The organism is Paractinoplanes rishiriensis, assembly GCF_016862375.1.
GTDB lineage: Bacteria > Actinomycetota > Actinomycetes > Mycobacteriales > Micromonosporaceae > Actinoplanes > Actinoplanes rishiriensis.
In genome coordinates this window covers 112,757-168,327 of sequence record NZ_BOMV01000051.1, presented here as the reverse complement: position 1 = coordinate 168,327, position 55,571 = coordinate 112,757, and the positions used below count along the sequence as shown (strand labels likewise).

Annotated in this window: 57 protein-coding genes and 1 pseudogene (1 of these 58 cut by a window edge); 25 read left to right on the top strand and 33 right to left on the bottom strand. The window is 71.3% G+C overall.

Annotated elements, in window-relative coordinates; all coding sequences use genetic code 11:
* The 4 genes and pseudogenes from Ari01nite_RS21605 to Ari01nite_RS21590 all read right to left on the bottom strand — a co-directional run.
* Positions 1–433, bottom strand: the 5' portion of a protein-coding gene (locus Ari01nite_RS21605; RefSeq protein ID WP_203783177.1) for a DNA polymerase Y family protein. It extends 1,508 nt beyond the left edge of the window; the window shows 433 of its 1,941 coding nt (coding positions 1–433); its start codon is at positions 431–433; its stop codon lies beyond the left edge, outside the window.
* Between the two features lie 353 nt (positions 434–786).
* Positions 787–1,506: pseudogene (gene imuA', locus Ari01nite_RS21600) on the bottom strand (DnaE2-dependent mutagenesis accessory factor ImuA'); the annotation flags it as partial.
* A gap of 201 nt (positions 1,507–1,707) precedes the next feature.
* Positions 1,708–2,109, bottom strand: a complete 402-nt coding sequence (locus Ari01nite_RS21595) for an SAV_6107 family HEPN domain-containing protein (protein WP_203783244.1) — start codon at positions 2,107–2,109, stop codon at positions 1,708–1,710.
* A 708-nt stretch (positions 2,110–2,817) separates the two neighbouring features.
* The gene (locus tag Ari01nite_RS21590) at positions 2,818–3,687 is read right to left on the bottom strand and encodes a bifunctional helix-turn-helix transcriptional regulator/GNAT family N-acetyltransferase (protein ID WP_203783175.1); all 870 of its coding nucleotides are present in this window, start codon (positions 3,685–3,687) and stop codon (positions 2,818–2,820) included.
* Positions 3,688–3,747: 60 nt separating this feature from the next.
* Between Ari01nite_RS21590 and Ari01nite_RS21585 the strand changes: the two genes are divergently transcribed.
* The 8 genes from Ari01nite_RS21585 to Ari01nite_RS21550 are packed head-to-tail and all read left to right on the top strand — an operon-like array spanning position 3,748 to position 10,659.
* A complete protein-coding gene (locus Ari01nite_RS21585; RefSeq protein ID WP_203783173.1) occupies positions 3,748–4,551 on the top strand; it encodes an SDR family NAD(P)-dependent oxidoreductase in 804 nt (267 codons plus the stop codon).
* A 6-nt stretch (positions 4,552–4,557) separates the two neighbouring features.
* Positions 4,558–5,517 carry an EamA family transporter gene (locus Ari01nite_RS21580; RefSeq protein WP_203783166.1) on the top strand — a complete coding sequence of 320 codons (960 nt, stop codon included), beginning with the start codon at positions 4,558–4,560 and terminating at the stop codon, positions 5,515–5,517.
* Positions 5,518–5,539: 22 nt separating this feature from the next.
* On the top strand, positions 5,540–6,013 hold the full coding sequence (locus Ari01nite_RS21575) for a YbaK/EbsC family protein (RefSeq protein ID WP_203783164.1): 474 nt from the start codon (positions 5,540–5,542) through the stop codon (positions 6,011–6,013).
* A 6-nt stretch (positions 6,014–6,019) separates the two neighbouring features.
* Entirely contained in the window at positions 6,020–6,703 is a 684-nt protein-coding gene (locus Ari01nite_RS21570; protein WP_203783162.1) for a monooxygenase, read from the top strand.
* Positions 6,700–7,278, top strand: a complete 579-nt coding sequence (locus Ari01nite_RS21565; protein WP_203783160.1) for a GNAT family N-acetyltransferase — start codon at positions 6,700–6,702, stop codon at positions 7,276–7,278. The genes Ari01nite_RS21570 and Ari01nite_RS21565 overlap by 4 nt, the downstream gene beginning before the upstream one ends.
* Positions 7,279–8,013 (top strand): carotenoid biosynthesis protein, encoded by a 735-nt coding sequence (locus Ari01nite_RS21560; RefSeq protein ID WP_203783158.1) that lies wholly within the window; start codon positions 7,279–7,281, stop codon positions 8,011–8,013.
* Positions 8,010–9,104, top strand: a complete 1,095-nt coding sequence (locus Ari01nite_RS21555; protein WP_203783156.1) for a glycosyltransferase family 2 protein — start codon at positions 8,010–8,012, stop codon at positions 9,102–9,104. The genes Ari01nite_RS21560 and Ari01nite_RS21555 overlap by 4 nt, the downstream gene beginning before the upstream one ends.
* Before the next feature lie 46 nt (positions 9,105–9,150).
* A complete protein-coding gene (locus tag Ari01nite_RS21550; protein WP_203783153.1) occupies positions 9,151–10,659 on the top strand; it encodes a phytoene desaturase family protein in 1,509 nt (502 codons plus the stop codon).
* Positions 10,660–10,688: 29 nt separating this feature from the next.
* On the opposite strand, the gene Ari01nite_RS21545 is transcribed toward Ari01nite_RS21550, so the two are convergent.
* Positions 10,689–11,261 carry an RICIN domain-containing protein gene (locus Ari01nite_RS21545; RefSeq protein WP_203783151.1) on the bottom strand — a complete coding sequence of 191 codons (573 nt, stop codon included), beginning with the start codon at positions 11,259–11,261 and terminating at the stop codon, positions 10,689–10,691.
* A 423-nt stretch (positions 11,262–11,684) separates the two neighbouring features.
* Here Ari01nite_RS21545 and Ari01nite_RS21540 point away from each other — a divergent pair, with 423 nt between their 5' ends.
* Positions 11,685–12,593, top strand: a complete 909-nt coding sequence (locus Ari01nite_RS21540) for a hypothetical protein (protein ID WP_203783149.1) — start codon at positions 11,685–11,687, stop codon at positions 12,591–12,593.
* A 394-nt stretch (positions 12,594–12,987) separates the two neighbouring features.
* Here Ari01nite_RS21540 and Ari01nite_RS21535 read toward each other — a convergent pair whose 3' ends face one another.
* Complete coding sequence (locus Ari01nite_RS21535) at positions 12,988–14,691, bottom strand: vWA domain-containing protein (RefSeq protein WP_203783147.1); 1,704 nt, start codon at positions 14,689–14,691, stop codon at positions 12,988–12,990.
* A gap of 315 nt (positions 14,692–15,006) precedes the next feature.
* On the opposite strand from Ari01nite_RS21535, the gene Ari01nite_RS21530 reads away from it, so the two are divergent.
* Positions 15,007–15,735: a maleylpyruvate isomerase family mycothiol-dependent enzyme gene (locus tag Ari01nite_RS21530; protein WP_203783145.1), complete on the top strand. Its 729-nt coding sequence runs from the start codon at positions 15,007–15,009 to the stop codon at positions 15,733–15,735.
* A 7-nt stretch (positions 15,736–15,742) separates the two neighbouring features.
* Here Ari01nite_RS21530 and Ari01nite_RS21525 read toward each other — a convergent pair whose 3' ends face one another.
* Positions 15,743–16,666: a LysR family transcriptional regulator gene (locus tag Ari01nite_RS21525; protein ID WP_203783243.1), complete on the bottom strand. Its 924-nt coding sequence runs from the start codon at positions 16,664–16,666 to the stop codon at positions 15,743–15,745.
* A gap of 71 nt (positions 16,667–16,737) precedes the next feature.
* On the opposite strand from Ari01nite_RS21525, the gene Ari01nite_RS21520 reads away from it, so the two are divergent.
* The 4 genes from Ari01nite_RS21520 (at position 16,738) to Ari01nite_RS21505 (ending at position 21,739) form a co-directional block, all read left to right on the top strand.
* Complete coding sequence (locus tag Ari01nite_RS21520; RefSeq protein ID WP_203783144.1) at positions 16,738–17,448, top strand: succinate dehydrogenase cytochrome b subunit; 711 nt, start codon at positions 16,738–16,740, stop codon at positions 17,446–17,448.
* A 2-nt stretch (positions 17,449–17,450) separates the two neighbouring features.
* Positions 17,451–19,403, top strand: a complete 1,953-nt coding sequence (locus Ari01nite_RS21515; protein WP_203783142.1) for a fumarate reductase/succinate dehydrogenase flavoprotein subunit — start codon at positions 17,451–17,453, stop codon at positions 19,401–19,403.
* Positions 19,403–20,146, top strand: a complete 744-nt coding sequence (locus tag Ari01nite_RS21510; protein WP_203783140.1) for a succinate dehydrogenase/fumarate reductase iron-sulfur subunit — start codon at positions 19,403–19,405, stop codon at positions 20,144–20,146. Before Ari01nite_RS21515 ends, Ari01nite_RS21510 begins: the two co-directional genes overlap by 1 nt.
* A 204-nt stretch (positions 20,147–20,350) precedes the next feature.
* The gene (locus tag Ari01nite_RS21505) at positions 20,351–21,739 is read left to right on the top strand and encodes a PepSY-associated TM helix domain-containing protein (protein ID WP_203783138.1); all 1,389 of its coding nucleotides are present in this window, start codon (positions 20,351–20,353) and stop codon (positions 21,737–21,739) included.
* A 37-nt stretch (positions 21,740–21,776) separates the two neighbouring features.
* Here the strand turns inward: Ari01nite_RS21505 and Ari01nite_RS21500 are convergent, their stop codons facing one another.
* From Ari01nite_RS21500 to Ari01nite_RS21485, 4 genes are read right to left on the bottom strand one after another with little or no spacing between them, the layout of a single operon-like run.
* A complete protein-coding gene (locus Ari01nite_RS21500) occupies positions 21,777–22,502 on the bottom strand; it encodes an alpha/beta fold hydrolase (RefSeq protein WP_203783136.1) in 726 nt (241 codons plus the stop codon).
* Between the two features lie 56 nt (positions 22,503–22,558).
* The gene (locus Ari01nite_RS21495; protein WP_203783134.1) at positions 22,559–23,776 is read right to left on the bottom strand and encodes an MFS transporter; all 1,218 of its coding nucleotides are present in this window, start codon (positions 23,774–23,776) and stop codon (positions 22,559–22,561) included.
* A gap of 33 nt (positions 23,777–23,809) precedes the next feature.
* Positions 23,810–24,295 (bottom strand): hypothetical protein, encoded by a 486-nt coding sequence (locus Ari01nite_RS21490; RefSeq protein WP_203783132.1) that lies wholly within the window; start codon positions 24,293–24,295, stop codon positions 23,810–23,812.
* Between the two features lies 1 nt (position 24,296).
* Positions 24,297–24,998, bottom strand: a complete 702-nt coding sequence (locus Ari01nite_RS21485; protein ID WP_203783130.1) for a TetR/AcrR family transcriptional regulator — start codon at positions 24,996–24,998, stop codon at positions 24,297–24,299.
* A gap of 48 nt (positions 24,999–25,046) precedes the next feature.
* On the opposite strand from Ari01nite_RS21485, the gene Ari01nite_RS21480 reads away from it, so the two are divergent.
* The gene (locus Ari01nite_RS21480) at positions 25,047–25,796 is read left to right on the top strand and encodes a DUF2306 domain-containing protein (RefSeq protein ID WP_239162895.1); all 750 of its coding nucleotides are present in this window, start codon (positions 25,047–25,049) and stop codon (positions 25,794–25,796) included.
* A gap of 83 nt (positions 25,797–25,879) precedes the next feature.
* On the opposite strand, the gene Ari01nite_RS21475 is transcribed toward Ari01nite_RS21480, so the two are convergent.
* The 5 genes from Ari01nite_RS21475 to metF form a co-directional block, all read right to left on the bottom strand.
* Positions 25,880–27,358 carry an MFS transporter gene (locus Ari01nite_RS21475; protein ID WP_239162894.1) on the bottom strand — a complete coding sequence of 493 codons (1,479 nt, stop codon included), beginning with the start codon at positions 27,356–27,358 and terminating at the stop codon, positions 25,880–25,882.
* Between the two features lie 47 nt (positions 27,359–27,405).
* Positions 27,406–27,876 (bottom strand): MarR family winged helix-turn-helix transcriptional regulator, encoded by a 471-nt coding sequence (locus Ari01nite_RS21470; protein ID WP_203783128.1) that lies wholly within the window; start codon positions 27,874–27,876, stop codon positions 27,406–27,408.
* Positions 27,877–28,270: 394 nt separating this feature from the next.
* Complete coding sequence (locus Ari01nite_RS21465) at positions 28,271–28,708, bottom strand: HNH endonuclease (protein ID WP_203783127.1); 438 nt, start codon at positions 28,706–28,708, stop codon at positions 28,271–28,273.
* Between the two features lie 396 nt (positions 28,709–29,104).
* Positions 29,105–29,833 (bottom strand): CDP-alcohol phosphatidyltransferase family protein, encoded by a 729-nt coding sequence (locus tag Ari01nite_RS21460; RefSeq protein ID WP_438872207.1) that lies wholly within the window; start codon positions 29,831–29,833, stop codon positions 29,105–29,107.
* Positions 29,834–29,841: 8 nt separating this feature from the next.
* A complete protein-coding gene (gene metF / locus Ari01nite_RS21455; protein ID WP_203783125.1) occupies positions 29,842–30,765 on the bottom strand; it encodes a methylenetetrahydrofolate reductase [NAD(P)H] in 924 nt (307 codons plus the stop codon).
* A gap of 86 nt (positions 30,766–30,851) precedes the next feature.
* On the opposite strand from metF, the gene Ari01nite_RS21450 reads away from it, so the two are divergent.
* Positions 30,852–31,919: a polyprenyl synthetase family protein gene (locus Ari01nite_RS21450; RefSeq protein ID WP_203783123.1), complete on the top strand. Its 1,068-nt coding sequence runs from the start codon at positions 30,852–30,854 to the stop codon at positions 31,917–31,919.
* Here Ari01nite_RS21450 and Ari01nite_RS21445 read toward each other — a convergent pair.
* The 3 genes from Ari01nite_RS21445 to Ari01nite_RS21435 are packed head-to-tail and all read right to left on the bottom strand — an operon-like array spanning position 31,878 to position 32,922.
* On the bottom strand, positions 31,878–32,249 hold the full coding sequence (locus Ari01nite_RS21445) for a lycopene cyclase domain-containing protein (RefSeq protein WP_203783121.1): 372 nt from the start codon (positions 32,247–32,249) through the stop codon (positions 31,878–31,880). The genes Ari01nite_RS21450 and Ari01nite_RS21445 overlap by 42 nt on opposite strands.
* Positions 32,246–32,572 (bottom strand): lycopene cyclase domain-containing protein, encoded by a 327-nt coding sequence (locus Ari01nite_RS21440; protein WP_203783119.1) that lies wholly within the window; start codon positions 32,570–32,572, stop codon positions 32,246–32,248. Before Ari01nite_RS21440 ends, Ari01nite_RS21445 begins: the two co-directional genes overlap by 4 nt.
* A complete protein-coding gene (locus Ari01nite_RS21435; RefSeq protein WP_203783117.1) occupies positions 32,572–32,922 on the bottom strand; it encodes an Rv2175c family DNA-binding protein in 351 nt (116 codons plus the stop codon). Before Ari01nite_RS21435 ends, Ari01nite_RS21440 begins: the two co-directional genes overlap by 1 nt.
* Positions 32,923–32,955: 33 nt before the next feature.
* Here Ari01nite_RS21435 and Ari01nite_RS21430 point away from each other — a divergent pair, with 33 nt between their 5' ends.
* The 5 genes from Ari01nite_RS21430 (at position 32,956) to Ari01nite_RS21410 (ending at position 37,384) form a co-directional block, all read left to right on the top strand.
* Complete coding sequence (locus Ari01nite_RS21430; RefSeq protein WP_203783115.1) at positions 32,956–33,648, top strand: hypothetical protein; 693 nt, start codon at positions 32,956–32,958, stop codon at positions 33,646–33,648.
* Between the two features lie 113 nt (positions 33,649–33,761).
* Positions 33,762–35,702, top strand: a complete 1,941-nt coding sequence (gene pknB, locus Ari01nite_RS21425) for a Stk1 family PASTA domain-containing Ser/Thr kinase (RefSeq protein WP_203783113.1) — start codon at positions 33,762–33,764, stop codon at positions 35,700–35,702.
* On the top strand, positions 35,693–36,553 hold the full coding sequence (locus tag Ari01nite_RS21420; RefSeq protein ID WP_203783111.1) for a deoxyribonuclease IV: 861 nt from the start codon (positions 35,693–35,695) through the stop codon (positions 36,551–36,553). The genes pknB and Ari01nite_RS21420 overlap by 10 nt, the downstream gene beginning before the upstream one ends.
* Before the next feature lie 391 nt (positions 36,554–36,944).
* Positions 36,945–37,127, top strand: coding sequence for a hypothetical protein (locus Ari01nite_RS21415; protein ID WP_203783109.1), 183 nt, complete (start codon positions 36,945–36,947; stop codon positions 37,125–37,127).
* Positions 37,124–37,384 (top strand): recombinase family protein, encoded by a 261-nt coding sequence (locus Ari01nite_RS21410; protein WP_203783107.1) that lies wholly within the window; start codon positions 37,124–37,126, stop codon positions 37,382–37,384. Before Ari01nite_RS21415 ends, Ari01nite_RS21410 begins: the two co-directional genes overlap by 4 nt.
* On the opposite strand, the gene Ari01nite_RS21405 is transcribed toward Ari01nite_RS21410, so the two are convergent.
* From Ari01nite_RS21405 to Ari01nite_RS21395, 3 genes are all read right to left on the bottom strand, one after another.
* Positions 37,381–38,412: a threonine aldolase family protein gene (locus tag Ari01nite_RS21405; protein ID WP_203783106.1), complete on the bottom strand. Its 1,032-nt coding sequence runs from the start codon at positions 38,410–38,412 to the stop codon at positions 37,381–37,383. The two genes, Ari01nite_RS21410 and Ari01nite_RS21405, sit on opposite strands and share 4 nt — an antisense overlap.
* Positions 38,405–39,811, bottom strand: a complete 1,407-nt coding sequence (locus Ari01nite_RS21400; RefSeq protein ID WP_203783105.1) for a class II 3-deoxy-7-phosphoheptulonate synthase — start codon at positions 39,809–39,811, stop codon at positions 38,405–38,407. Before Ari01nite_RS21400 ends, Ari01nite_RS21405 begins: the two co-directional genes overlap by 8 nt.
* A gap of 63 nt (positions 39,812–39,874) precedes the next feature.
* Positions 39,875–41,338: a glycosyl hydrolase family 18 protein gene (locus Ari01nite_RS21395; RefSeq protein ID WP_203783104.1), complete on the bottom strand. Its 1,464-nt coding sequence runs from the start codon at positions 41,336–41,338 to the stop codon at positions 39,875–39,877.
* Between the two features lie 235 nt (positions 41,339–41,573).
* Here Ari01nite_RS21395 and Ari01nite_RS21390 point away from each other — a divergent pair, with 235 nt between their 5' ends.
* Positions 41,574–42,248: a DUF429 domain-containing protein gene (locus Ari01nite_RS21390; RefSeq protein WP_203783103.1), complete on the top strand. Its 675-nt coding sequence runs from the start codon at positions 41,574–41,576 to the stop codon at positions 42,246–42,248.
* Positions 42,249–42,266: 18 nt separating this feature from the next.
* Here Ari01nite_RS21390 and proC read toward each other — a convergent pair whose 3' ends face one another.
* The 4 genes from proC to Ari01nite_RS21370 form a co-directional block, all read right to left on the bottom strand.
* Positions 42,267–43,091, bottom strand: coding sequence for a pyrroline-5-carboxylate reductase (gene proC, locus Ari01nite_RS21385; RefSeq protein ID WP_203783102.1), 825 nt, complete (start codon positions 43,089–43,091; stop codon positions 42,267–42,269).
* A gap of 67 nt (positions 43,092–43,158) precedes the next feature.
* Positions 43,159–44,187: a 6-phosphofructokinase gene (locus tag Ari01nite_RS21380; protein WP_203783100.1), complete on the bottom strand. Its 1,029-nt coding sequence runs from the start codon at positions 44,185–44,187 to the stop codon at positions 43,159–43,161.
* 208 nt (positions 44,188–44,395) lie between these two features.
* Entirely contained in the window at positions 44,396–44,887 is a 492-nt protein-coding gene (locus Ari01nite_RS21375; RefSeq protein WP_203783098.1) for a polyadenylate-specific 3'-exoribonuclease AS, read from the bottom strand.
* A gap of 44 nt (positions 44,888–44,931) precedes the next feature.
* Positions 44,932–45,786 carry a phosphotransferase enzyme family protein gene (locus Ari01nite_RS21370; protein ID WP_203783090.1) on the bottom strand — a complete coding sequence of 285 codons (855 nt, stop codon included), beginning with the start codon at positions 45,784–45,786 and terminating at the stop codon, positions 44,932–44,934.
* Positions 45,787–46,073: 287 nt separating this feature from the next.
* Between Ari01nite_RS21370 and Ari01nite_RS21365 the strand changes: the two genes are divergently transcribed.
* On the top strand, positions 46,074–46,718 hold the full coding sequence (locus tag Ari01nite_RS21365) for a Crp/Fnr family transcriptional regulator (protein ID WP_438872209.1): 645 nt from the start codon (positions 46,074–46,076) through the stop codon (positions 46,716–46,718).
* Between the two features lie 20 nt (positions 46,719–46,738).
* Here Ari01nite_RS21365 and Ari01nite_RS21360 read toward each other — a convergent pair whose 3' ends face one another.
* Positions 46,739–47,452: a lysophospholipid acyltransferase family protein gene (locus tag Ari01nite_RS21360; protein WP_203783236.1), complete on the bottom strand. Its 714-nt coding sequence runs from the start codon at positions 47,450–47,452 to the stop codon at positions 46,739–46,741.
* Positions 47,453–47,605: 153 nt separating this feature from the next.
* Between Ari01nite_RS21360 and Ari01nite_RS21355 the strand changes: the two genes are divergently transcribed.
* Both Ari01nite_RS21355 and Ari01nite_RS21350 read left to right on the top strand, forming a co-directional pair.
* Positions 47,606–48,448 (top strand): DUF308 domain-containing protein, encoded by an 843-nt coding sequence (locus Ari01nite_RS21355; protein WP_203783087.1) that lies wholly within the window; start codon positions 47,606–47,608, stop codon positions 48,446–48,448.
* Positions 48,449–48,524: 76 nt separating this feature from the next.
* Positions 48,525–49,964, top strand: coding sequence for an alpha,alpha-trehalose-phosphate synthase (UDP-forming) (locus Ari01nite_RS21350; RefSeq protein WP_203783086.1), 1,440 nt, complete (start codon positions 48,525–48,527; stop codon positions 49,962–49,964).
* Here Ari01nite_RS21350 and Ari01nite_RS21345 read toward each other — a convergent pair.
* From Ari01nite_RS21345 to Ari01nite_RS21320, 6 genes are all read right to left on the bottom strand, one after another.
* Positions 49,947–50,726, bottom strand: a complete 780-nt coding sequence (locus tag Ari01nite_RS21345; RefSeq protein WP_203783085.1) for an alpha/beta hydrolase — start codon at positions 50,724–50,726, stop codon at positions 49,947–49,949. The genes Ari01nite_RS21350 and Ari01nite_RS21345 overlap by 18 nt on opposite strands.
* Positions 50,723–52,069 (bottom strand): flavin-containing monooxygenase, encoded by a 1,347-nt coding sequence (locus Ari01nite_RS21340; protein ID WP_203783084.1) that lies wholly within the window; start codon positions 52,067–52,069, stop codon positions 50,723–50,725. The genes Ari01nite_RS21345 and Ari01nite_RS21340 overlap by 4 nt, the downstream gene beginning before the upstream one ends.
* Positions 52,070–52,094: 25 nt before the next feature.
* Entirely contained in the window at positions 52,095–52,748 is a 654-nt protein-coding gene (locus Ari01nite_RS21335) for an endonuclease/exonuclease/phosphatase family protein (RefSeq protein ID WP_203783234.1), read from the bottom strand.
* Positions 52,749–52,809: 61 nt separating this feature from the next.
* The gene (locus Ari01nite_RS21330) at positions 52,810–53,763 is read right to left on the bottom strand and encodes an ROK family glucokinase (RefSeq protein WP_203783083.1); all 954 of its coding nucleotides are present in this window, start codon (positions 53,761–53,763) and stop codon (positions 52,810–52,812) included.
* A gap of 24 nt (positions 53,764–53,787) precedes the next feature.
* Positions 53,788–54,987 carry a hypothetical protein gene (locus tag Ari01nite_RS21325; protein ID WP_203783076.1) on the bottom strand — a complete coding sequence of 400 codons (1,200 nt, stop codon included), beginning with the start codon at positions 54,985–54,987 and terminating at the stop codon, positions 53,788–53,790.
* A gap of 71 nt (positions 54,988–55,058) precedes the next feature.
* Positions 55,059–55,511: an SRPBCC family protein gene (locus Ari01nite_RS21320; RefSeq protein WP_203783075.1), complete on the bottom strand. Its 453-nt coding sequence runs from the start codon at positions 55,509–55,511 to the stop codon at positions 55,059–55,061.
* Positions 55,512–55,571: the final 60 nt, after the last annotated feature.

The window sequence follows — 55,571 nt, the reverse complement described above, 5'->3', positions numbered from 1 at the left end:
CCACCTGGCTCTCCACCGCGCACGCCTCGGCAACCTGCTCCACAATCCGCTCGGCCGCCGCCTCCTCACCGCCGAAGTACCGCGCCGGCCCGCGCGCCGCCAGCGCACAGGCCCCCGGCCGGATCACCTCGACCCCGACCGCCACCTCTTCCACCGCGGCCACCACCGGTTCGAACGCCCGCGCATCCCGCCCCGCGTCGTAGTCGACCACCACCAGTCGCGGACACCGGCTCTGCGCTTCCCGGCGCCGCAGCCCTCGCCGCACCCCCTCCAGCCGCGCCGCCTCCGAGCAGGCCACCACCCGGTTTTCCCGCAGCACGACGACCGGCCCGGTAGCCGGCACCCCCTCCACAATCTCCGCCGCCGCCACCGGCCAGTCCGGACACCAGAGCAAAAGCGTCCGAACCTCCCCGCCGCCGCCGTTGCCGCCCACCGTCACACCACCGCCGACAGCGCCCCGCGCCGCCGGCGCTTCGCACCGGCAACGACCCGCCCGGCAGCCCCGTCAATCTCCACCCCGGCGACCGCAAAGCTCGCCGCACCACCCACCGCCGCCCCGGACTCGCCCCCGTCGGCGCCCGCGAATGCCGACCCGGCAGCGCCCGCGAATGCCGACCCAGCAGCGCCCGCGAATGCCGACCCAGCAGCGCCCGCGAATGCCGACCCGGCAGCGCCCGCGAATGCCGACCCAGCAGCGCCCGCGAATGCCGACCCGGTCTGCAAGCCGGCGGCGTCCCCCGAAGCCGGACCGCCGCCCCCGACAGCACCCCGCGGTACCGGGCCCGACCCGATACCGGCAGCACCCCGCGACGACGCTCCCGCGGCGACCGGCGGCGGCGGAATGCTGAACGGCCGGACCGTCACCCCCGGCATCCACATCGTGATCTCTTTGGGCCGGGCCGCCGCCCCGCGCCCGCGCGCCAGCACCGTCACCTCGCGCCGGCGCAGTCGCCCGCGCCCGTTCCCGAGGCCCTCCCAGCGACCGTCGGTGACCTGCAGCGTCACGTCCGCGCCCGGCCACTGGCCAAACGGCACCAGCACGCACCCGCGCTGCCGGGCCCGCGCGACCAGGCGTCCGGCGACGGACCCGGCCACCGGCCCCGGCACCGCCGTGACCACCACGTCCACCCCGTCGATCAGCGCGGCCACGACGGTCGGCCACTCCGGCCCGGGGTTGGGCACGAGCGCGAACCGGTCCAGGCTGATGCCGCTCTCGGCAGCCGCGATCGCCCCGAGCGCCGGCACCCCGACCACCGCGCACCACGACCCGGACCGGGAAGCCTCGGCCAGCAGCGCCAGCATCAGCGACGTGCCACCGCTGGCCGGCGCCTGCCGACCGGTGGCCACCGCGACCGTGCTCCCCCGGCGCAGCCCGCGACCGGGCAGCAGCCCACTCAGTTCGGGCACCACCGGAAGCACCCGGTGAACGCCCTGCTCCTCGACTTCACCAACCGCCCGAACCAGCTCAGCAAGGGCGGCCGCACCGTTGATCATGCGTCCCGCCATCGTTGCCCCGCTCCGTGTTACCCCAGCTGTGTCACCAGTCGTGTCACCAGTCGCGTGACCAGCTGTGTTGCCGTGTCTCCCGCGCCCGCCGACGGCACCCAGGCGCGCGGCATCAAGGCAGCACGCGCCGCCACCACGCAAAGTCAGGTGCCAAACTCCGTCACCGGCCGCCACGACGGGCACCGCGGCGGCGCGGACCGATCAGGCCGCCAGGGGCGGCTGGTAGCTGAGACCCAGGGTGGACTCGACGATCGTCACGAACTGTTCGGCCGCTCGCAGCAGGTCATCGGCCTCGCGCGGGCTCACCACCCGGGGAATGCCGGCCTCCGCGGCCGCACGCTTGCCGGCGCCGAGCGCGAAGTAGCTGGCCCAGTCACCGAACTCGGGCGCCACCAGCACGAGCAACGACCACACGCTGGTCACCCGGCTGCGCCGAGTGGGTGCGGCCGGACGCGCCCGGGACGCGAGCACCGCGGCGGCCGCGCGCAGGGCAGCCAGGTGCGCCGCCGCGTATCGCAGGCCGTCGGGCCGGGTGTGCGCCGCCTCCGTGAGCCCCTGCCGGGCGATGGCCAGCAGCTGGGCGGGGGTGCGGTGCGGCAGCATGTGCGCCGGGACCGTGGGTGCCTCAGCCTGGACAGCCGCGGTCGGCGCATGCGCCAGTCGGGGACCGGCCAGAAGGCCCGAGGCCGAGTTACCAGCCATGGTGTTACCAGCCATGGTGTTGCTAGCCGTGTTGCTAGCCATGGTCGTTGTCTCCTCGCGTGTTTCGCATCCGACGTGCCGGGTCGAACCGATCGCTGCGGAGGAAGACGCAGCAGTAAACCAACAGCCAAGGTCAAGCCGGCCGGGCGTGAAGCTTCCCCACACCACACCCGGCCGGACTTCACCGGCGGGTCCGTCGCCCGCCACCGGGGGTCGGGGGCAGCGGACGACGGTCCTGCCTTGTCTGAAGGCACCGGACCCGCGAATGCCCGGAGCCTCACGTGCAGCACTTCGCGGGTGCCGCACCCGGGACCAGTGCCGCGAAACACCACTCCCGGAGTTAGCACGAAAGTTCGAAGCTTTCGAACATCCGTTCTAACCAAGAAGAAGACTAGCACCCCCGTACGACAAAAAAGCAACCGCGCCCGCCGTGTTCGCCACCCGAACTCCAAGACCGCACAAACCACCAAAACACCCAAAAAGAAGAGATACGCCTGGGCGGGGCCAGACCACCGCACAGCCGCGAACTCCGCCTCCGGCGGCTACCACCCGCGACCCAGGAGAAACAAAGGCCGCAGCGCGCGCACGGCCCGCAGCACCGAGCTGCCGTCAGGGGGTCTTTTCGAAGGTGAGCTCGTTGTAGGGCGAATCACTGTAGGACGGGATCTCGCGGTAGCCGGCCGCCCGGTACATCGCAATCGCCTCCGGCAGCGACCGGTGCGTGCCCAGCCGCAAGGTCCCCCGGCCGGCCGACAGCGCCGACTCCTCCAGCGCCCCCAGCAGCCGCCGCCCCAGGCCGAAGCCCCGCGCATCCCCGCTCACCCAAAGATGCCGGATCTCGGCGACCGTCGACAACTCCATGGCCTGCCACGCCCCGCATCCCACCGCCAGCGAACCCTCCCGGGCCAGCAGAAACACTCCACCCGTGGCCGCCAGTTCGCCGGGGGCCAGCAGCGCGCTCTCCGCATATCCCTCCGGGAACCGGCCGTCCAGCTCGGCCGCGTAGGCGGCCAGGCACGCCCGCGCCTCGACCGCGTCATCCGGCACCGGGGCGATCACCACCGTCGCGAGCCGCAGCAACTGCCGGATCTCCCGCTGGGCCGCGATCAGCCGGTCACGCTGGGCCGCCGTCAGCTCCCCGAGCAGGTCGCCGACGCTCTGCCGGGCCCGCTCCTCCAGATCCGCCCGGGCCCGCACCCCGGCACCGGTCGGCACGGCCACCCGGACCCGGCCGTCGCGCTCGTGCGGGCGTACGGCCACCAGTCCTTGATCTTCCAATGAGCGCAGCAACCGGCTCAGGTAGCCCGAGTCGAGAGCCAGCCGGGAGCGCAGGTCGCGCAGGTCGGCACCGTCGCCGATCTCGTAGAGCAGCCGGGACTCGCTCCACGGGCGGTCCAGTCCCAGGTAGTGACCGCTCAGCACGCCCAGGCGCCGGGTGTAGTAGCGATTGAAGTCGCGCACCTGCTCGATCTGGTCCACCCACGCATGGTAGTGGAATCTCTGACCTCGGTCAGATATTGAACGTGAAAGGATGAGGGCATGGATCGAACCATCGTGATCACCGGGGCCAGTTCCGGTCTGGGGCTGACCGCGGCCGAGCAGCTGGCCGCGCAGGGCGACCGGGTCGTGGTCGTGGGCCGCAACCCGGAGCGGCTGGCCGCGGCGATCGAGCGGGTGCGCGCGGCGGGCGGCGGGCGCGAACCGGGCCGCTACCAGGCCGACTTCGAGTCGTTCAAGGAGGTCCGCGAGCTGGCCGAACACCTGCTCAGCACCTACCCGAAGATCGACGTGCTGGCCAACAACGCGGGCGGCATGATCGGCGCATACCGGCGCACCGTGGACGGCTACGAGGCCACCATCCAGGGCAACCACCTGAGCCCGTTCCTGCTCACCCACCTGCTGCGCGAGCGCCTGGCCGGAGCCCGGGTGGTCAACACCGCCTCCCGCGCGCACATGGAGGGCCGCCCCAACCCGGACGACTTCGCCGCCGACGCGGGCTCCTACCGTCGCTACGCCGGGTCGAAATCGGCCAACATCCTCTTCACCGCCGAGGCCGCCCGCCGCTGGCCGGACATCTTCAGCGTGTCCTTCCACCCGGGCGTGGTGCGCACCAACTTCGGCGACGGGCCGCTCACCCGGTTCTTCTACAAATACGCGCCGTTCCTGGTCACCCCCGAGAAGGCCGGCGCCCTGCTGGCCTGGCTGGCCACCGCGCCGCAGAGCGAACTGGTCAACGGTGCCTACTACGTCGGGCACCAGGTCAAGCAGCCGGCGCGGCACGCGACCGATCCGGCCGTGGCGGCGAAGCTCTGGGACAAAAGTGTCGAAGCAGTTCAACTGTAGGGAAACATGACAAGCACGAGGCCGATGCTGGGCGTCGGAATGGTCCTCCTGTCCGGCACCCTGTTCGCGATCAACGGCACGGTCTCCAAGGTGGTGATGCGCGCCGGCTTCGACGCGCCGCAGCTCACGCTGCTCCGGGCGGCCGGTGCGGCGATCGGTCTGCTCGCGCTGAGCGTCCTGTTAAAACCGGGTGCGGTACGCCTGCGCGCCACGCCCCGGGAGATTCCCCTCCTGATCCTGTACGGCGTGGCCGGCTTCTTCCTGGTGCCGATGCTCTACTTCGTGGCGATCAGCCGGTTGCCGGTCGGCATCGGCCTGCTCTTCGAATACACCGCGCCGCTGATGGTCGCGCTGTGGGCCCGGTTCGGCCAGCGGCACCGGGTGCGGCCGCGGCTGTGGGCCGGTCTCGCGATCAGCCTGGCCGGCCTGGCCTGCGTCGCCGAGGTGTGGGGCGAGTTGCGGCTCGACCCGCTGGGCGTCGCCGCCGGTTTCGGGGCGGCCGTGCTGCTGGCCGCCTACTACGTGCTGAGCGCGCACACCCTCAAGACCCGGGACACGCTGTCGCTGACCACCTGGGCGTTCGGCATGTCGGCGGCGGCCGGGCTGGTGGTCCGCGCCGCCACCAGCAACCCGCCGGGCTGGGAGCCGCTGACCGCCGTGGTGCACGGCGTGCCGGTGTGGCTGCTCTGCTGCTCGATCGTGGTGCTCGGCACGATCGCGCCCTATCTGCTGGTCGCGGGCGCGCTGCGGCACCTGCCGGCGACCAGCGTGGGCATCGTCGGCATGATCGAGCCGGTGCTCGCGGCCGCGGTGGCCTGGCGGGTGCTGGGCGCCGGCGAGGCCCTGAACGCGGCCCAGCTGTCCGGCGGCGTGCTGGTGCTGATCGGGGTGACGATCGCCGAGACCGCCCGGGTGTCCGGCACCAGCGCGCCACGGACGCCGGCTCTCCAACCGGTGCCCGGATAATGGCCGGCCGGATAATGGCCCGATGGAAACGCACCCCAACGTGATCGCGGTCCGGGACGCACTGGACGCCGCGGGCGCCGGTGACGCGCAGGTCGTCGTACTGGATGAGGCCGTGCACACCGCTCCGGCCGCGGCCGCCGCACTCGGCGTCGAGGTCGGCCAGATCGCGAATTCGTTGATCTTCGATGCCGACGGCGAGCCGCTGCTGGTGCTCACCTCGGGCGCGCACCGGGTGGACACCGCCAAGGTCGCGGCCCTCCTCGGCATCGCGAAGCTGCGCCGGGCCAGCCCCGACTTCGTCCGCGAGCACACCGGCCAGCCGATCGGCGGGGTGGCTCCGGTCGGGCATCCCAAACCGGTGCGCACCCTGGTCGACGTGGCGCTGGAGCACTATCCGGTGATCTGGGCGGCCGGCGGCGTGCCCCGCGCGGTCTTCCCGATCACCTACGCCGAGCTGGTCCGGGTCAGCGCCGGCACGCCGGCCGAGGTGGCCTGACCCACGATGCCGGTCACGCTGCACGTGTGGCGGGTGCCGCCGCGACGGGCCGGTGCCGCGCTGCTGCGCCTGGCCTTCGCCCGGCGCCGGCCGCCGGGTGTCCGCTTCGCGAAATTCCTGGGTACGGGTACAGGCACCAGCTTCGGTCCGGGCGATGCCGATCTGACCAGGTACGCGGCGCTGACCGTGAGCGACGAGCCGGTGTCGTTCCCGGGCTGGGATCGTCTGGCCGCCGCATCCGCGCGCCTCGACCTGGAACCGCTGGCCAGCCGCGGCAGCTGGTCGGGCCGCGATCCGTTCCGCGCAGAAGTCCCGAAAAATCGGGAAAAAGGCATGGTGCTCGCGCTGACCCGCGCCCGCCTGCGACCCACCCGCGCGCTGACCTTCTGGCGCGCCATCCCGCCGGTGGCCCGGGAACTCGCCGCCGCCCCCGGACTGCTCGCCCGGTTCGGCATCGGCGAGGCACCGATCGGCTGGCAGGGCACGGTCAGCGTATGGCGGGATGCGGCGGACCTGACCGCGTTCGCGTACCGTCAGCCGGAGCATCGCGCGGTGATAGCCCGCACGCCGGGCGACCGGTGGTACGCCGAGGAGCTGTTCGCCCGGTTCGCGGTCCGTGGCATCAGCGGCGACCGGTCGGTGCTGGGCTGGACCGGCAAGGTGGCGGGCGGAGAGGTTGGACGGGTATGAGGCTCGTTGCGTGGCAGCCGGACGACCTGCTGCGACGGCTCGACGACGTGGTCGCCGTCTACGGCGAGGCGATGGGCTACCGCCAGGAGTTGCTGCAGACCCGCCGCGGCTACATCGGCGCGCACGTCCGGCGCCAGGGCTTCCGCGCGGTCGCGACGCTGACCACCGACGGCCGGCTGGCCGGCTTCGGGTACGGCTACACCTCCGGTCCCGGCCAGTGGTGGCACGACCAGGTGCGCTCGGCGCTCGACGAACCGGCCCGCGAGCAGTGGCTGAGCGACTGCTTCGAGGTGGTCGAGCTGCACGTCCGCCCGGCCGCGCAGGGACACGGCGTGGGCGCCCGGCAACTGCGGGCCCTGCTCGCGATGGCCGACGGCAAGTCCGTGCTGCTGTCCACCCCCGAGGCCGACGAGCAGCGGTCCCGGGCCTGGCGGCTGTACCGCCGCTTCGAGTTCGTCGACGTGCTGCGCGACTTCCTGTTCCCGGGCGACGAGCGGGCGTTCGCAATCCTGGGCCGCGACCTGCCGGTGGTCGACCGCCCCGCCGAGGACTCGCCGGGCATCGTCGGCATTTAGATGTGGTTCCTGCTCGGCGCGCTGGTCCTGACCCAGATCTGCTATCCGCTCACCGACGGCGGCACCCGGGCCGCGTTCACGGTCACCACGGTGCTGCTCGGCTACCTGCTGTCGGTGACGCACGCCTGGCGCACCCGCGGCCCGCGCGCGGCCGCCGCACTGGTCGGCACGGCCACGCTGGGTGGCTTCGCGGTCGAGGCGGTCGGGGTGGCCACCGGTTTCCCGTTCGGCACCTACGACTACTCCGGCGAGCTCGGTCCCAAGATCCTCGGCGTCCCGCTGATCATCCCGCTGGCCTGGACCTGGATGGCCTGGCCGGCCTGGCTCGCCGCGGTGCACCTGGGCCGCCGGCTGCGCATCGTGGTGGCGGCCGTGGGCCTGGCCGCGTGGGACCTCTTCCTCGACCCGCAGATGGTCGCCGAGGGCTACTGGCGCTGGCACGACCCGGTGCCCGCGCTGCCCGGCGTCCCCGGCGTGCCGATCGGCAACTATCTGGGCTGGCTGGGATTCGCGCTGCTGTTGATGACCTGCCTGGCTGCGGCTACCGGCGAGGCCGGCCGCACCCCGCTGCGAGCGGACGCGCCGATCCTCGCGCTCTGGTTGTGGACGTACGCTTCCTCCGTGCTCGCCCACGCCGTCTTCCTGGGTCTGCCGGCCTCCGCGGCCTGGGGCGGCGCCGTGATGGGCATGGTCGTGATCCCGCTCGCGGTCCACGTGGTGAGGCGGCGCCGATGAGCTGGCTGGTGCTGCTGCCCTGGGCGGCGCTGGCCGCGCACACGGTGGTCAACGCGGCGCTGCTGCGACGCCTGCCGCCGGCCGCGACCGTGTCCGAGAAGGTCGCCGTCCTGCTGCCGGTGCGCAACGAGGCCGACCGGGTCCAGCCGTGTCTCGAGTCGTTGCTGGCCCAGGAGGGCGTGCCCGGCCTGACGATATTCGTCCTGGACGACGGCTCGACAGACCAAACCGCAGAGGTGGTACGCGCGGCGGCCGGCGACAAGGTACGACTGCTCACCGGCGCGCCGCTCCCGGCCGGCTGGCTCGGCAAGCCGCACGCCTGCCATCAACTGGCCGAGGCCGCCGCCGGCGCCGACGTGCTGTCCTTCGTGGACGCCGACGTGGTGCTGGCCCCCGACGCGATCCGCCGGGCCACCACCCTGCTGCGCCGGACCGGCGTGACGCTGCTGTCCCCGTACCCGGAAATCACCGGCGCCGGCCGCCTGGTCCAGCCCCTCCTCCAGTGGTCCTGGCTCACCTTCCTCCCGCTGCGCGCCATGGAACGCTCGCCGCGACCGTCGCTGTCCGCGGCCGGTGGCCAGTGGCTCCTGGTCGACCGCGCCGGCTACCAGCGCGCCGGCGGTCATGCCGCGGTGCGCGCCGACGTCCTCGAGGACATCGCCCTGGCCCGGCAGGTCAAACGCACCGGCGGCCGGATCGCGCTGGCCGACGGCTCCCCCGCGGCGTCCTGCCGGATGTATGCGACCTGGCCCGCACTAGTCGCCGGCTACGGCAAGTCGCTCTGGCATTCGTTCGGCTCCGCCCCCGCCGCCGGCGCCGTCGTGGTCATTCTGCTTTTGCTGTACGCGGCTCCCGCCGTCGCCGCCCCGATCCTGGCCGCGTCCGGGGAGTTCCGCTGGGCCGCGATCGCGCTCACGGCGTACCTGCTAGGGGTTTGTGGTCGTGCCACCGCGGCGAGCGTGACCGGCGGACGTGCCTGGCCGGACGCCCTGGCCCACCCGGCGTCGATCGTGCTGTTCGGCTGGCTGGTGGCGCGGTCCTTCCGGCTGCGTCGCCGCGGCGCCCTGACCTGGAAGGGCCGGCCGCTGTGAGCCGGATCGTGATGACCGTGCCCGACGTGACCGCGGGGTGGTTGCGGTGAGCCGGATCGCGGTCATCGGGGCCGGGGTCGGCGGGCTGACGGCGGCGGTCCGGCTGGCGCAGGCCGGGCACGAGGTCGAGGTGCACGAGCGGTCCGCGGTGGCCGGCGGCAAGCTGGGTGTCCACGAGCGGGACGGCTTCCGCTTCGACACCGGGCCGAGCCTGCTGACGCTGCCGCAGGTGTTCGACGACCTGCACCTGCGCCCGGTCGCGCTCGACCCGGTGGTGCGGCACGTCTTCCCGGACGGCACGGTGCTCGACTCCGCCGCGGACCACGAGGTCTTCCTGGACCGCATCCGCGACGCCCTCGGCGTGGCCGCCGCCGACGACTGGCACCGCTTCTGGCGCCGCGCCGAACGCATCTGGCGGGCATCCTGGCGCTCGGTGCTGCAACGTCCGGTCACCCCCGCCACGCTGGCCGCCCTGTCCTGGCGGCTGCCCGGCCTGGCCGCCATCGCCCCCGGCCGCACGCTGCGCCACCTGGGCCGGCACTACCTGCGCGACCCCCGGCTGCGGATGCTGCTGGACCGGTACGCCACCTACACCGGCACCGACCCACGCCGCGCCCCGGCCGCGCTGGCCGCCATCCCGTATGCCGAACTGCACTTTGGCGGCTGGTATCTGCCCGGCGGCCTGGGCACGCTCGGCACCGCCCTGGTCGACCGCTGCACCGAGCTGGGCGTCCACATTTTCCTGAATTCCGAAGTAACAGGCATCGCGACCGCCGGCGGCCTGGCCTGCGGCATCCGGGTGACGGAGCGGGCCGGCCCTCCGAAATCCGGCGCCGGCCACCGGACCGCGACGACCGAGGCGGCGGCATCCGGCGCCACCGAGCGCTTCATTCCCGCCGACATCGTCGTGTCCGATGTGGACGCTCTCACCCTTTACCGCGATCTGCTGCCCACCCCGGGCCGGCTGGCGCGGCTGGCCGATCGCAGCCTGGCCGGGTTTGTCCTGCTGTTGGGTGTGCGCGGCGAGACGCCGGCGCTGGCCCACCACACCGTCTATTTCCCCGGCTACTACGACGCCGAGTTCGACGCGATCTTCGGCTCCGCGGGCCGGCGCGCGGTGCCGGCGTCCGACCCCACGATCTTCATCACCCGGGCGGCCGACCCGGGCGTGCACCCGCCCGGCACCGAGGCGTGGTTCGTGCTGGTCAACGCGCCCCCGCACGGCCGCGGCTGGCGGGCGACCGACTGGCGCCGCCCGGGGCTGGCCGACGCGTACGCCGACCATGTTGTGAAGCTTCTGGCCCACCGCGGCCTGGACGTGCGCGATCGGCTGGTGTTCCGCGAGGTCCGCACCCCGGCCGACCTGGCCGCCGACACCGCGGCGCCGGGCGGCGCGATCTATGGCACCGCGGGCGGCCTGCTGCGCCCGCCCAACCGCGGCCCGGTCGGCGGCCTGTGGCTGGTGGGCGGCTCGGTGCACCCGGGTGGCGGGCTGCCGATGGTCACCCTGTCGGCCCAGATGGTCGCCGACCGGATCGGTCCCGCCCGCCCCTGAGGCCCGGGCGGGACCGCACGCTCAGCGGGTCAGTTGTCGTACTGGTACCACTGCTGGTCCGCGCCGCTCCCGCAGCGGAAGATGATGACCTCGTCACCGGGCTGGATCGAGCCGTCCCCGGCGCCCGCGACGGCCATGCACATCGAGACGTGGGCCTTCGCGCTGGCGCCGAGATTGCGGTATTGATAGATGTTGCTGCCCCAGTACTTCTCCTGCATCCAATACTGGTTCGGGTTGTCCTCCTGGTACCACCACGAGACGACCCGCGTCCCGTTGTCGTAACCGTTGCCGGCGAGCGACAGCGCGAACTGGTTCGAGGTGCCGGCGCTGCGGAACATGAAGGTGCCGTCGCTGAAGTTGACCCGGCGCCACTCCTGCCGCCCTTGCAGATTTCCGCCGTCGCCGGACTGGGCCCCCGCCACCGTGACCACGGAACCAACCCCGGGGTTGACGTCCATGTAGTACCTGCCCGGATTCTTCTGATTGACCATCGCGAACCAGCCGTCGCCGGGCTTGGCGTTCGCCCCGGCCGGCGTCAGCGCCACGGCCAGCAAGCCGGCCGCAACGGCGGCGCCGAGACGCATACCACGCTTCAATTTCATCGTTCCCCCATGTGGTTTGATCTTGCCCTGGATGTTGCCACTGTGGACACTTGTTCGACAAGACTTGTTAATAGATACGGGTCGTGATACCCAGATGACGCCGGTCCGCGACGCGTTCGTGGACTTGCGGAAAACCCCGGCGGGACGATGACGGCATTTCCCAAAAGGGGGCTCGAAAATGTCGATCTCACGTCACCGCACCCTGCTCGCTGTGGCGATTCCGGTTCTCATCCTGCTGCCGGCCGACCCGGCGCTCGCCGCCACCTGGACGGTGGTGCCGACGCCGAACGCCTCGGCCGGCCCGAACGAGTTCTTCGGTGTCGACGCGGCCGGCGCCACCGACGTCTGGGCGGTCGGCCGGGCCGATCACACCCCGGCACAGCCTTTCCAGCGCCCGCTCATCGCCCGGCTGGCCGGCGGCGCGTGGACGATCGCGCCGAGCCCGGTCTGGCCGGCGAACTCTCCGGAGTGGACGGCAGTTCGGCCACCGACGTCTGGGCGGTCGGCAGCCGCGAGGTCGTCCAGGCCGGCGGCGCGATCAACTCGGGCACTCTGGTCGAACGCTGGACCGGCGGCTCGTGGAGCGTCGTGCCGAGCCCGGCCCCGCCGAATGCGCTCGGCGCCCGCCTGGCCGGCGTCAAGACGTTCTCCGCCACCAACGCCTGGGCGGTCGGGTCCTACTCGGCCAGCACCCAGCCCGGCAACCGCACGCTGATCCAGCGGTGGAACGGCACGGCCTGGACCGTCGTGCCCAGCCCGAACCCGGACGCCACCACCAACCTGCTGACCGACATCGACGGCGCGTCGGCAAACGACATCTGGGCGATCGGCAACATGGGCTTCGACGGGTACGGCGGCACCACCACCGGGCTCGTGCTGCGCTGGAACGGCACCGCGTGGTCCCGGGTGGCCGTGCCCGGCAGCGAGTCGGACGCGACGTTCTCGGTGCCGGCCCTCCACGACGTCGTCGCGATCGCCGCTAACGACGTCTGGATCGTCGGCCGGGCCTTCCACCGCACGCTGTTCACCACGATGCCGATCGCCCTGCACTGGAACGGGTCGACCTGGCAGCGCTCGTTCCTGACCGGCGCCCCGAACGACGGCCAGGGCTTCCGCAGCGTCGCGGCCCTCTCCCCGACCAGGGTGTACGCGTTCGGCAGCACGATCGCCCGGTGGTCCGGCTCGGCCTGGGTCCCGGAGGCCGGCACGCTGCCCGGCCTGCTGGCGGACGCCACCGCCACCGGCCCGTCGACGATCTGGGCGGCCGGCAACCGGTACGACCTGAACGCCGCGTCACCGCGCACCCTGGCAATGCGCACCACCAACGGCTGACCCTGCCACCGGCCGCCGCAGGGGCTGGGCCGCCGCAGCCGGAGGGCCCGGACGCCCCGATCCCGTACTGCCGCTCTTGGGCGGCCGGGACCGGTGCGTTTTGGCCGCCTTTATCGGGATCGCGCCCAACACCACTTCCACCGCGACGGTTCGATTCCGAGCGGGGGGCTTTGTTCCCAGCCGGGCGCTTCGATTCCCAGTCGGGGCGCTTCACGTCCCACTTGATGAGCACCACAACCGCATGCCGGGACCGATCTCGCCGCCGTCCCGAGCAGATCCCCGAACATCCCCGAACAGCAGATCGACAACATCGCGTCGCGGACGAGCGCCACCGGGGAACGTCTGCGGCAAAGGCCCGGGCGAGCGCCGCACTGCCGGCGGCGGGGTGTGCGGGTCAGCTCGGGGCGTGCGCCGCCAGGAACGCCTTGGCCATCGCCGACGCCAGGTCGGCCGGGTCCTTGGCGGCGATCGCCTTGCCATCGGTGGCCTTGGCCATGTCGGTGAGCGTGGTCATGTCGGCGTCCGGTCCGAAGCCGACCGCGATGATCGGCACCGGGCGCTTGGGGTCCTGCTGTTTCTTGAGGCGGTCGAGGAACGTCTTTTTCGGCATCGCGTACTTGGATTCGCCGTCGGTGCCGTCGCTCAGCACGATGACCAGGGTGATCGTCTGGGGCTTGACCCGCGGGCGCATGGCGGCCTGCGCGTCCAGAATGGTCTGGAAGAGCGGGGTCCCGGCCAGCGTCGGCGCCTGATATTCGCCGATCGCGGTGGCCAGCGTGTCGCGCCGGGACTTCGCGCCCAACTGCGCGGTGATCGGGCCGAACGGCACCGCCTCGGTGTGCGCGGGGCTGTCGGCCGCGGGCGTGCCGAAGAGCCACATGCCGATGCTGGTCTCGTCGCCGAACAGCCGGGCCGCGTCCAGGCCGGACCGGCGCAGCAGGCCGGCCTTGGTGGTGGCCTTGCCGGTCTTGTCGGTGGCCTTGATGTTCATCGAGCTGGACGCGTCGATCAGCAGCAGCACCTGGAACTCCATGCTGCGGTACTGGGCCCACTGCAGGGCGGGGGCGAGCAGCTTGTCGGAACGCTCCGGCACCGCGATGGTCCGGGACATCGCGTACGGCCGGAAGCCCGCATCGGTCAGCAGCGGCGCGGTGATCGCGGCGCGCAGGCGGTCGGCCAGGTCGCGGTGCGCCGTGGAGGTGGACACCGCGTACGGGTAGTCGGCCTCGATCAGGCCGTCGGCCGGGAACGAGCCGGTCAGCCGCACCGCGTTCCCGGCGCGCTGGTACGTGGTGAGCTGCTGCTCGGTGATCGGGAAGACGCCCACGTCGTTCGCCACCGCGGTCGCGTCGGTCTGGCCGGCCACCTTTTCCAGCAGCGCCGCCGGGTTGGCCGAGACGTCCTTGAGCCGGCTGCGCAGGGTGAGCGCCCGCAACTGGGCGATGCCCGCGTCGGGTGTGCTCTTGGCCATCGCGGTGTGGATGGCGTAGACCGCGAGCATCCCCACGCTGGTGTGCAGCGGGTCGGGCATGGTCATGGCCGGGACCCGGCGGCTGGCCACCCCGGCCATCAGGTCGATCCAGGACGTCTGGTCACCCTTGGCGAAGTGGCCGGCCACCTCGGCGGGCGCAGCCAGCACGATCGGGCTGCGGGCCAGCGGCTCGTCCTCCACCTGGTAGGCCGTGCTGCCGCCGACCAGCGCGATCCGCAGCCAGGAACTGCTGGACGGGATCCACACGTCGGGCTGCTGCGACGCGGTGGCGGTGGCGTCCGGTTCCTGCGCGATGACCGCGATCGGGCCGCAGTCGGTGCCGCCGTTGACCGTGCGGGCCGCGGCCTGCACCACCGGCGCGATCTCGGGCGCCGCGATCACCCGCAGGTCGGCCTGGCTGCACGGACCGGCCTCGCGGGCGGCGGACTGCTCGACCGGCTCCTGCGAGTACAGCCACCACGCGGTGCCGCTCGCCACCAGGACGAGCACCAGCACGATGCTGACCCCGAGCAGCACCCGCATGACCGCGCTGGGCGGCTGCTCGTCGGGCTCGTGGCCGTGCTCGGGCGAGGGGGGTTGCGGCTCGCGCCTCACGAGTTCCGACATGCACCGCCCTCCACGCCAAGGTCCATTGGGGAATGGCCCGAATAGTAGCCCGATATCTGGGTCTGGCAACCGGGTCGAGAAATGTTTGGCAGATTTCGGCGGGCATGGCACTTCACCTGCACCGGAGCGGATCTTTAATTGGTCCGGAATGCGCCCACGTAACAAAAGCAGACGGTAGCCGATCCAATTTGATCAATACCGTCAGCGAGAACGGGCAGCGGCATTTACCACCGTTCAGCGGAGCGCTCCGACATCGGCGAACACGGATCGTCATCGGCGGCTAATTGCGCCCTGTAACCGGGTAGGGTCAAGGTCATGAGCTGGCTGGCGCCCGAGCGGTACGCGGCGGAACTCGAGGCGGAGACGGCCCGGCTGGCCGCGGCCGCGGCCGGCCAGTTCCCCGAGGCGGTGGTGCCAGCCTGTCCCGAGTGGACCGTGCGCGATCTGGTGACCCACGTCGGCAGCGGCCACCGGCTGGCCGCCGGGATCATCGAGGCGCGCCGCGACAGCCCCGCGCCCTACCGGCTGGTCGACGCGCCCGACGATCCGGCCGAGTGGGCCGGCTGGCTGGCGTCCGGCGCGCGGCGGCTCACCGACGCGGTGCGCGACCTGGGGTTCGACGGCCGGGTGTGGACCTGGCAGCCGCAACACCAGACGGCCGGCTTCTGGCTGCGCCGGATGGTGCACGATCTGATCATCCACCGGTTCGACGCCGACGAGATCGACCACGACGTGACCGGCGGGCTCGCACCCGACCTGGCCGCCGACGGCATCGCCGACATGCTGCTGGTCTTCGAGATCGTCGGGAAGTTCGCCGGCGACGGCGAGCGGCTCCAGTTCACCGCGACCGACACCGGCGACGGCTGGCACGCGACACTGGACGCCGGCGGGCTCTCCTGGCGGGCCGGCACCGCACCGGCCGACGTGACGGTCTCGGCGCCGGTCACCGACCTGCTGCTGGTGCTCAACCGCCGGCGCGAGCCGGCCGCGGTCGAGGGCGACCGCGAGCTGTTCGACCGCTGGTGGGCGATCACCAGGTTCTGAAGCAGCCCTAGAGCGGCCGGACGCCGGACGGCAGTTCCTCGGTGGCCACGTGGGTGAGCAGGGTGGCCCGCAGCGCCTGCGCGGCGTGCGGCATGATCGACCGTTTCCGGTGCGCCAGCGCGATGGTGCGCCGCATGCCGGGCGGGGCCAGCGGCGTGGCCCGCAGCGCCGGGCGGTTGGCCAGTACCATGCTCGGCACCAGCGCCACCCCCAGCCCGGCCTCGACGAAGGCCAGCACCGCGTCCATCTCGCCGCCCTCGACCGCGAACGTCGGGGTGAACCCGGCCCGCCGGCACGCCTCCAGGGTGACGCCGCGGATGTCGTATCCGGACCGGAACATCACCAGCGGGGTGTGCTCCAGTTCGGACAGGGCGATCTGGTCGTACGGGGTGGGCGGCGGGCGGTCGTAGACCGAGGCCACCACGAGGCTCTCGCGCAGCACCGGCTCGGTGGCCAGGGCCTCGTCGACGCCCTCCTCGGGCTGCACGATGAGCGCCAGGTCGAGGGTGTGCGCGAGCAGGCTCTCGATCAGGTCCTGCGAACTGCCCTCGGTCACGTACAGCTGAATCTCGGGATGCTCGGCGCGGAACGTGCGCAGCACCGGCGGGACCAGCGACGAGCAGAGGCTCGGCGTGGCGCCGAGGCGCACGTCGCCGCGGCGCAGGCCGACGATGTCCCGCACCGCCTCACGGGCGGCGTCGGCGTCGGCCACCATCCGCTGGGCGAGCGGCAGCAGCGTCTCGCCGGCCGCGGTGAGGGTGACCGCGCCGCGGACGCGTTCGAACAGCGGGGCACCGAGACTGGCTTCGAGGGTGTGAATCTGCTTACTGAGAGTCGGCTGGGAGACCGCCACATTCTCGGCCGCCTGGGTGAAATGCCGGGTTTCGACCACTGCTAGGAAGTATCGGAGCTGCTGGAGTTGCACCTCAATAGCTTATCTCTATGCTTACTGAGGTCATCATGCATTAGACGAATCGCAAGAGTCTTCCTACCGTTCCTTTCATGGCGGTCGACACGAGGACACCCACGCAGGCGGCGAAACCCGCCCGGCGGACGTCGTCCGTGGGACTCAAAATTCTGATGGCGGTGACCGGCATCGTGCTGGTCCTGTTCCTGTTCGCGCACATGATCGGCAACCTCAAGATCTTTGTGGGCGCGACCTCGTTCGACCACTACGCGCACTGGCTGCGCGACCTCGGTGCGCCGCTGCTGCCGCACACCTGGTTCCTGTGGATCCAGCGGGCCGGCCTCACCTTGGCGGTGGTCACGCACATCGCGGCCGCGGTCGTCCTGGCCCGGCGGGCCCGCGCGGCCCGTCCGGTGCGCTACGCCCACCGCCCCAAGGTGCAGGGCAGCTACGCGGCCCGGACCATGCGCTGGGGCGGCGTGATCATCCTGCTCTTCGTCATCTTCCACATCCTCGACCTGACGACCGGGCACCTCAACCCGATCGGCGACCGCGAGCACCCGTACGCCAATGTGGTTGCCGACTTCGCTCCCGAGCGCTGGTACGTGACGCTGTTCTACACGCTCGCCATCCTCGCGGTCGGGTTCCACCTGCGGCACGGCATCTTCAGCGCGGTGCGCACGCTGGGCCAGCAGACCGTCGCCGGCGAGCGGGTCGCGCGTACGGTCGCCCTGGTTCTCGCCGTCACCCTGGTCGCCGGTTACCTGTCGGTCCCGTTCGCGGTCCTCACCGGATTGGTGGCTTGATCATGACAATCGCGTCCGAGTTCTGGAACGACGGCGACCCGATCGCCGACACCGCGGCGCCGGACGGGCCGATCGAGACTCGCTGGGAGCGCCACCAGTTCGCGGCCAAGCTGGTCAACCCGGCCAACCGCCGCAAGCTCACGGTCATCGTGGTGGGCACCGGACTGGCCGGCGGCTCGGCGGCCGCGACCCTGGCCGAGGCCGGTTACCGGGTCAAGTCGTACTGCTACCAGGACAGCCCGCGCCGGGCGCACTCGATCGCGGCGCAGGGCGGCATCAACGCGGCGAAGAACTACCGCAACGACGGCGACTCCGTCTACCGGCTGTTCTACGACACCGTGAAGGGCGGCGACTTCCGGGCCCGCGAGTCCAACGTGTACCGGCTGGCCGCGGTCTCGGTGAACATCATCGACCAGTGCGTGGCGCAGGGCGTGCCGTTCGCCCGCGAGTACGGCGGCCTGCTCGACAACCGCTCGTTCGGGGGCACCCAGGTCTCCCGCACGTTCTACGCCCGTGGGCAGACGGGCCAGCAACTGCTGCTCGGCGCGTACCAGGCGATGGAACGGCAGATCGCCCTCGGCAACATCGAGATGAACGCCCGGCACGAGATGCTCGACCTGATCGTAGTGGACGGCAAGGCCCGCGGCATCGTGGTCCGCGACCTGGTCACCGGCGAGATCACCACGGAGTTCGCGGACGCCGTGGTGCTGGCCTCGGGCGGCTACGGCAACGTGTTCTTCCTGTCCACCAACGCCAAGGGCTGCAACGTCACCGCCTCGTGGCGGGCGCACCGCAAGGGCGCGCTGTTCGCGAACCCCTGCTACACCCAGATCCACCCGACGTGCATTCCCGAGTCCGGTACGCACCAGAGCAAGCTCACCCTGATGAGCGAGTCGCTGCGCAACGACGGCCGGGTGTGGGTACCCAGGTCTTCGGCTGATTGTCAGAAGCCCGCGGCGGACATTCCGGAGGAGGACCGCGACTACTACCTGGAGCGGATCTATCCCTCCTTCGGCAACCTGGTCCCCCGCGACATCGCGTCGCGCGCCGCCAAGAACGTCTGCGACGAGGGCCGCGGTGTGGGCCCCGGCGGCCTGGGCGTCTACCTCGACTTCGCCGACGCCATCGAGCGACTCGGCAAGAATGCGGTCGAGGCCAAGTACGGCAACCTGTTCGAGATGTACCAGCGGATCACCGGCGAGGACCCGTACCAGGTCCCGATGCGTATCTATCCGGCGGTGCACTACACGATGGGCGGGCTCTGGGTCGACTACGACCTGCAGGCGACCATCCCCGGCCTGTTCGTGATCGGCGAGGCCAACTTCTCCGACCACGGCGCTAACCGGCTCGGCGCGTCGGCCCTGATGCAGGGTCTGGCGGACGGCTACTTCGTGCTGCCCAACACGATCAACAACTACCTGTCCGCGGGGCCATTTCGAAAAATTTCGGATAAAGACCCGGAAGTCGCCGAAGCGCGACGCGCCGTCGAAGGGCGACTCGCCCGCCTACTCGCGATCAACGGCGATCGGACCGTCGACTCCTTCCACCGCGAGCTGGGCCACATCATGTGGGAGTACTGCGGCATGGAGCGCACCGAGGAGGGCCTCACCAAGGCGATCGGCCTGATCCGCGGTCTGAAGGACGAGTTCTGGACCCGGGTCAAGGTGCCCGGCACCGGCGAGCAGCTCAACCAGAACCTGGAGAAGGCCGGCCGGGTCGCCGACTTCTTCGAACTGGCCGAGCTGATGTGCATCGACGCGCTGCACCGGCGCGAGTCGTGCGGCGGCCACTTCCGGGCCGAGTCGCAGACCCCCGACGGTGAGGCCGAACGCCACGACGACGAGTTCGGCTACGTCGCGGCCTGGGCTTTCCCGGGCGACGACGGCAAGCCGACCCTGCACAAGGAGACGCTCGAATTCGCATACGTCCACCCGAGCACCCGGAGCTACAAGTAATGGACATCCAGGTAAGGGTGTGGCGGCAGGCCGGCCCGCAGTCCAAGGGCAAAATGATCACGTACGACGTCAAGGACATCTCCCCCGACGCCTCGTTCCTGGAGATGCTCGACGTCCTGAACGAGAAGCTGATCCTGGACGGCGACGACCCGATCGCGTTCGACCACGACTGCCGCGAGGGCATCTGCGGCATGTGCAGCATGGTGATCGACGGCGTGGCACACGGCCCCGAACGCGCCACCACCACCTGTCAACTGCACATGCGGCACTTCAAGGACGGCGACGTGATCGACGTCGAGCCGTGGCGCGCCGCCGCCTTCCCGGTGATCAAGGACCTGGTGGTCGACCGGACCTCGTTCGACCGCATCATCCAGGCCGGCGGCTACATCTCGGCACCGACCGGCGCGGCCCCCGACGCGCACGCCACTCCCGTGCCCAAGAGTGACGCCGACGCCGCGTTCGAGGCCGCCACCTGCATCGGCTGCGGCGCCTGCGTGGCAGCCTGCCCGAACGGCTCGGCCATGCTGTTCACCGCCGCGAAGGTCGCCCACCTCGGCCTGCTCCCCCAGGGCCAGCCGGAACGCGACACCCGGGTGATCGACATGCTGCGCGCCCACGACGACGCCGGCTTCGGCGGCTGCACCAACGCCGGCGAGTGCACCACGGTCTGCCCGAAAGGCATCCCGCTGACCCTGATCGGCCGTCTCAACAGCGACTACCGCACGGCGATCCGCAAGAAATAGACACCGGGCCGGGCCCAACGGCGTGCCCGGCACCGGCACCCACCATCGGCTCTTCGGGCGGAAAAACTTCCGGGAACTAATCTCGCACGCGCGTCGACTGATCATTCATCCGACGCCACGGCTCGTGGGATTCCGCGGGGCGTCGACTGCACACCCGGATGCCGGCGCATCCCCCTGCGCCGCCGACACCTCGAGGAACAGCCGATGACCACGACCCCCGAGCTAGCCGTCGAAGCCGATCAAAAACCATTACGCCGTACGTCTCCGTTCGCGGCCCTGCTGTTGCGGCTGCACTTCTATGCCGGCGTCCTGGTCGCGCCGTTCGTGGTGATCGCCGCGCTCACCGGTCTGGCCTACACGGTCGCGCCGCAGGTCGACGCGGTGCTCTACAGCGATCAGCTGGTCGTCGCCGAGAAGGGCACCGCACCGCTGCCGCTGGCCGATCAGATCGTCAGCGCCCGGGCCGCGCACCCGGACGGCTCGCTCGCCACGGTCGCGCCCGGCACCGGCGACGCCACCACCCGGGTCGTGTTCTCGCTGCCCGAGCTGGGCGAGAAGCAGCACACCGTGTACGTGAACCCGTTCACCGGCGCGGTCCAGGGCCAGCTGCTCACCTGGTACGGCTCCACCCCCGCGGTGACCTGGCTCGACGACCTGCACCGCAACCTGCACCTGGGCGTCGCCGGCCGGCACTACTCCGAGCTGGCCGCGAGCTGGCTGTGGGTGCTGGCGCTGGGCGGCATCGTACTGTGGTGGCGCCGCCGGCGCAGCGTCCGCGGCCTGCTCACCCCGGAGCTGGCGGCCCGCAAGGGCGTGCGCCGCACCCGCGGCTGGCACGCCGCCACCGGCGTCTGGCTCAGCGTCGGCCTGCTGATCCTGTCGGCGACCGGCCTGACCTGGTCCCGGTACGCGGGCGGCAACTTCGGCGACCTGCTCGACGCCATGGACGCCCGGCAGCCGGTGCTGGCCACCGCGACGGCGGGCGCGGCCGGACACCACGGCGGCGGCGAGTCGGCCGAGACCCCCGAGGTCAACCCGGCCGAGGCCGACACCGTGTGGCGGGTGGCCCAGGAACACGGCCTGACCGGTCCGGCCGAGCTGAGCCCGCCCGCGGCCGCCGGCGAGGCCTGGACCGCCGCGGGCGTCGACAACGTCTGGCCGGTCAACCTCGACCGGGTGGCCATCGATCCGGTGGCCGCGACCGGGGTGGCCCGCAGCGACTTCGCCGACTGGCCGCTGCTGTCCCAGCTCAGCAAGCTGGGCGTACAGGCGCACATGGGTATTTTGTTCGGCGTGGCCAACCAGATCCTGCTGGCCCTGCTCGCGATCGGCCTGCTCTGCGTGATCCTCTGGGGCTACCGCATGTGGTGGCAGCGCCGCCCCACCCGCGACGGCCAGCGCGCCCTGGTCGGCGCACCCCCCGAGCGCGGCGCCTGGCTGGGCCTGCCCCCGTGGGCAATCGTGCTGGGCGTCCCTCTGGTGGCCGCTCTCGGCTGGGCGCTGCCGCTGCTAGGCGTGCCGCTGGCCGCGTTCCTGGTGATCGACGCCGTCCTCGCCGGCCGCCGCAAACGCCGCGCCGGCCAGAGCGCCTGACACGCCGTCACTCCGGCGGGGGCGCACGCCCCGCCGGCTACTGACCGGTGGGTAGGAGCGAGAGCAGGGCCGTCGGCCCTTCGACGTGCGCATTGTGCCCCAGCCCCGGCAACGAGACGGTCGCGCAGGTAGCCCGCGCCACACCGCGTAGTTGCGCATCGCTGACCATCGAGTCGTGTTCCCCGCGAGCCAGCACCACGGGCGTACCGGTAGCCGCGATCAGCCCCGCAACGCCCGGCTCCCCTACCCCGAACGCCCGGTTGTCGAGGGCGAGCCGCCAACCCCCGTCGGTCTCGGCGACACCCGCGTCGAGGTCGCTGACCAGGCCGTCCAGCCCGGCCACCTTGAGGCAGCGGGCCATGGCCTGCTCCCGCGCGGGAAAGACGACCGCCTCCTTGCCGGCGAGGGTCGCGGCCCGGCCCAGTTCCTCGTCGGTCCAGGCCACTTTGATGCCGAGCCCCACCACCGCCCGCACGCCCGGCAGGTCGGCCAGGTGCAGCCCGACCACCCCGCCGAACGAATGCCCCACCACTACGGTCCCGCCCGGATCGACGAGGTGCGCGACGGAGTCGGCCACCCTCGCGAAGGTGTAGCTGTCGAGCGGCGCGGACCGCCCATGTCCCGGCAGGTCCGGCGCCGCCCAGGAGGTGTCGCCGAGCAGTGCGGTGAGCCCCGCCCAGACGTCGGCGGTGGCCCCCAGCCCATGCAGCAGCAACACCAACGGCCGCTGTTCCCCGCCGCGCAACACCCGCAGTTCCGTCATGCGCCCAGCTTCCCGCAACCCGACGTCCCCCACCGACCTTCCCGCGGCGCGCCTCCCTACGGCTCACTTCCCCCAACCGCCGCCGAGACATCTGCCCGTTGTCCCGCCGATTTTCCCCGAAGCTGGGTCCCCGCGACCGCGAACGCCACCACCGCCGCGACCAGCAGCGGCACCAGCGCCCCGAGCTGAAGGACCGCCGAGCCCAGCGGAATCGCCAGCGCCACCGGCCCGAACATCACCGTGGTCGAACTGGCACCCACCCGCCCGAGCAGGTGGTCCGGCGTCCGGGTCTGCACCGCGGTGACCCCCGCGATCAGCGTCCACGGCAGCCCGACGCCGACCAGCACGCTGCCCACGACGAGTGCCGGCCACCACGGCAGGCACCAGGCGAGGCACCCACCCGCAAATACCGCGGCCCCGATCGCCGCCACCCCCACCGGCGCGAAGCGGGCCAGCAACCGCCCGGCAACCAGACCACCCACAATGGACCCGGCCCCCTGAGCGGTGGACAGAAATCCGAGGTGAGTGGCCGGCAGCCCCAGCCCACCGACAACCCGCTCGATCACAGCCGCGTTGGTAAGCCCGGACAGCGCAATGGCAACCGCCGCCATCAAGACCGGCACCCGCACGGCCGGATTCCCGAACAGCGCCACCAAACCGGCCCAGATCTCCCGCTCGCCCGCTACGGGCCCCGCCGCGACCTTCCGCCCATCCCGGGGCGCCGGCGAGGTCACCCGCAACAGGCCGTAGCAGGCTGCGGTCAGTGCCGGCATCGCCGCGCTGAGCAGCACCACCGGCACCGGCCCCTGCCAGGCGTAGAGCCCCGCCCCGGCCAGCGGCGCCAGCAGTTTCATGCCCTCCTGCGCGCTGGTCCGCCAGCCGTTGATGTCGCCCAGCGCCGACGCCGGGAGCGCCGCCGGCAGGATCGCCGTCTCCCCGGCGTCCACCAGCACGTAGCTGATCCCCCGCACCAGCAGGACCGCGAAGATCAGCCAGGTGTGCTCCGGCCCCGAGACCGTGAGCAGGCTCAGCAGCACCACGCCGAGCAGCAGGTCGGTCCAGATCAGCAGGGGGCGGCGGGGCAGCCGGTCGACCAGGGCACCCAGCCACGGGGCGGCCAGCGTCGGCGCGTAGATGCACAGACCGGTGAGCGCCGCCAAGCCGGGCGAGTCGGTCAGGTCGTACACCCAAATGCCGGCGGCCAAGGTCATGGCCGTGCTGCCGAAGCCGGACAGCAACGAGATCAAGACGAACAGGACCGCATTCCGACGCATGCGGCCCATCCTCAGGACTTGAGTGTCATTCTGTCAAGATTGGGCGGACGCCGCCTCCCACGCCGCCCGGAGCCGCTCCACCGCCGCCCGGCTGGGCCCGGGCAGCGGCCCGCCCGCCTCCGCGAGGTCTCCCATAACGTCGTTGACCAGCGAAAACAGCGAACCGCCGACGGCCTCCGGCGCCGCCGCCAACGTTTCCCGCACCAGCGCCGCCCGCCCGAACCGCTTGTCCCACCGCCGGTCCGCGCCGATCCGCCGGTGCAGCGCCACGGCCGCCGCGCGCAGCTCGGCGAGGCCCGTGCCGTATCCCTCGTCGAGCTCGGCCCGCACCGGCTGCACCGCCGTGGCCAGGCGCAATCGGCGTTGCTCGGCGGCCTGCCGGCTGGCCAGCCCCAACGCCTCGGCGACCTCCGCCCAGGTGGCACCCGCGCGGCGGCACCGGTCGATCAGCGCCAACTCCTCGGCGTCCAGCCGCTGCCGGGCCGCCGGGATCTTTCGCAGCTCGCCCAGGTCGCTCATGTCAACATTCTATTGACAACTGGAGACCGTCGAGAAGGGTGTCCAGCCCCGCCTCGAACGTCCGGGCACTGTCGCCGGCCGCCGGTTCGGGGTGGAAAACGCCCGCGGTCACCGCCTCGGCCAGCGCCGGAAACCGCTCGGCCGTCACGAAGCGGGAGATCATTTCGCCGTACCCGGTCATCGCCTCCGCCTCCCCACCCAGAAGGATGGCCGCGACGCTCGCCTCGCCCCGCACGAAATGCAGGATGGTCATCACCGCGTCGAGCCGCTGCGCCGCCGTCAGCCGCGTGCCGCCCAGCGCCCCGAGCGCCCGGTCGAGCCAGGCCAGCTGCCCCGGCTCGAGCGGCGGCCGGCCCGGTGCGACCTGGAGGATCCACGGGTGCGTGGTGTAGATCCCGCGCAACGCCCACGCCCACGCGGTCAGCCCGGCTCGCCATCCGCCGGGCAGTTCGGGCGGCGGTCCCGGCGCCGCGTCCTGCATGAAGACCAGCAGTTCGTCCTTGTTGGCCACGTGCCGGTAGAGCGACATCGGCGCGCTGCCCAGTTCCTGCGCAAGCCGGGCCATGGACAGCGCCGCCAGCCCGTCCCGGTCCGCGATCGCGATGGCCGCCGCCACGATGCGATCGAGGCTCAGGCCAGGCCGGCGGGTTCCGCTCCCGGCCCCCCAGAGGACTTTCAACGTACGCGGAATTTCGGTGGACACCCGACAGATCCTAAGGGTTCCGCGGGCTGGTGCGTACGTTATACGCTCATGCGTACGTCATACGCGCAGGAGGGAACCTTCATGGCACAACAGCGTTGGTGGCGCCGCCCCTGGATTTTTCCGCTGGCCGCGGTAGTGGTCGTCTTCCTGGCTTTCTCGCTGCCGCCCTACCTGAGTCTCGACCCCACCCAAACCCGAATTCCACAGTCGACCGCGCTCGGCGCCGCGCATTACTGGATACTGGTGCCGCACGTCGTTTTCGGCGGCATCGCCCTGTCCACCGCCGTGTTCCAGATCTGGCCGTGGTTCCGCAATCGCCACCCCATCGCCCACCGCCGAATGGGCCGACTCTACGTTTTCGCCGGCGTGATCCCGGCCGGCTTGGCCGCACTAACCGTAGGCGCCTTCACGCCCTACGGCCCCGCGACCAAGGCCAGCGACGTGCTCCTGGCGATCCTGTGGCTGACCGTGACGATCCAGGGCTGGCGCTTGGCCCGCCGCCGCCGTTTCGCCGACCACCGGCGCTGGATGATCCGGAGCTTCGCGCTGACCGCTTCGATCATCACCAACCGCATCTGGGGCACACTGCTGGCCGTTTCCCTGTATCCCCAACTGGACACCACATTCCACGGCGACGAGACCCTTTTCGCGTGGGTGGTTTCCGGTTTCGCGGCCTGGCTGGGCTGGACCATCCCTTTCCTGGCCGCCGAATTCTGGCTGGACCGCGACCGCACCCCCCACCACCCCCGCCGGCCGACCGTTTCCCCAACGCCGGCGGAGACCCCCGCGATCCGCTAACGGCCCGGCAGGTCGGTGCGGAGGCGCCGCGAGGCGAGGTTTTCCCGGGTGCGGGCGGGATCGGCGGCCGGCCGCCACCTGCGTCATGGCGCGCCTTGCCGGGTGGCCGCATGACATTCCGGCGCAAGCTCCGAGCCAGCCGCGGGCGTCGCCACGTCATCCGATGTGGACGGCGCCCGGCGCAGGAAGAACACGGTGATCAGCAACGCCACCCCGACAAACACCGCGGCAAGCAGGAACGACCTCGTATAACCCGCCCGCAGCGCATCGACTGCAACCGCCCCCGCCTCCAGCCGATCGGCCGTGTGACCAGCCGCCACCACCGCGAGTACCGACAGCCCGAGCGCGCCGCCCGCCTGCTGCGCGGTATTACTGAAGCCCGACACCATCCCCGTATCCACAGGCTTCGCGCCGGCCATCGCCAACATGATGATCGCCGGGATCGTGACGCCGACGCCCAGCCCCATGACGATCAACGGCGGCAGCATGTCGGCCACATAGGATGTCGCGGTCGGCAGGCGCACCAGCAGAAGCAGGCCGGCCAGCAGCGTGACCAGCCCACCGATCAGCACCGGGCGCGCGCCGTAGCGCCCGGTCAGTCGCGGCGCCACGAACAGCGAGACCAGCCCGATCACGATCGGAGTTGGCAGGAACGCGAGCCCGGTGCCAAGCGCGCCGTAGCCCATCACCCGCTGCACGAACAGCGCGTTCACGAACTGGAACCCCATCCCGGTGGCGAAAACCAGGAGCACGGCCGCGTTTGCGATCAGCAGCCAGCGCCGCCCCAGCAGGCGAAGCGGGATCAGCGGCCTGGTCGCGTACCGCTGCCTGATGAGGAAGCAAAGGACCAAGAGCAACCCCCCAATGCCCGGGTACGCGGCGGCAGCCGCGCCGGACTCGCCGGTGCGCACGATGGCGAACACCCCCAGCGAGAGTCCCGCCGTGATCAACAGCGCTCCGGGCACGTCGAGACCAGCACGCAGCCCCAGCCCGGTCTCCCGCGGCAGTAACCGCCGCCCCACCAGCCAGACCACAATCCCGATCGGCACGTTGACCAGAAAGATCGCCGGCCACCCGAGCGCGTCCGTGAGTATGCCTCCCGCCACGAAGCCTACCGCCGCCCCGCCCGCCTGCGTGAAGCTGTATATGCCCATGGCCCGGGCCTGCGCCGCCGGTTCCGGGTACAGCCGGACGATCATGCCGAGCACCACGGCCGCCGCGAGCGCGCCACCGGCCCCTTGCAGGAACCGCCCGGCCACCAGCAGTCCGGCGGTCGGCGCCAGGCCACAGAGCGCGCTGGCCGCCGTGAACAGTGCGAGCCCCGCGAGGAAGACCCGCCAGGACCCGACCAGGTCACCGAGGCGCCCCGCCAGCAGCAGAAGACCCGCGAACGCGACCAGGTAGGCGTTCACCACCCAGGCCACCCCCGCGGGCGAAAAGCCGAGTTCACGCTGAATGTCCGGCACAGCAACGGCCACCACCGTGCTGTCCAACACGATCATCAACGACATTGCACACAGCGTCGCCAGAGCAGCCGCACGCCGATCCACGGTCCGGTTCATGACCCGACCGTAACAGATAATCTGCTAGCGGACTATCTCCTATCCACCTATCTGCGCCCCCTGGCCCGCCGAACCGGCTGCGGCCCAGGGTCCTTTGGCGTCCCCGCCAGCACACCGAGCGCCTCCACGAAGGAAGCCCGGGCAGCCGGATCAAGCCCACCGAGCGCGTCCGCATGCACCCGATCGACGATGCGCTGCCCCTCCTCCGCCGCGAGCCGCCCCTTCTCGGTGACCGCGATGATCCGAGCCCGCCGATCGGTGACCGAGGCCCGCCGCTCCGCCAGCCCGCGCCGCTCCAGCTCGTCCACGGTGCTGACCATGGTCGTCTTGTCGAGGTCGGCGAGGGCCGCCAGCTGAATCTGAGTGCGCTCTTCCTCCAGCGCATGAATAAGGACGCACTGCATCCGAGGCGTCAGCTCAACATCCGCCAACGCAGCCGAAAGCCGATTGGCAAGCACATGCCCAGCCATATTGAGCAGCCCGGTGATGTCCCGCTCAGTGCGCTCAGGAGCAGCCATAAAGCAATCCTAGCCCCGGATCATCCAACTCCAGACGATCCAGCTCCCAAACGATCCCCGAGAGCAGCGGCCATGCGTTTCCCGCACCTCGGCCTTCCCCGGCACCGCGGCCCCCGCAGCACCGCGGCCCTCCCAGCACCGCGGCCCTCCCAGCACCGCGGCCCCCACCGGCATCCCGCCTTTGCTATGCGCCGCATCCCCCGCACCCGCGCGATTCCGGCAACGCACCATTCCCTATACCGCGGGATATCTTGCGCGTCGTTCTCCCGGCACCGGGCGCGGAAGCGTGGGCGGGCGGGACAGCATCCGGATTGTTCGGAGCGGTCCCGCCCGCGTGGCGGTTCGGTGGGACGGCCGGCGGGCCTGCCCCCGTGTCGGCCCGCCGGCCGCCGGCCTACGCCAGCGCCGCCCAGGTCGGCGCGTACGGCTTGGTGCGTAGTGGCATGCGGGCCTCGGCCGGGGTGCGGTCGCGCTTGCGGTTGTTGCAGCGTCCGCAGGCGGCGACCGTGTTGCTCCATTCGTTGGAGCCGCCCCGCGAGCGCGGCAGCACGTGGTCGATCGTGGACGCCGCGCCGCCGCAGTAGCCGCACGTGCGACGGTCGCGGACGAGCACACCGGCGCGCGACCAGACCGGCCCGCGGCTGTGCCGCCAGCGGGTCACCACGTAGCTGACCAGCCGCACCACGGTCGGGATCGGGTAGATACCGATCCGGCTGTCCGGCTCCGCCTCGTGCACCACCGCGACTTCCCGGAACAGCATCCGGATCGCGTGCCGGAGGCTGACCCGGTGCAGCGGTCCGCAGTCGGCGTTCAGAACCAGCACCGCGCTCAATGTGGCCACCTCCCCAGGCGCCTCAATGTGTCCAAAGAAGACAGAAGCCACCTCACCCCGCGTGACAGGGCTAGGGCGGCTGCGTCACGAACAACGGTAAAAGCGCCCCCAGCACCGAACAACCGAATAAAGATCGCCACCCACGTTGACGGCCCCGGCGGCAACGAGGTCGACCTGGTGCACGGTCAAGATGAAGTCAACTGTTGACTTGACTGCACTGCATCAATGTTGATGAGCCCGCATCAACATGTCAGGACAGCGCCGGGGCAAGGTGGCGCGTCAGGGGCCGGCGCATCAGGAGCCGGGCGAGGCGGCGGCGGACGAGGCGGCGGCGGACGAGGCGGCGGGCGAGGCGGGCGAGGCGGCGGCGGGAGACCGGGTCGGTGGGGGCGGGCCTCAGCCGTCGGTGAGGTTGCGGCGGATCGTGACGGTCAGCTGGGTCAAGCCCACTGTGGTCAGCGCCGACCAGACCAGGACCGCGGCCAGCGGGGCCCACGGCAGTACCGCGGTCAGGAGCAGGCCGAAGATGGTGATCAAGACTCGGGTGGGGCGTTCGGAGATCGTCACCACGCCTATTTCGGTCATGCCGGCTGCGGTGGCTCTTGACCTGGCGTATTCCTGCAGCCAGCTCGCGGCGCCCGCGGCCACCACCGCCCAGCCGGGAGCGCCGGCCAGCCAGAAAGCGGCCAGCCAGGCCAGTTCGCCGACGCGGTCGGCCACCGAGTCGTAGACGTAGCCGACTCGGGTGGCTCGGCCGGTCAACACAGCCACGGCGCCGTCCAAGCCGTCCGCCAGGGCGGCGGCCAACACCACCGAGGCGGCAAGTAGCGGACCGGCGGCTAGCGGGTCATAAAGCGACGACCCAGCAACCGACGACCCAGCAATCGACGGGGCGGCGAGGAAGGGGCCGTACGACGGCGGATCCAGCAGCACCACCAGCGGCACGGCCAGGCAGAGCAGCAGACCCCCGGTGGTCACCGCCATCGGGCCTACCCCGCGGGCGGCCAGCCAGGAGCCGATCCGGTAGGTGAGGCGCAGCCAGCCTCGGACCAGCCCCGACGCTCCGGACGGGTCGAAGCCGCCGTGCAGGCGGGACCAGGCGGCGGCGTACTCGTCCCAGGTCACGGTTGAGGTCAGGCGGCCGCGGCCACCTCGGTCGGGGCCAGCAACTGCCAGACCTCGCGGGTCGCGGTGGAGCGGTTCAGGGTGATGAAGTGGATGCCGGGGACGCCCTCGCGGAGCAGGCGGGCGCACATCTCGGCGCAGACCTCGATGCCCAGCGCGCGCACCGCGGCCTCGTCGTGGGCGACGCTCTCGAAGCGGGCCAGCAGCGCGGGCGGGAACGGGGCGCCGGACAGCTGCGACGAGCGCTCGATGGTGGCCATCCTGGTCACCGGCATGACGCCGGGGACTATCGGGGTGTCACAGCCGGCCTCGGCCACGCGGTCGCGGAGATGCAGGTATTCGTCGGCGTCGAAGAACATCTGGGTGATGGCGAAGTCGGCGCCGGCCCGGCACTTGCTCACGAAGTTGGCGGTGTCGCTGGCCACGTCGGGTGAGCGGGGGTGCTTGTACGGGAACGCGGCCACCCCGACGCTGAAGTCGCCGGACTCCTTGACCAGGCGTACCAGGTCTTCGGCGTACATGACTCCTTCGGGGTGCCGGACCCACTCGGCCATCGGGTCGCCGGGCGGGTCGCCCCGGACGGCCAGCACGTTGCGGATGCCGGCGCCGGCCAGGCGGCCGATCACGTTGCGCAGTTCGGCGACCGAGTGGTTCACCGCGGTGAGGTGGGCCATCGGGAGCAGCGTCGTCTCGGTGGCCACCCGCTCGGTCACCGCAACCGTGGTGTCGCGGGTGGTGCCGCCGGCCCCGTACGTGATCGACACGAAGCTGGGGCGCAGCGACTCGAGTTCGCGGATCGCCTGCCAGAGGAGAAGCTCGCCCTCGGGCGTTTTGGGCGGAAAGAACTCGAACGAGAACGTGGGCGCCTCCCCCCGGATCAGGTCGCCGATCGCGGGCGTGCCGGGAAGGCGTGAGGGAAGTCCGAGTGCCACACCCCGGACTCTACCGTCCGCAGTAAGAAGCGACGGGCGCGAGACCCGACGAGCAAAGGGCGCGAGATAGGCGCTAGCGTCGCACCGTGACTTCCCCCGTCGAAGCGGCCGGGCTGCGTCCCCGGGTCGACAAGGCACTTGCCGCCTTCCTGGCCACCGAACGCGACCGCCTGATCGCCATCGACCCGGCTCTGACCGAGTTCGCCGAGGCGCTGGAGGATTTCGTGCTGGGCGGCGGCAAGCGGCTGCGCCCCGCATTCGCCTACTGGGGTTACCGCGGAGCCGGCGGCGCCGACTCGGAGCACGTGGTGGCCGCGGTCGCCTCGCTCGAGTTGGTGCAGGCCAGCGCCCTCATCCACGACGACCTGATGGATCGGTCGGACACCCGGCGCGGGGAACCGGCGGTGCACCGCCGGTTCGAACGCCGGCACCGGGACGCGGGCTGGCGCGGCGGGGCCGGTGCGTTCGGGGACAACGCCGCCGTACTGCTCGGTGATCTCGCCCTGGTCTGGTCGGACGAGTTACTGCACGTCTCGGGGCTGACCGCCGATGAGCTGGGCCGGGCCCGCCCGGTTTTCGACGAGATGCGCACCGAGGTCACCGTCGGGCAGTACCTGGACGTGCTGACCCAGGCGACCGCGGACACGTCGGTCGAGCGGGCCGGCAAGGTGGCCCAGTTCAAGTCGGCCAAATACACGGTGGAACGGCCGCTGCTGCTGGGCGGTGCGATCGCGGGGGCGACGCCGGAGTTGCAGGCCGCGTACTCGGCGTTCGGGCTGCCGCTGGGTGAGGCGTTCCAGCTCCGCGACGACATTCTGGGCATCTTCGGCGATCCGTCGCAGACCGGGAAGCCGGCCGGTGACGACCTGCGCGAGGGCAAACGCACCTATTTGATAGCGGCCGCATTCCAGGCACTCGATGCGGGTGCCCGGGCCGAGCTCGACGCGGCGCTCGGCGACCAGTCCCTGGACGACGGCGGCGTGCAGCGGGCCCGGCAGCTGATCCGGGGCTCGGGCGCGCTGACCGCCACCGAGGCCCGGATCGACGTGCTGATGGCGGCCTCGCTGGCCGCGCTGGCGGCGGCTCCGATGGACGACGAGGCCCGTACGGTGCTAGGGGCGCTCGCGGACGCGGCGACCCGCCGCACGGTTTAGCAGCCGGCTGCCCTCGCCCGCGCGCGGCGTGCGCTGCACCCCGCGCCGCCCCCACCACACCCACAGGTCGAGCGTCAGCAGCACCAGCGCGAACCCGAACAGCAGGTCCTCGACCGGCGCGTGCACCAGCCGCCAGCCGATGATCGCGTCCGGCGCGTAGTTCACTATTCCGCGCCCGGTCAGGATGCCGTTCGACAAGAGCTGAAAACCAAAGACAATCGGGTACGTGGCCCAGAACGCCACCCGCCCGAGCAGCCGGACCCGCAGCACCGCCACGTCGACCAGCACGGCCACCAGCACGCCGAGCAGTGCGGCCGCGGTGTAGCTCACTCGTCACCGGCCGGTTTACCCAGGACCGCGCGTACCGCCTCGAACCCGAGGATCGCGCAGACCGGAACCACCAAGAAGAACATCACCTCGTCCAGCGGCAGGCCGCCGGGCAGGAAGATGCCGGTGATCTGGGAATGGTCGAACCACCAGTGCCCGGCGGCGATCGCCAGCAGGTCCCAGACCACGAACAGCACCGCGACCGGCAGCACGGTCAGCGCCAGCCGCCGCCACCGGCGGAACACGTTGACCTTGAGCACCGGTTCCAGCCAGACGGCCGCCGCCAAGCACCCCGCCAGCACGCTCAGATAGGCGAGGTGGCGCATCAGAACCCGAGGGCCTGCGCCCGCCGCTTCACCTCGCGCGCGCGGTGACCCCCGAGGCCGGTCGCCGCGTTCCCCTCCAGGGCATCGTCCGGTTCATACAGCCACCGGAGGGCCTCTTCGTCGTTATACCCGGCGTCGCGCAGCAAGGTCAGGACCCCCGGGAGGTGCTTGAGCACGGTGCCGTTGGCCACGAGCTCAGCGGGGACCAGCCGGACCCCGTCGCGCTTCACCGCGAGCAGTTGCCCGTCGCGGATCATCTGGTGCACCTTGCTGATCGACACGCCGAGCTTTTCGGACACATCCGGCAGGTTGACCCAACCGGCTGGCCCGGCGGTAACGGAATCGCTCACTCCTACAGCGTGCCAGATCGGAGAACGAACGCGATGAGCCTGTTCCGGACAATGCGCTCCGAGGCCGCCGGCGCCTGGCGTTCGGTGCGCTACGACCTGGGTCGCCGCCCGGTCGAGCCACCGGCCGACGGCCCGGACGTCACCTCCACGGGGATGAACACCTTCGGCGGTACGGCCGTGGAGTTCACCGCCCGGCCGGCCGGCCGGTCACCGCGGCGGGTCGCGGCCGTGACCGTGTTCGGCATGCTCACCGTGCTCGGGTCGGCCGGTGCCTACCTGGGTGTGGTGCACGGCCTCGGATCGCTGCTGCACGAGACCCCGGCGGCCGCCGACACCTTCCCGGCACCGCCCGCGGCCACCACGACGTACACCCCTAATGCCGGACTCGGCGCGGGCCCGGCGCCGACGCTGACCCGGAGGGCGGCGGCAGCGACGCTGCCGGTGGCGAACACCACGGTGCCGGCGACGCGGAGCAGCACGCCGAACGCGAGTCCGATTCGGACTCTGAATCCGACAAATCCGGAATGTGGGAGTTGCCACTTCCCGCCGGTGCCCACCCCGACCGCACCCAGCAGCGTGCCCTCCCCCACCGCGTCCAGCGCGAGCCCCGAGCCGAGCGACAGCACCTCGGTCGAGCCCAGCCCGAGCGAGACGTCGGCCACACCCAGCGAATCGGCCGAACCCAGCCATAACCCGCAAGACCGTCACCGCCGCCGACACCACTAAATAGCCTTTTGTCGGGGCAGACGCCGCCGCTCACAGTCCACGGCGTACCCGTTTGGACTCAGCTATGTCATCCTGGTCTGCCCCCACGCGAAAGACACATACACTTCACGCCGATGGACACCACAGTCGCCGATACGCTGATCGGCACGACGATTGACGGCCGCTACCGGATCACCGGTCGCGTAGCCCGTGGTGGCATGGCGACCGTCTACACGGCCGTCGACCAGCGACTCGAACGCACGGTCGCGCTGAAGATCATTCACCCGTCGCAGGCGACGAACGTCCACTTCGTGGACCGGTTCACCGACGAGGCCAAGACGATCGCCCGGCTCACCCATCCCAACGTCGTAGCCGTCTATGACCAGGGGCGCCACCTCGGCCTGCCCTACCTGGTGATGGAGTACGTGCAGGGCCGCACCCTGCGGGACGTGCTCACCCAGCGCCGCCGCCTCAACCCGGTCGAGGCCTGCGCGATCCTCGAGCAGATGCTCGCCGCCATCGCCGCCGCCCACCGGGCCGGCCTGGTGCACCGCGACGTCAAGCCAGAAAACGTGCTGGTCGCCGAGGCACCCAGCGGCGGCGCCGGCAACCTGGTCGACGCCGTGGTCAAGGTCGCCGACTTCGGCCTGGCCCGCGCGGTCGAGGCGAGCAGCATCGACGACTCCGGCCAGCTGATGGCCACAGTCGCGTACGTCGCACCGGAACTGGTCACCAACGGCCACGCCGACGCCCGCACCGACGTCTACTCGGCCGGTGTGGTGCTCTACGAGATGCTCACCGGGCGGGTGCCGTTCGACGGCGACGACCCGGTCGAGGTGGCCTGGCAACACGTGGACAACGACGTGCCGCCCCCGTCCCGGGTCGTCAAGGGCGTGCCCGCCGCGATGGACGAGCTGGTCGCCCGGGCCACCCGCCGCGACGCCGGCGCCCGCCCCACCGACGCCGGCGCCCTGCTGGCCGACGTGCAGACGGTCCGCGACGATCTGGGCGCCGCGAGCGTCGAGACCGCGCTGCTGCGCCAGGTCCCGCACTCGCGGCACGCGGCCGGCGGCGGCGCGGACGCGACCGCGGTGGTGCCCCGGGTCACCGACCGGCCGCGCTGGGCCCGGCTGCCCGAGCAGGCGCGCAACGCCCCGGGATACCGGCACGGCGAGGTCGCCGACGACTACCCCGGCGGCACCGACCGGCGCCGGCTGCTGCTGATGGCGGCCGTGGCGGTCATGGTGCTCGTGGTGATCGGCAGCACGTGGTGGGTCACCCTGGGCCGTTACACGGACGCACCGCCGATGATCAACATGACCAAGGACCAGGCGGTTCTCTACGCCGAGCAGCACAACTACAAGCTGCTGTTCGGCGACGGCGTCTACAGCGAGTCGATCGCCAAGGACACCGTGGTCAACCAGAGCCCGGCCGCCGGCGAGCGACTGGTCAAGGGCGGCACGATCACGCTCAGCCTGTCGCTCGGCAAGGAGCGTTTCCCCGTACCGGATCTGGTTGGTCTGGAACTCAACGCGGCACGCGGCGAGCTGGAGCAGAACGGTCTCAAGATCAAGCAGGGCGCCGGGCAGTACAGCGACACCGTGCCCGAGGGTGCGGTGCTGTCCACCAACCCGGCCAAGGGCACCGAGCTCAAGCGCGGTGACACGGTCACCGTGGTGCTCAGCAAGGGCCGGGCCCCGATCGCCGTGCCCGACCTGGTCGGCAAAAACATCAACGACGCCCGGTCGCAGCTCCAGCAGCTGGGTCTGGCCGCCGTCGAGCGGTACAAGGACAGCGACCAGCCGGCCGACACGGTCATCGCGCAGACGCCGAAACCCGGCACCGGCGCGGCCAACGACGACGAGGTCACCCTCGACGTCAGCAAGGGCCCGCCGCTGATCGCCGTGCCCGACGTCAACAACCAGCAGTGCCAGCAGGCGCAGACCGCGCTGCAGGGGGCAAACCTGCGGGTGCGGATCGAGGGCTTCAATCCGAACGGCTTCGTCCGCGGTCAGAACCCGGGCCCGAACACCCAGGTGCCGCCGCAGACCGAGGTGATCCTGCAGTGCTTCTAGACCACCGCCGGATCGGGTCGCACACCAAGACGTCCGGTGGCCTGGCCAAGGCTGCCCTGCCGTACGTGGACGCCGCCGGGTCTGAGACGCTGCAGGTGTACGTCTCCAACTCGCGCGGCTGGGCCCTGCCGCCCGGCGACCCGAAGCAGGACGAAATGTTCCAGGCCGGGATCACCGAGCGCGGCCTGCCCGCGTACATCCATGCCTCTCTGCTCGTGAATTTGGGCTCGCCGACCGAGCTCACCGTGGAACGCTCGGTGGCCACCCTGGCGCACGCCCTGGATCGGGGCGCGGCGATCGGCGCCACCGCGGTCGTCTATCACGCGGGCAGCTCGGTCGACCCGGCGCACGACGTCAAGGCCATGCACCAGCTGCGTGAGGCGCTGCTGCCGCTGCTCGACACCGCGGCGGCGCGGGGCCTGCCCAAGCTGCTGGTCGAGCCGAGTGCCGGCGGCGGCCGCAGCCTGGCGTCCAAGGTCGAGGATCTGGGCCCCTACCTGGCGGCGGTGGAAAATCACCCGTGGATGGGCGTCTGCTTCGACACCTGCCACGCCTGGGCGGCCGGCCACGACCTGGCCACCCCCGGCGGCATGACCGCGACCCTGGACTCGCTGATCGCCACGGTCGGCCCGGACCGCCTCATGCTGATCCACGCCAACGACTCGAAGGACGAGTGCGGCTCCACCCGCGACCGCCACGAGACCATCGGCCAGGGCCGGATCGGCACGGCGCCCTTCGCCGAGCTGCTCGCCCACCCGGCCACCGCCGGCATCCCGGTGATCGTCGAGACGCCGACGGTCGAACACGAGGGCCACGCCGCCGACATCGCCCTGCTCAAGACCCTGCGCTGAGGACCGGCAAGAGTCCAAAAATCTTGGTTGCCTAGATAGCGCACCCCCAGGTCCGGTCTGCACAGTAGGTGCATGAGTACTTACTACCGTGGCCCCGAGGTCGTCGTCACCTCCGCGTTCTTCGCCGCGCAGGACCGTCATTCGACGGTTTGCCATGGAGTGCGGGATATCGAAACGGAGCCTCCGGCCACGCGATCGACCGCCATGTTTGCGGCCGTCCTGGCCGCGGCGGCTGTGCTCGTCGGAGGGATCCTCGTTGCCCTGGCCGGCAGGCCCACCACCAACCGCAATCCTGTCTCAGCGCAGGCGCCAGCCGCGCTGTGGCATCGATTGCGGAACCGGTGGCTCATGAGTAGGTCACCTGGCTTCCGCCCGACTGAGGGAGCCAACTTTGACCGAGACCGTCATCTCATTTGCTGACTATCTCAACGCGGGACCGCTGGACTGCATGCTGGCCGGCTTGTTCTGGTTGCTCTTGTTGTCGCTTTACGCCCGCCGGAACCGGACCCGCAAGCGCGCCCACCGCATCCTCCGCGTCTTCTTCCCCACGATCCGCCGGGGCGGACACCGATGACCGCCTCCGAGCGAGGCGGCCGCCGACCCAAGGTCACCCCGCAGACCGTGGAGAAGATCAAGGAACTCGAACGCGAAGGGCACTCGTTGCCGGCCATCGCTCGGCACCTCAACGAGTGCGGTGTCCCGACGCCCACCGAAACCGACGTGCCACCGGAACTCCGCCGGGCCACGTGGAGCAAGTGGAATGTCCGTAACATCCTAGAAACCAGGCACTACCGGCGCTCGATGCTCGGCAACAGTACCGGCCCCGGCTAGGCTCCGGCCGACTCGAGGATGCCGGTCAGGACGTCGACGGCGCGGTCGGTGGCCGCGTCGTCGAGGTCGAGGTGGGTTACCAGGCGGGCCAGGTCGGGCAGCATCGCGGCCAGATGAACACCCTGCGCCGCCGCCTGCGCGGCGAGCGCCGGCGCGTCCAGCGGGTGCTTGCTCAGGTCGATCAGCACCAGGTTGGTGCGGACCAGGGCCGGATCACAGACGCCGTACGGGGCCAGCGCGTCGGCCAGCCGGCGGGCGCGGGCGTGGTCGTCGGCCAGGCGTTCCAGGTTGTGGGCCAGCGCGTACCGGCCGGCCGCGGCGAGGATGCCCACCTGGCGCATGCCGCCGCCCATCCGCTTGCGGATGACCCGGGCCCGGGCGATGCGCTCCCGGCTGCCGATCACCAGCGAGCCGACCGGCGCGCCCAGGCCCTTGGACAGGCAGACCGACAGCGTGTCGAACAGCGCGCCGTAGTCGGCCAGCGCCACGCCCTCGGCGACGTGGGCGTGCCAGATGCGGGCGCCGTCGCAGTGCAGCGGCAGCCCGGCCGCGTCGGCCACCGTGCGCAGCCGGCGCAGCGTGGCCAGCGGCACCACCGCTCCCCCGCCCAGGTTGTGGGTCTGCTCCACGGCGATCGCGCTGGTCGGCAGCGACGGGAAGCCGGCCGGGTGGATCATCGCGGCGATCTGGTCGGGGTCGAGAGCGGCGCCGACCGCGGGCCAGGTACGGGTGGAGATGCCGCCGATCGCGGCGGCCGCGCCCGACTCGTAGTTGACGACGTGCGCGTCGGCACCGGCCAGCAGCTCGCCGCCGGGCGGCACCACCAACTGGAGCGCGATCTGGTTGGCCATCGTGCCGGACGGCGCGAACAGCGCCGCCTCGTGCCCGAACAGGGCCGCCACCTCGGCCTCCAGCGCGCCGACCGTGGGGTCGTCGCCGAAGACGTCGTCGCCGACCTCGGCCTCGGCCATCGCCCGCCGCATCCCCGCCGACGGCCGGGTGACGGTGTCCGACCTCAGGTCAGCCACGGAGCATCTCCGCCACCAGGAACGCCAGCTCCAGCGACTGCTGGGTGTTCAGCCGCGGGTCGCAGGCCGTCTCGTACCGGTCGGGCAGGTCGAGGTCCTCGATGCCCTGCGCGCCGCCCAGGCACTCGGTGACGTCCTCGCCGGTCAGCTCGATGTGGATGCCGCCCGGGTGGGTCCCGAGGCCGCGGTGCACCTCGAAGTAGCCGAGCACCTCGTCGACGATCCGGTCGAAGTGCCGGGTCTTGTACCCGTTCGAGGACTCGTGGGTGTTGCCGTGCATCGGGTCGCACTGCCAGACCACCTTGGCACCGGCCGCGGTCACCTTGTCGACGATCGGCGGCAGGGCGTCCCGGATCCGGCCGTTGCCCATCCGGCTGATCAGCGTGAGCCGGCCGGGCACGTTGCCGGGGTTGAGCTTTTCGCACAGCTCCAGCGCGGTGTCGGGGGTGGTGCCCGGCCCGAGCTTGACCCCGATCGGGTTGGCGATCCGGCTCACGAAGTCGATGTGCGCGTGGTCCAGCTGCCGGGTGCGCTCGCCGATCCACAGGAAATGACCACTGAGCCCGTACGCGCGGCCGTCCGAGACCCGGGTGAGCGCGCGGTCGTACTCCAGCGCGAGGGCCTCGTGCGAGCAGTACAGGCTGACCGTTCGCAGCGCCTCGCTGTCGGTCATGCCGCAGGCCCGGATGAAGTCGAGGGCCCGGTCGATCTCGCGCGCGATCGCCTCGTACCGTTCACCGGCCGGCGAGGCCCGCACGAAGTCCTTGTTCCAGTCGTGCAAGCCGTGCAGGTCGGCCAGGCCGCCGGCCAGGTACGCCCGGAGCATGTTCATCGCGGCGGCCGAGTTCGCGTACGCCCGGATCATGCGCTGCGGGTCGGCCACCCGGGCCGCCTCGTTGGCGTCCAGCGAGTTGATCAGGTCGCCGCGGTAGGCCGGCAGGCCCAGCGAGTCGGTCGGCGAGGAGCGCGGCTTCGTGTACTGCCCGGCGACCCGGGCCACCTTGACCACCGGCATCGAGGCGCCGTACGTCAGCACGACCGCCATCTGCAGCAGGGTGCGCGCGTTGGCCAGCAGGTGGCTCTCGGTGTTGTCGGCGAACGTCTCGGCGCAGTCGCCGCCCTGGAGCAGGAACGCGCGGCCCTCGCACACCTCGGCGAGCCGGACCCGGAGCTGGTCGACCTCGTAGGGCGCCACGATCGACGGCACGTTGTCGAGCACCTTGCAGACCGAGGCCACCTCGCCGGCGTCCGGCCACGGCGGCACCTGCACCCGTGGCAGGGTGCGCCAGTGGTCGAGGCCGAGGGCCTCGTCCTCGGCGGAGTCGGTGGACGGGCGGGACGTCTGCAGTGCCGGGTTGCCCACCCCGGGGTAGCTCAGCTGATGCCACTCACGGCGCATGCCGGAAACAATACGAAAGCGGGGCCCCGGGCGTGCGCCCGGTGCCCCGCTTTCGTCCCTGGGTTAAAGGTTGTTCTTCATCGCCGTGATCAGTTCACCGTTGCTGGTGTCGCCGGAGAGCTCCCAGAAGAAGGCACCCGCGAGACCCTGCTGCTTCACGTACGACATCTTCCCCGCGATGGTGGCCGGGGTGTCGTAGCTCCACCAGTTGCTGCCGCACTTGGCGTAGGCGGTGCCGCCGACGGTGCCGGTGGCCGGGCAGCTGTTCTTGAGGACCTTGTAGTCCTCGATGCCGGCCTCGTAGGTGCCGGGCGCCGCCCCGCTGGCCGACCCGCCCGGTGCGACCTGCGAGACGCCGGTCCAGCCGCGTCCGTAGAACCCGATGCCGAGCAGCATCTTGCTGGCCGGTACACCCTTGCTCTTCAGTTTCTGGATCGCGGCGTCCGACCAGAAGCCCTGCTGCGGGATGCCCGCGTACGAGGTCAGCGGCGAGTGCGGTGCGGTCGGGCCCTGCGCGGCGAAGGCGCCGAAGTAGTCGTACGTCATCGGGAAGACCAGGTTGAGCTTCCCGATGCCGGACGCGTAGTCGGCCGCGTCGATCTTGCCGCCGTTCGAGCCGTCCGCGGTGATCGCCGAGGTGATCAGGAAGTTCTGGCCGAACTTGTTCCGCAGCGCGGTGATGACGTTGTTGTACGACGCCGGGCCGCTCGCGTCGCAGCTCAGACCGCACGCGTTCGGGTACTCCCAGTCGATGTCGATGCCGTCGAAGACGTCCGACCAGCGGGAGTCCTTGATCAGGTTGTAGCAGCTGTTCGCGAAGCCGGTCGGGTTGGCCGCCGCCTGCGTGAAGCCGCCGGACCAGGTCCAGCCGCCGAACGACCACAGCACCTTGATGTTCGGGTACAGCTTCTTGAGCTTGCGCAGCTGGTTGAACGAGCCACGCAGCGCGCCGGCGTCCCAGGTGTCGGCTACGCCGTCCACACTGTTGGCCGCGGTGTACGCCATGTCGTAGTCGGCGTAGGAGTCACCGATCGTGCACTGCCCGCCGGTGGTGTTACCGAACGCATACAGGATGTGCGTCAGTTTGCTCGCCGAACCCGAGGTCACCAGGTTCTTGACGAAGTACTGCCGCTGGTAGACGCCCCACTGGGCGAAGTAGCCGACGAGGTTCTTACCGCTCGGCCCGGTGGTCGGAGTGGTGGTGGGCGGCGTCGTCGGGGTGGTCGTGGGAGGGGTGGTCGGTGTGGTGGTCGGCGGCGTCGTGGGGGTGGTGCCGCCGCAGGCACCGCCGTCGCGCCAGACGTCCCACTGACCGCTGTGGGTGGCTGGGGATTCGTTCTGGGTCCACCACTTGGCGGTGTAGTTGCGTCCGTTCTGGGAAGCGACGTTGTTCGCGACATATACGGCGGCGGAGGACCACGCGGGGGCACAGGCCACCGCGGCTGACGCCTGAGCCGTGGGGACCGCGGCGGTGGCAGCCACCGCGATCACACCGGCGCAGAGAGCGCGGCGGAGGGATTTCTGCACTTCGTCTCCTCGTGAACAGTTAGGAAAGTTTCCAAAAAGTTCGTTGCCGAGACGGTAGTCACAGCTATTCACAATCGTCAAGATGCAGGTCCTGGATTAAGCAATGGTCTTAACTTCGGATCACCCATCGGTACGGGGTGCACACGGACGGACACAGCGCGTAGTCTGCCGTCATGACCATTTACGCCGTCGACACCTATCTGGTCACTGTGTACTGCGAACGCCTGAGCGGCCGATGATCCACGTCATCGGCGTCGACGCGTACGCGCTCGGATGGGTCGGGGTCGAGCTCCGGGACGGCGCGTTCGGCCGCGCGGTGCTCGCGTCTTCCCTGTACGAGATCGTCGCGAACAGCTCCGGCGCCGCGGTGATCGGCGTCGACATCCCCCTCGGCATGCTGCCGGACCGCTGGCGGGCGGCCGACACGCTGGCCGCCGACCAGCTCGGACCCCGGCGCGGCAGCGTGTTCCGGGTGCCGCCGCGGGCGGTCTGGCGGGCGAACGACTTCGCCGCGGCCAACAAGATCTGCCGGGAGCTCACCGGCGCGGGCCTGAGCCGGCAGTCCTGGGCGCTGCGGCCCAAACTGCTCGAGGCCAACGCGATCTGGGAGCGGCACCCGGGTCTGCTCTTCGAGGCACACCCGGAAGTCTCGTTCCGCACCATGGCCGGCGAGCCGTTGCAGTTCGCCAAGAAGACCTGGACCGGTCAGGCCAAGCGGCGGGAACTGCTGGCCCGCAACGGGATCGTGCTGCCCGACCAGATCGGCCCGGCCGGGCAGGCGCCGCCGGACGACATCCTGGACGCCGCGGCGGTGGCCTGGTCGGCACACCGGATGGCGACCGGGACAGCGCTGAGCCATCCGTCCCCACCGGAGGAGACGGACGGCTCAAAGATCGCTATTTGGTACTGAGCTTATTTAATGCCGGGCTTATTTAGTGCCGGGAGCCATCTGGACGGCGATCTCGGAGGCCCGGTCGCGGGCGGCCTCGAGTGCGGTGAGGAAGGCCGCCCGGACGCCGTGCTTCTCCAGCTCGTGGATCGCGGCGATGGTGGTGCCGGCCGGCGAGGTGACCGCCTCGCGCAGCTTGACCGGGTGCTCGCCGGAGTCGCGCAGCATCTGCGCCGAGCCGATCGCGGTCTGCACCACGAGCTCGTGCGCCACCTGGCGGGGCAACCCGAGCAGGATGCCGGCGTCGATCATCGCCTCGACCAGCAGATAGAAGTAGGCCGGTCCGGAACCGGAGAGCGCGGTCACCGCGTCCTGCTGCGACTCGGGCACCCGCAGGGTGGCGCCGAGCGGCTGGAAGATCTCCTCGGTGAGGGCCAGGTGCTCCTCAGTCGCGTACGCGCCCGCCGAGATCACCGTCATCGCCTGGTCGACGAACGCCGGGGTGTTGGTCATCACCCGCACCACCGGGATGCCGCCGGGCAGCCGCGCGGTGAAGAAGCTGGTCGGCAGGCCGGCGCACAGTGAGACCACGAGCTTGCCGGGCGGGACCTTCATGCCCCAGTCCTCGAGCAGCTTGGCGGCGTCCTGCGGCTTGACCGCCACGGCCAGCACGTCGGCCTGGGTGACCGCGGTGAGGTTGAGCACCGGCCGGATGCCGTACTTCTCGGACAGCTCGGCGGCCCGTTCCGGGCGCCGGGTGGTGGCCAGCAACTGGTGCGGCGGCCAGCCGGCCCGCAGCAGTCCGGAGAGGACCACCTCACCGAGCTTGCCCGCGCCGATCACGGCGACACTGTGCTTGGTCATCTCTACCTCTTTATGAAGAAGAGGGGCGACCGCGCCGGCCGCCCCTCTGCTTTCCTGAGCCGATGTCTCAGCTGCCGAAGAAGACCTCGGCCTCTTCGTAGCGGGAGAGCGGAACGGTCTTCAGCTCGCCGGTGCCCTCGATGAGCGGCACGCGGACGATGTCGGTGCCCCGCAGCGCCATCATCTTACCGAAATCGCCCTCGTGGACGGCGTCAATCGCCTGCAGCCCGAACCGGGTGGCGAGCACCCGGTCGAACGCGCTCGGGGTGCCGCCGCGCTGGATGTGACCGAGGACGACCGTACGGGCCTCCTTGCCGGTCTTCTCCTCCAGCTGCGAGGCCAGCCACTGGCCGATGCCGCCGAGGCGGACGTGGCCGAACGCGTCCAGCTCCTGGTTGTGCAGGACCATCTGGCCCTCGAGCGGCTGGGCGCCCTCGGCGACCACCACGATCGGGGCGTACTCGACCTGGAACCGCTTGGTCACGTACGTGGCGACCTGGTCGACGTCGAAGTTGCGCTCGGGCAGCAGGATCACGTTGGCGCCACCGGCCAGGCCGGCGTGCAGCGCGATCCAGCCGGCGTGCCGGCCCATTACCTCGACGACCAGGGTGCGGTGGTGCGACTCGGCGGTCGTGTGCAGCCGGTCGATCGCCTCCATGGCGATGTTCACCGCGGTGTCGAAACCGAACGTGAAGTCGGTCGCGTTCAGGTCGTTGTCGATCGTCTTGGGCACGCCGACCACGTTGACGCCGAGGTCGTTGAGCTTGGTGGCGACGCCGAGGGTGTCCTCGCCGCCGATCGCCACCAGCGCGTCCACGCCCTGCTCGGCCAGGTTGGCCTTGATCTTCTCAACCCCGCCGTCGATCTTGAACGGGTTGGTGCGGGACGAACCCAGGATCGTGCCGCCACGAGGCAGGATGCCCCGCACCTCCGCGATGCCGAGCGGCTTCGTCAGACCCTCCAGCGGGCCCTTCCAGCCGTCGCGGAAGCCGACGAACTCGTGACCGTAAGCGGCGACACCCTTGCGGACCACCGCCCGGATCACCGCGTTGAGACCGGGGCAGTCGCCGCCGCCGGTGAGCACGCCGATACGCATGTTTTGCTCGTCCTCCCTGATCGGGTATGCGAGAAGCAGAAAGCCCGTCGAGCCCCAGGGAGCGCAGAGTTCGCCACAAGCGCAGTTTCGGCAGCGTTGCCGGCCCGGGGCGGGCCGCAACCGCACTTTAGCCGCCGCGTCCCAGCCGGGCTCGCGCGCCCCCCACCCAGGCTATGCCCACCGGCCTGCTGACCAGCCGGTCAGGTGATCAGCCGGTCATGGTCTGCCAGCGGGCGAGGTTGTGCTTCGCGTCGACCAGGGCGTCGTGCCGGCCGGTCATGGTGGGCAGGGTGGGCCGGCCGCGGTCGTCCCAGAGCTGGCGCAGATCCTTGGTGAAGCGCGGGATCTCCCGGGGCAGGGCCGGCATGGCACCCCACAGCTGGGCGAGGGCCACGTGGTCGTACGCGGCGAACCACGCCCACAGCTCGATCGCCTCGCCGGGGCGCCCGCGTACCGGCTCCATCAGGAACTCGTGCAGGTCGTCGCGGATGCGCTCGCGGGAGCGCCACGCCTTGTCACTGGGGGACGGCAACTTGTCGAGGACGTTGCGGCGCACCCACGGAATCGCCTTGGTGTCGTCGAATTCGGTGCTGACCGCGTAGAACTCACGGCCGAACTCGTCGACGACGCCGATCGAGACCAGGTCGATGACCGTGCCGTCCTCGATGAACTCGCAGTCGTAAAAATAGCGGTATCCCATCGCCCACCATCCTTACCCATGGGTCAACCAGCCTCATCCACGGGTCAACCTGGGGCTGACTCCAGGGCCTCCCGCGCGCGTTGCAGCGGCTCGGCGCAGCCCAGCCGGGCCGCCCGGTCGGCCTGCACCGCCCAGCGCAGCCGCAGCAGCACCGGCAGGGCGGCGTCGAGTTCGTCCCGGCGCACCGGGCCGGCCGCGAGGTAGCCGTCGATCAGTTCGGCGGCGTGGCGCGGGCCGCCGGCGTAGACCACGGCCGCGGCCACGTCGTAGACGAGCGGGCCGACGCCGCTGGCCCCGCAGTCGAGCAGGCCCGCCCGTCCGGTTCCGGCGTCCACCACGAAGCTTGCCGGCGCCGGGTCGCCGTGCAGCACCCCGTAGGTCAGGCGGTCGGTGACGGTGAGGCGGGTGGTGGCGCTGACCGCGTCGGCCACCGCGGCGCGCAGCCATGGTGCCGCGTCGAGATGGGCCGCGTCCGGATCGAGCAGCTGCCAGGGTCGCAGGCCGGGATGATGAAAACCTTGAAGAGCACGGTGTACGGCGCCCAGCCGGTCCCCCCACCACTGCTGATCCACCGGGTCGCCCCCGACGAGCGGCCGGCCCGGCACCCGGCGCAGCACGGCCAGCGCCCCGGCCGCGGTCTGCGCGGTCAGCCCGCCCCCGAGCGTGCGCACCGGCTCGCCGGCCACGATGCGGCGGCCGCGCAGGTGCTCGGCGGCCATCAGGCCGGCCTCCACGGGTTGCCGGGCGCTGGGCTCGGCGAGCCGGCACACGTATTTGTCGGGGCCCACGGTGATCTCCCAGCCGTGGGACATGACCTCGGCGGGCAGTGCGGTGAACTCACTGGGCTGGAGATGCCACTGGTCCCGCAGGGTTTCGCGTACAAGGTCGTCGTCCGGCACGGCGGGATTGTCTCGACACAACCGGCAAATTCGACGGACAGGATGGGCGACAATCACGCTTGGCGATCGAAAGGTTTACAGATAGCGACCAGCACGACATGATCGTACGAGGCAGTCGCAGCTTTCCTGCGTGCTTATGGCGCCGGAGTGTTGCTTCGTGCTATTAGTGATCGTTCGCGTCGTGGGGCCGACGCTGGCCGGGTCGCCGACGCGGTCCCCACCGGGGGAGGGATTGCGCCGTGGACCATCGTTTGCCGGATTCCGGCGACGCGCTCACCGGCGTGGAAATGTTCGCCGGCCTAGAGCCGGACGTTCGGCAGCGGGTCATCGCCACCGCGGTTCCACGCACGTACCGCAAGGGACAGATCATTTTCGTCGAGCACGACCCCGGCGAGTCCCTGATCATCCTGAAACGCGGCGCCGTCGCGATCTTCCGTACCGCGCCCACCGGGGAACGCGCGGTGCTGACCGTGGTCCGCCCGCCGGACGTGCTCGGCGAAGTGTCCCTTCTGGACGCTTCGGCGCGCAGCGCGTCCGCCGAGGCCATCGAGGACTGCCAGGCCCTGACCCTGTCCCGGGCCGCGTTCATCGACCTGGTGCACGCCAACCCGCGCATCCTCGACGCGGTGATGCGGTCGGTGGGCGCGCTGATCCGCCGGCTGACCGAGCAGAACACCGACCACGTCTTCCTGGACCTGCCCGGCCGGGTGGCCAAGACGCTGGTCCGGCTGGCCGGCGAGAGCCAGGCACCGATGATCACGATCGAGCTCAACCAGAGCCAGCTGGCCGAGATGGCCGGCGGCTCCCGGCAGAGCGTCAACCAGGCGATCGGCTCATTCGCGAGCCGCGGCTGGCTACGCACCGAGGGCCGCCGCATCGTGGTCACCGACCTGCAGGCGCTACGCCGCCGCGCCGGCATGGGAACCGTCTGACCACATTCCGATAAACATGGTCAGGTGCGAGGGGCGTGGCTCGGGTCGCGGGTCGGGGCCTCGATGGTGGTCTTGAGGCTGCTCGCGTAGATGTCGACGTACTCGCGGCCGGACAACGTCATCAGCTCGTACATGATCTCGTCGGTGATCGCCCGCTCGACGAAGCGGTCGCCGCGGGCTTGCGCGTATCGGGAGAAGTCGAGGGGTGCGCCGATGTTCATGCGTACCCGCTTGATCTTGGGAATCAGCTTGCCGGTGGGCTGGATCTCGTCGGTGTTGAGCAAGCCCACCGGAATCACCACCGCGCCGCTCTCCAGCACCAGCCGGGCCACCCCGGTCTTGCCGCGATAGAGGCGGCCGTCCGGCGACCGGGTGCCCTCCGGATAGATCCCGGCGATGCCGCCCTCGCGCAGCACCCGCAGCAGGGTGTCCAGCGCCGCCTGGGCCGCCTTGCCGCCCGAACGGTCGACCGGGATGGTGCCCGTTCCGCTGAAGAACTGACGCATGAGCCAGCCTTTGACGCCCTTGCCGGTGAAGTACTCCGCTTTGGCGACGAACGTCACCCTGCGATCGACCATCAACGGTGTGAAGATCGAGTCAGAGAAGGAAAGGTGGTTGCAGGCCAGAATCACCGGACCGTTCGACGGCACGTTGCCGAGCCCCCGCACCTGGGGGCGGAAGAGTAGCTTCAGCAGCGGCCCGAGAACCACGTACTTGAGCAGCCAATAGAACACGAGTGTCCAATCCATGGCGTCCGGGCCGATCTTCGACGGCTGGGCCGGGCGCAGGGGAAGCGTACGAAGCGGGACGGCGCGCCACAACGCACTCCCGCAACCGGTGCTTGTCGTGTCACCATTCAAGGCACGGTCGGCGAGGGAGTGTGCAGGGTGACAGCGGGTGGCGCCCGACGCGGGCGGCGGGACAACGGGCTGGACGCGGCCGACTTCGCCGTGGCCGGCGACGTTGATCCGCGGGTCGGTGAGCACCTGCTCGACGTGCTCCAGGCGGCCGGCATCGCGGCCTACCTGCAACCCACGGCCGATCTCAACCCGATCCTGCGGGCCACCACGCTGCCGGACCGGCCCATCGACCGGCTCTACGTCGACCGCACCCATCTCGACGTCGCCCGCGAGCACCTGCACAAGGTGACCGGCGGCGCACCGGCGACCCCGCCCGCCGACCCGACGGCCGAGCCCGACATCGAGGCCGAGTGGGCCAAGATCGTGGCGGGCTTCCACACCTCGGTCGACCCGACCGCGCAGCCGTGGCCCGCCTCCGAGGACGTCACCCGCGCCGCCGAGCCGGCCCGCGACACCGAGGAGCCGGCCCTGGGCGAGGCTGCGACGGGCGAGGCTGCGACCGGCGAGGCTGCGACGAGCGAGCCAGTCTCCCACCACCGGCGGCGCACCGACCAGCAGCCCGAGACGTCGCTGCTCGACGGCCTCGACACGTTCGGCGCCGACCTGGCCGATGTCGACGACCAGGACGAACGGTATGTCCCGCCGCCGCCTCCGCCGCTGCCGCGGATCTCCAAGTACGCGGCCATGGGCGTGGCCGGCGTCGGGCTCGGCTTTGTGCTGTTCCTGTTCCCGGGCCTGCTGCCGATCTCCCGCGACTACGTGACGCTGCTCGGCTTCGCGGCCATTGTGACCGGCGCCGTGATGCTGGTGTGGCGGTTGCGCTCCGGCGACGACGAGGACGACGACTACGACGACGGCGCTGTGGTCTGACGCCCGTTTGGCAAGCCCCGAGTCGAATAGACCACTATCGGTATAGATCACGGTAGCGTTCCAGTAACCTTCGGTGATGCGCCAGAGCTCGTTGGTCGTGGTCGCCAACCGTCTCCCGCTCGACGACAATGCCGCCCGTGATGGTGCCTGTGAGTGGCGGCGCAGCCCCGGCGGGCTCGCCAGCGCCCTGCGCAGCATCCTGGAGCAGACCCCCGCGACCTGGGTGGGCTGGGGCGGCGGGATCGGCCCGGCCCGGCAGTTACCCGACGTGGGGCCGCTGCGGCTGCGCCCGGTCGCGTTGACCGCGGACGAGCTCCAGGGCTACTACGAGGGCTTCGCCAACTCCACGCTGTGGCCGCTTTACCACGACGCGGTCGAGCCGCCGGTCTTCGACCGCGGCTGGTGGGAGACCTACCGCGCGGTCAACCGCCGGTTTGCCGAGGCCGCCGCCGAGTCGGCCGAGCCGGGCGCCGCGGTCTGGGTACAGGATTACCACCTGCAGCTGGTGCCTCAGTTGCTCCGCGAGCTGCGTCCCGACCTGCTGATCGGCTTCTTCCTGCACGTCCCGTTCCCGCCGCCCGAGCTGTTCATGCAGCTCCCCCGCCGCACCGAGTTGCTGCGCGGGATGCTCGGCGCCGACCTGGTCGGCTTCCAGCGCCCGCAGGCCGCGCACAATGTGGCCCAGCTGGCCGCCAAACTGCTCGGCACGCAGGGCGCCGACGACGCGATCCTGCTGGACGGCCGGGTGGTGCGCACCGGCGCGTTCCCGGTCTCGATCGACGTGCCCGAGATGACCGCGCTGGCCGCCCAACCGTCCGTCCGCAGCCACGCCCACCAGCTGCGACAGGACCTCGGCCCGCACAAGCGGGTGGTGCTCAGCGTCGACCGGCTCGACTACACCAAGGGCATCGAGCACCGGCTGACGGCATACAGCGAGCTCTTACGCGACGGCCGGATCAAGGTGCGCGACGTGGTGATGGTGCAGGTGGCGGTGCCCAGCCGGGAACGGGTGGAAAACTACCGCGGGCTGCGCGACCGGATCGAGCGCGAGGTGGGCCGGATCAACGGCGAGTACGGCCGGGTCGGCGAGCCCGCCATCCACTACCTCAACCAGCCGTTCGACCGGGCCGACCTGGCCGCGCTCTATCAGACCGCGGACGTCATGGTGGTCACCCCGCTGCGCGACGGGATGAACCTGGTGGCCAAGGAATACGTGGCGGCCCGGGCCGAGGACACCGGCGCGCTGGTGCTCAGCGAGTTCGCCGGCGCGGCCGCCGAGCTGGAGGACGCGTTCCAGGTCAACCCGCACGACGTCGACGGGCTCAAGGAGACGCTGCTGCGGGCGCTGGACGCCGATCCGGCCGACCTGGCCCGCCGGATGCACGCGATGCGCGAGCACATCACCGAGCACGACATCCACGCCTGGGCCGGCGACTACCTGACATCGCTCGACCACAGCGGCGGACTGGCTCGCGTGCTGCCCCGGCCGAAGGAGGCGCTAGCGCGGCCCAGCTAGTTCCTTGGCCAGCCAGTCCAGGATCGCGTCGATCGGCTCGGCCCAGCCGGCGTCCAGCATCAGGTCGTGGGCCATGCCCGGGAACAGCAGGGGCGCGCCGCCGTAGCGCGCGGCCGCCCGGTCCAGCGAGGTCCGTGGCACCACCCGGTCGTCGGGGCTGCCCACCACCAGCGCCGGTGGGTTGCCCACCGGGCGCGGGGCGTCACCCCGGGCGGTCCACGCCCGGGGTGGTCGTGGGTGGATCTTGGCCAGGTACGCGTCCGCCTCCTCGGCCGGCAGCCCGGGGCTGAACAGCTGCTTGCGGTTCAGTCGCTGGGCGCCGCCGAACAGCGCCGGCAGGGTGCCGAACGGGTTGGCCCGCAGCGCGGCGCCGAGTGCCGGCCGGGGCTCCAGCACCGGCGAGACCAGCACGGCCGCCCGGGCGGGATAACGACCGAGGGCGTACGCGACCACGAGCGCGCCGGTACCGTGGCCGACCAGCACCGCCTGCCGGGGCAGCGCCGCCGCGACCTGGACCACGTCGTGCACGTGGGCGCGCAGGTCGCCGCCGTCCCGCGGGGTGAGCGAGTGGGCCGGGAAGCCGCGCTTCGCGGTGTGCCCGAGCCAGCGCTCGGCGAACGCCCAGGCGCCGTGCCCGGGCCCCGGGACGAACAGCACCGGCGGCTGCTCGTCCTCGCCCTCGACGAGCCGGGAGACAACCTCGCGCTCGACCGCGGGGACCGGCGACGTCCAGTCCTCGAAGCGCAGCAGTTCCGACCTCATGCTGTACCGCCTTGCATCGCCCGCAACAGACCCTCGACCGACCGCAGGTAGTCCACGTGGTCGACCTCGAACCAGTGCCGCCGGACCGGCACCACGGCGCGCCGTGACCAGGACCGGATCGGGCGGGTCGACTCCTTCTGCTGCACGACCGCCGCGCGTACCGGATCCTCCAGGCGCAGCCGCAGCCAGCGTGCCACCGCGACACTCTGCCAGTGCGCGAGCGGCAGCACGCCGGTGTCCGGCTGGAGCAGGCCCACCACGGCGAGGGTCGGATGCTTGCGGGCGAACGCGTGCAGGTGCAGGTCGGGCCGGCCGTCCTCGCCGGTGTCGAGCAGTTCGGGCTCGAGGAATTCGAAGCGCGGCGCATACCCGGTCGCGGTGATCACCAGGTCCGGTTCGATCCGGCGCCCGTCGGCCAGCTCGACCGAGGAGCCCGCGAACCGCGCCACGTCCGGCACCGGCTTGATCCGGCCGTGCCCGAGGAAGTAGGCCAGCTGGCTGTTGCGCACCGGGTGGCTCTCGGACGGGCGGTGGTCGGGCTCCGGCAGGCCGAACCGGGTGAGATCACCGGTGCTCAGCATCAGGGCCCGCCGATAAACCCATTGGCGTACGCGCGGCGGCAGCCACCACTTGAGCAGGCTGTCGTGGAACTGGTCGGCGGGGCGGCCCAGGATGTACTTGGGTGCGTACCAGTAGCCGCGCCGGGTCGAGTGCCAGACCGTGCCGGCCTGCTGGGCGGCCTCCACCGCGATGTCGCAGCCGGTGTTGCCGCCGCCGATCACCAGCACCTTGCGGTTCCGGAACTGCGCCGGGTCCTTGTACGTGGCCGCGTGGATCACCTGACCGCGGAAGTCGCCCGGAATGTCGGGCTTGACCGGCGCCCAGTTGTGCCCGTTGGCCGCCACCACCCCGGCGTAGCGCTGCACCCGGGACGAGCCGCCGCCGGTCGACCGGGTGGTCACCTCCCACCGGCCGTCGTCGACCGGCACCGCGGACACCACCTCGGTGCCGAACCAGATGTGCTCGACCAGGCCGAAGTGCTTCGCGTACCGCTCCAGATAGGACAGCATCTGGCTGTGGTGCGGGTAGTCCGGCCAGCTGTCCGGCATCGGGAAGTCGGGGAACTCGGCGAACGGCCGGGACGAGATCAGATGCGCGCTCGCGTAGACCGGGCTGCGGTCGTGCCGCCAGTTCCAGGCCCCGCCGACCGAGGTCTCGCGCTCGTAGCAGTCGACGGCGAAGCCGTGCTCGCGCAGGTTCTTGATCGCGGCGAGACCGCTCGCGCCCGCACCGATGACGCACACCGCGTCCCGGCGGTCGGCGATGTCCGGAGTGTCGTGCACGCGAGGATATTGCCAGACGGCGGCGCTACGAGGAAGGGACCAGAAGATCCGCCAGAACCGGGAGATGATCACTCGCCCGGCGGGCCAGGTCGGACTGGACCACCTCGTACTTCTCGATGGTGATGTCCGGCGTGACGAACAGGCCGTCGATCAGCCGGGCGGGCAGCGTGGCCGGGAAGGTCGGCGCGGCCGCCGAGGACGACACCAGGCCGTCGCCGACCGTGCGCCAGGCGCCGCCGCCCGGCCCCTCGTTCAGGTCGGCCGCGGCGATCACCGGTCCTTCCAGGCGGCCCAGGGCCTCTTTCCAGAGGGCCGCCTGCGCGGGTCGTTCCCCCGGGTCGGTGGCCAGGTGCGAGCCCGAGATGGTGAAGTCGCCGCCGCGCACCGAACAGCGGGCGAAAGCGGCGCCGCGCATGTGCCGGCCCGGGGTGAGCGGGTAGCGCAGGCACCATTCCTCGTGCACCTGCACCCGGACGTTGACGAGCAGCAGGTTGCCCAGCGCCGGCAGTCCCCCGGCGGCCACCACCAGGCCGGCGTCGTCGGCCAGGGTGGCGCACCGCTGCCGCCAGAGGAACCGGCGGGGCGCCTCCTGCACGATCAGCACATCCGGGGCGAGTTCGCGCAGCAGGGTTATCAGGGCCGCCCGGTCGTCCTTCAAGCCGTGGACGTTGTAGCTCATCACCCGCAGCGGCACCCCGGACACCTTTGTCCCCTTTTCAGCTGGCCCTCAGCTCAGGTAATCACAGATGGGCGCGCGCCAGGTCTGCCGCGCCGACGACCCCCGCCGTGTTGCCGGTTTCCGCGGCCACCACGTCGGCGACCGGGAACCTGCCACGCTGTTTGAGCTGGTCGCGGTACGTCGTCCGGGTCGGTTCCATGAGCAGCTCACCGGCGTCCACCACGCCCCCGCCGATCACCAGGATCTGCGGGTCGAAGCTCTGCGCCAGGTCGGCCATGGCAACCCCGAGCCAGTACCCGATCTGCGCGAAAGCGTCCCGGGCCACGCCGTCGCCGCCATAGGCGGCCTCGGTGATCTGCCGCCCGCTGATCGCCAGCGGGTCACCGCCGGCCAGTTCGAGCAGCTGCGCGGCCCGCTCCGGCTCCTGCCGCGCACCGGCCCGGGCGAACCGGACCAGGGCGTTGCCGCTGGCGTACTGCTCGAGGCAGCCGAGCCGCCCGCAACCGCAGGGATGCCCGTCCGGCACCGACTGGATGTGCCCCAGCTCGGCCGCCATGCCGTTGGCCCCGCGCCACAGCCGCCCGCCGATCACGATGCCGCCGCCGATCCCGGTGCCCACCGTGATCATCACCATCGAGTCGTCGGCCTTGCGCGCCACCCCGAACCGGAACTCCGCCCAGGCGGCAACGTTGGCGTCGTTCTCCAGCACGGTCGGCAGCCCGACCGCCTTGCTCACGTAGTCCCGCAGCGGCTCGTCCCGCCACGCCAGGTTGGGCGCGAACAGAACGGTCGACCCGGCCGCGTCGATCCACGCCGCCGCCCCGATGCCCACCGCCGTAGCCTGCGGATATTGCGCGGCCAGCTCGGCGGCCACTTCCACGATGGTGTCCCGGGTCCCCGCGGGGTCCTCGGCAGGCGTGTCCCGCCGGTTGGACGCCAGCACGGTGCCGTGCTCGTCCACCACCCCTCCGGCCACCTTGGTGCCGCCGACGTCGACTCCGATGGTCAGCGTCACGCTGTCTCCTCTACTGCTTGCAGCTCACACGGCGCCGTCGCCGGAGGCATCGTCGCCCACCGCGCCGTCGCGCTCCCCGGGCGCCCCCGCGCCCGCCACATCATGATCCACCGTCGCCGGTGACGGCACGCCGGCAACATCGGCATCGGCATCGGCCGTGGCGGCAGCCCAGACATCAAACCTCTGCGCGGTACGCCCGGAGCCAACTCCCCCACCCCGCGTGTCGGGGGTCCCGCCCCCACTCCGGCTTGCCGTTCGGTCCCCCTTGCCAGACAAATTCGATTTGTCGGAAGCAGCAGCCTTACCGGCAGCAGCAGCCTTACCGGCAGCAGCAGCCTTACCGGCAGCAGCAGCCTTACCGGCAGCAGCGGCCTTACCGGCAGCAGCGGCCTTACCGGCAGCAGCGGCCTTATCGGCAGCAGCGGCTTTTGCGGCAGCAGCGGCTTTTGCGGCTTCAGCCAGCGCGGCTGCCTCGGCGACCCGGCGGGCGGCCTCGGCCGCGGCCTGCCGCGCGGCCCGAGCCGCTTCGCGGCGCGCCTTGGCCTCCACCCGGTCGGCCTCCGCGGCCGCCGCGCTGACTGCGGAAGCCGCCGCCCACGGATCAAGCCCAGCCGCCGCCCACGGATCAAGCCCAGCCGCCGCCGCGGATGCGGCACCGCCGGCGGCAGCCGACCACGAATCCGTGCCGGCCGCCCCGGATGCGACGACGCCACCGGCAGCCCCATCAACTCCCTCCCCGGCCGGTGCGGGCGCGGTGTTGGTGGCGGCGGACCACGCGTCGGCGGGGCGGTTGGGTGGCTCGGCCGGGGTGGTGGTGCGGGTGGCTGCGGACCACGCCTCGTCGGGCGTGGGCGTGGGCGTGGGCGGGGGCGGGGTGGGGCGGCGGGGCTGGCGGGTGCGGTCGCCGCTGAGGGCGGAGAGGCCGCGCATCAGGCCGGCCACGCCGGTGGCCAGGTCGCCGGCGCTGGAGGCCAGGCGGACGGCCGTGGCGGGGGTCGGGTTGCGGACCGCGGCGATGGCTTTGCAGACCGGGCAGACGCAGCACTCGGGGCTGCCGGTGGACCAACCGTCGGGCGACCGGTTGGACGACTGGGAACCGGGTTGGCCGCTTCCCGCTATGCGGTTGACGGCGTGTGTGAGGGTGCCGGCCAGAGCGGCCAGGCCGTTGGCGACGTCGCCACGCGTACCCCCTTGGGAATCGCTGGAAGCGCTCGCCGCGGCCATCGCGAGGACCGTCGCGACCAGCCGTTCCGCTTCGTCCCGCGCTGACCCGGGCATGTCCCCGCTCTCCGCTCTCAGCTCGCTGGCAGGCTCTCGACGCGGCGCTTGAGCTGCTTGAGCGCCGTGTCCATGATCAGTTTTTCGGCTTTGCGGCGGAACATCCCCAGCATGCCGATGGAGAGTTCCACCTCCAGCGAGTAAGTAACCGTGGTGGTGCCGTCGCCGGCGGACTCGAGGTCGTAGGAGCCCTGCTGCGATTTCTGCGTCTTGGACGGCTCGACCAGGTGCCACTCGATCCGGGAGAGATCGTCGGCGTACGCGTACTCAAGGGTGTAATCGTCGGCCATCACGCCGGCGTCGATCACGAACCGGACCTGGGCCGCGTAGCCGTCCTCGTATTCCTGCAGGACCTCTACCTGTTTGCACGCGTCGACCCACTCGGGATAGCGCGGGAAGTCGCAGATCACCGCGGCCACGCGGTCGACGGGCGCATGGACCTGGATCGACTGCGTCGAGGTATCCGCCATGCACGGAGGCTACCGCGTGGCTACGACAATCCAGACGACCGGGCCGTGGCGCCACGGACT

Coding starts and splice junctions, on each gene's coding strand:
- Ari01nite_RS21555 (WP_203783156.1), top strand. CDS start 8,010: ATGAGCTGGCTGGTGCTGCTGCCCTGGGCGGCGCTGGCCGCGCACACG.
- Ari01nite_RS21580 (WP_203783166.1), top strand. CDS start 4,558: ATGACAAGCACGAGGCCGATGCTGGGCGTCGGAATGGTCCTCCTGTCC.
- Ari01nite_RS21495 (WP_203783134.1), bottom strand. CDS start 23,776: ATGCGTCGGAATGCGGTCCTGTTCGTCTTGATCTCGTTGCTGTCCGGC.
- Ari01nite_RS21440 (WP_203783119.1), bottom strand. CDS start 32,572: ATGCGCCACCTCGCCTATCTGAGCGTGCTGGCGGGGTGCTTGGCGGCG.
- Ari01nite_RS21565 (WP_203783160.1), top strand. CDS start 6,700: ATGAGGCTCGTTGCGTGGCAGCCGGACGACCTGCTGCGACGGCTCGAC.
- Ari01nite_RS21390 (WP_203783103.1), top strand. CDS start 41,574: ATGATCCACGTCATCGGCGTCGACGCGTACGCGCTCGGATGGGTCGGG.
- Ari01nite_RS21430 (WP_203783115.1), top strand. CDS start 32,956: ATGAGCCTGTTCCGGACAATGCGCTCCGAGGCCGCCGGCGCCTGGCGT.
- Ari01nite_RS21320 (WP_203783075.1), bottom strand. CDS start 55,511: ATGGCGGATACCTCGACGCAGTCGATCCAGGTCCATGCGCCCGTCGAC.
- Ari01nite_RS21345 (WP_203783085.1), bottom strand. CDS start 50,726: ATGAGGTCGGAACTGCTGCGCTTCGAGGACTGGACGTCGCCGGTCCCC.
- Ari01nite_RS21325 (WP_203783076.1), bottom strand. CDS start 54,987: ATGGCCGCGGCGAGCGCTTCCAGCGATTCCCAAGGGGGTACGCGTGGC.
- Ari01nite_RS21410 (WP_203783107.1), top strand. CDS start 37,124: ATGACCGCCTCCGAGCGAGGCGGCCGCCGACCCAAGGTCACCCCGCAG.
- Ari01nite_RS21515 (WP_203783142.1), top strand. CDS start 17,451: ATGACAATCGCGTCCGAGTTCTGGAACGACGGCGACCCGATCGCCGAC.
- Ari01nite_RS21380 (WP_203783100.1), bottom strand. CDS start 44,187: ATGCGTATCGGCGTGCTCACCGGCGGCGGCGACTGCCCCGGTCTCAAC.
- Ari01nite_RS21595 (WP_203783244.1), bottom strand. CDS start 2,109: ATGCTGCCGCACCGCACCCCCGCCCAGCTGCTGGCCATCGCCCGGCAG.
- Ari01nite_RS21400 (WP_203783105.1), bottom strand. CDS start 39,811: ATGCGCCGTGAGTGGCATCAGCTGAGCTACCCCGGGGTGGGCAACCCG.
- Ari01nite_RS21505 (WP_203783138.1), top strand. CDS start 20,351: ATGACCACGACCCCCGAGCTAGCCGTCGAAGCCGATCAAAAACCATTA.
- Ari01nite_RS21350 (WP_203783086.1), top strand. CDS start 48,525: ATGCGCCAGAGCTCGTTGGTCGTGGTCGCCAACCGTCTCCCGCTCGAC.
- Ari01nite_RS21375 (WP_203783098.1), bottom strand. CDS start 44,887: ATGGGATACCGCTATTTTTACGACTGCGAGTTCATCGAGGACGGCACG.
- Ari01nite_RS21500 (WP_203783136.1), bottom strand. CDS start 22,502: ATGACGGAACTGCGGGTGTTGCGCGGCGGGGAACAGCGGCCGTTGGTG.
- proC (WP_203783102.1), bottom strand. CDS start 43,091: ATGACCAAGCACAGTGTCGCCGTGATCGGCGCGGGCAAGCTCGGTGAG.
- Ari01nite_RS21475 (WP_239162894.1), bottom strand. CDS start 27,358: ATGAACCGGACCGTGGATCGGCGTGCGGCTGCTCTGGCGACGCTGTGT.
- Ari01nite_RS21520 (WP_203783144.1), top strand. CDS start 16,738: ATGGCGGTCGACACGAGGACACCCACGCAGGCGGCGAAACCCGCCCGG.
- Ari01nite_RS21490 (WP_203783132.1), bottom strand. CDS start 24,295: ATGAGCGACCTGGGCGAGCTGCGAAAGATCCCGGCGGCCCGGCAGCGG.
- Ari01nite_RS21470 (WP_203783128.1), bottom strand. CDS start 27,876: ATGGCTGCTCCTGAGCGCACTGAGCGGGACATCACCGGGCTGCTCAAT.
- Ari01nite_RS21575 (WP_203783164.1), top strand. CDS start 5,540: ATGGAAACGCACCCCAACGTGATCGCGGTCCGGGACGCACTGGACGCC.
- Ari01nite_RS21560 (WP_203783158.1), top strand. CDS start 7,279: ATGTGGTTCCTGCTCGGCGCGCTGGTCCTGACCCAGATCTGCTATCCG.
- Ari01nite_RS21585 (WP_203783173.1), top strand. CDS start 3,748: ATGGATCGAACCATCGTGATCACCGGGGCCAGTTCCGGTCTGGGGCTG.
- Ari01nite_RS21510 (WP_203783140.1), top strand. CDS start 19,403: ATGGACATCCAGGTAAGGGTGTGGCGGCAGGCCGGCCCGCAGTCCAAG.
- pknB (WP_203783113.1), top strand. CDS start 33,762: ATGGACACCACAGTCGCCGATACGCTGATCGGCACGACGATTGACGGC.
- Ari01nite_RS21535 (WP_203783147.1), bottom strand. CDS start 14,691: ATGTCGGAACTCGTGAGGCGCGAGCCGCAACCCCCCTCGCCCGAGCAC.
- Ari01nite_RS21545 (WP_203783151.1), bottom strand. CDS start 11,261: ATGAAATTGAAGCGTGGTATGCGTCTCGGCGCCGCCGTTGCGGCCGGC.
- Ari01nite_RS21365 (WP_438872209.1), top strand. CDS start 46,074: ATGTTCGCCGGCCTAGAGCCGGACGTTCGGCAGCGGGTCATCGCCACC.
- Ari01nite_RS21530 (WP_203783145.1), top strand. CDS start 15,007: ATGAGCTGGCTGGCGCCCGAGCGGTACGCGGCGGAACTCGAGGCGGAG.
- Ari01nite_RS21570 (WP_203783162.1), top strand. CDS start 6,020: ATGCCGGTCACGCTGCACGTGTGGCGGGTGCCGCCGCGACGGGCCGGT.
- Ari01nite_RS21480 (WP_239162895.1), top strand. CDS start 25,047: ATGCGTACGTCATACGCGCAGGAGGGAACCTTCATGGCACAACAGCGT.
- Ari01nite_RS21335 (WP_203783234.1), bottom strand. CDS start 52,748: ATGAGCTACAACGTCCACGGCTTGAAGGACGACCGGGCGGCCCTGATA.